The following is a 55,561-nucleotide window of genomic DNA, read 5'->3' as shown; positions in this document are numbered from 1 at the left end:
AACTCGCCGCCCATGCTTTCACGGGCCTGCACGGCCTGGCCGGTGACGGGGTCGAGGGTTTTCTGGATGAAGTTGCCACGCTTGCCGGGGTCGACCTTGTCCTGCCACATCACCGACAGGCCGGGGTCGCGGCTGTCCGGCAAGGTGATGAACCAGCGTGCGGCGGTGGGTGCGACCTGCTGCAGATAGGTTTGCGCGACGGTGAGGCTGCGCGCATCGTCCAGGGGACGGGCCTGCACTTCGGGCTGCATCCAGTGGCTGATCTCGTCCTTGAAATACGACAGGGTGCCTGTCAGGAAAATTGCAAACAGCAGCCAGCCGAAGATCAACCCGGCCCAGGTGTGCAACCAGGCCATGGCCTGACGGAAACCCTCTTTCATACTCGTGTCATCCACAAACCCACGCCCGCCAGGGTGGCGAACGCCGCACTTGGCAGCAGCACACCGAACCAGGCGCGTGCGGCACTGCGGCAGGCGAAACACCAGAGCACAGCGAGCAGGTAAAACACGAAGGAACTCATCATCCCGGTGATCACCGCATCGGCGCGAGAGGTAGGCAGCCACAGCGCCAGACAGATGCTGGCCAGGGACGCCATCAGGTAACCGCCCACCACGGCAGCCAGCACACGCGAGGTCACGGCGAGACGATAGGAGACAGGCAGCGAGGTTTTGCTTTTCATGCAGGAGGCGCCAGGTTCATCAGCGCGCAATATTAATGATAAATATTCTCATAAGCAAAACAGAACGGATGAATCACCTGTGCGGATGGATTGCCGAAGCCACTCACGCGCCCTACAATGCGAACAATTCTTGTTCTCTAAAGCATGGCGATGCTTGTGGAGTGTCCCCGTTGAGCCCGTCCAACACCGTCGAAGTTTTGTACACCGACCATCACCACTGGCTCACCGGCTGGTTGCGACGCAAGCTCGGCTGCCCGGAAAGCGCCGCCGACCTGGCCCAGGACACCTTCATGCGCGTGCTCACCGCGCGGGAAACGCCCACCCTGGTCGAGCCCCGCGCGTTTCTCACTACGGTTGCCAAGCGCGTGCTGTTCAACTTCTACCGCCGCCAAGACCTGGAACGCGCCTACCTCGATGCCCTGGCACACATGCCCGAACACGTGGCGCCATCGGAAGAAGAACGCGCAATCATCCTGCAAACCCTGGTCGAGCTGGACCAACTGCTCGACGGCCTGCCGGTGCAGGTCAAGCGCGCCTTCCTGCTGGCGCAACTGGATGGGCTGACCTACGCGCAAATCGGCGCGGAGCTTGGGATTTCCATCGCCACCGTCAAACGTCACCTGACCAAAGCGGCCATGCGCTGCTATTTTGCCCTATGAACTTCTCCACTCAAGTCGCCGAACAGGCCGTGCATTGGCTGATGGAAATGCAGCAAGGCGGACTCAACCCTCGCCAGCAGGCTGCCTGGCAACACTGGCTGAACGCCCACAGCGAACACCAGCGCGCCTGGGACCACATGCAACGCGTCAACCAGCGCCTGCGCGGCATGCCCTCGCCCCTTGCCCATGCGGCGTTGAACGCGCCAACCTCCACCAGCCGCCGCCAGGCGCTCAAGTTGCTGTTGATCCTCGGTGCCGGTTCGGCCGCCGCCTGGGGCCTGCGCCAGCAACATATCCTGCCGCCGCTGAGCGCCGACTACCGCAGCCCCATCGGCCAACGCCGCAAGGTGCAATTGGCCGATGGCAGCCAGTTGCAACTCAATACCGGCAGCGCGGTGGATGTGCACTTCGATGGCAGGCAACGACTGATCCGCCTGCTTGAAGGCGAAATCCTGCTGACCGGTATCGCCGGCAATACACCGCTTAACGTGTTGACCGGCCAGGGTCTACTTACCAGCCAGGCCGCACGCATGAACGTGCGTCAGTTCAACGACCACACCCAGCTGGCGGTATTCGATGGCCGCGTCGAGGTAATGCCCAACACCTACAGCGGCCTGCCGCTGACGGTCGAGGCCGCGCGCCAGGTCAACTTCACCCGCAAAGGCTGGGACACCCCGCGCCCTAGCGACGCCAACAGCGGCGCCTGGGCCGACGGCATGCTGGTCGCAGCCCACATGCGCCTGGAAGACTTCCTCGGCGAACTCGGCCGTTATCGTCGTGGCCAGGTCAATTGCGACCCACAGGTGGCCAACCTGCTGATCTCCGGCAGCTACCCGCTGGACGACAGCGAACGGATTCTGGACCTGCTGGAAGTGAGCCTGCCGGTGAAAGTGCGGCGCTTCACGCGGTATTGGGTGACGGTGCAGGCACGCGCCTGAAATTAATTCAAAACACTGTGAGCCGTTTTCCACACCTCGCGTGACAGAGAAGGAAAGCCCCCTTGATCCTTTCTTCTCAGGACCGCTCTTCATGCCCCAGCAACCCACGCTTCTCGCCCGCACCCTGCGCCAGTTCCTACTTGGCGCCAGCCTGAGTCTTACGGTACTGCCACACGCCATGGCGGCCGATGCCAAGCCGTATCACATCGCGCCGACTTCGCTGGAAGCGGCGTTGAATCAATTCGGACGTGAAGCGGGTGTGCTGATTTCCTTCGGTTCGCAAGTCACCGCGGGCATGCAGAGTCGTGGCTTGTCCGGTAACTACGGCACCGCAGACGGCCTGCAGAAACTGCTGGAAGGCACCGGCCTGCAAGCCCGCGCCGAAGGCGACAATGCCTACAGCCTGCAACCGACCAATGCACCGACCACTATTGAGTTGGGCACCTCCAGCGTGGTCGGCGACTGGCTCGGCGACGCAGCGCAAACCAATGTGTTCGAACACCCCGGCGCCCGAGATGTGATCCGCCGCGAAGAGTTCGAACGCCAGGGCGCCACCCAGGCCAGGGACGTGCTCAATCGCATCCCCGGCGTCAACGCCCCGGACAACAACGGCACCGGCAGCCACGACATGGCGCTGAACTTCGGTATTCGCGGCCTCAACCCGCGCCTGGCCTCGCGCTCCACGGTACTGATGGACGGTATTCCGGTGCCGTTTGCGCCGTACGGCCAACCACAACTGTCGTTTGCGCCGATCAGCATGGGCAACATGGATGCCGTCGACGTGGTGCGTGGCGGCGGCGCCGTGCGCTACGGCCCGCAGAACGTCGGTGGCGTGGTCAACTTCGTGACCCGGGCGATCCCGGATGCGCCCACGGTCAAAGGCGGCCTGCAGACCGAAACCAGCCCGTCCTCCAGCCATGACGGCTTCAAGACCACCGGCAATCTGCTGGCCGGCGGCACGGCCGACAATGGTCTGGGCGGTGCGCTGCTGTACTCCGGCACCCGTGGCGGCGACTGGCGCGAGAACAGCAACACGCGCATCGACGACCTGATCCTCAAGGGTAAATACCAGCTCGACGACGCCAACAGCTTCAACGCCATGGCGCAGTACTACGAAGGCCAGGCCGATATGCCTGGGGGTTTGAACGTTGCGGACTACAAGGCAGATCCGTACCAGTCCACCCGCCCCTACGACAAATTCTGGGGCCGCCGCACGATGTTCAACGTCGGCTACCGCTATGAGCAGGATCGTCGCGAGTTCACCGTGAATAGCTTCTTCACCAAGACCCTGCGCAGTGGTTACCTGGACCAGGGCACCTTCCTCTCGCTGTCCCCGCGCGAGTACTGGGTGCGTGGCATCGAGACCCGCTTCGCCCAAGGCTTTGATGTGGGCCCGACCAGCCACGAAGTCGGCGTCGGCTACCGCTACATCAACGAGGCCGGCCACGAACTGCGCTATCGCACGCCAATTGCCGCCAACCAGCAGATTCCCACTACCAACAGCCGCAACGACCGCGACACCCGTGGCGGCACCGAAGCCAATGCATTCTTCATCGACGACCGGATCGATATCGGCAAGTGGACCATCACCCCGGGCGTGCGCTACGAGATGATCGAGTCCCAGCAAACCAACAACCTGAGCAACGTCAAATACAAGGGTGACTACAACACCGCGCTGCCGGCGCTGAACGTGCTCTACCACCTCACCGACAGCTGGAACCTCTATGCCAACACCGAAGGTTCGTTCGGCAGCGTGCAGTACAGCCAGATGCCCAACCGCGTGACCAGCGGCGAAGTAAAACCGGAAAAAGCCCGCACCTGGGAACTGGGTACCCGTTACGACGACGGCACCTTGCGTGCCGAGATCGGCGCGTTCCTGATCAACTTCGACAACCAGTACGAAAGCAACCAGACCAACGACTCGGTGATTGCCCGTGGCGAAACTCGCCACCAGGGTATCGAGACCAGCGTCAACTACGCGCTCGATGGTTTGAGCCCGGCGCTGGCCGGGTTTGATGTGTACGCCACTTACGCGTACGTCGACGCCACCATCCGCGAGGACGGCCCGAACAAAGGCAACCGCGTGCCCTTCTCGTCCAAGCACAAAGGCACCCTCGGCGTCGGTTATACCGAAGGCCGCTGGAAACTCAACCTGGACAGCAGCTACCAGAGCAGCCAATTCGCCGACAACGCCAACACCCAGGCCGAAAGTGCCGACGGTGCCAATGGACGTATCCCGGGCTATATGTTGTTCAGCAGCCGTGCCGCCTACGACTTCGGCCCGCAGTTGTCGGATTTGAACGTAGCGGTGGGGGTGAAAAACATCTTCAACAAGCAGTACTACACGCGCTCGTTCGACGATAACAACAAGGGCAAATACGTCGGCGAGCCGCGCACGGTGTACGTACAGACCTCGATCGCGTTCTAACTGCCCGCCAGGCAACTGGGAGTGGCCGCGACCAGGGCGTCGATGGCGCAGCGGGTTTTGGCCGGCATATGCGCGGCGGTCGGCCAGATCACGTGGATCGGCGAGGGTTGCTCACGGTAGGCGGGCAACACCGCTTCCAACTGCCCGCGCAGCACATAGTGTGCAATCAACCAACTGGGCAACCAGGCCAGGCCGACGCCCGCGATAGCAGCGTCCGCCACGGCCTGGAGGTCATCCAGCACCAACGGCGATACGACCCGCGAACGATGCGGCGTGTTGCTGCGGTAGGCAATGCCGCGGTGGCCGGCAAGGTCATCCGTCGATTCAATCCGTCCCACCCGCTGCAAGTACGCCGGTGAAGCGGCCAGCCCCACCGACTGTTCACCCAGGCGCCGTGCACTCAAGCGTTCGGTGTCAGGCAAAGCACCGATTCGCACGGCGATATCGAAGCCTTCCTGCGCCAGGTCGGTCATACGGTCAGCAAAACACACCTCGATCTCCAGTTGCGGGTAACGGTCCATCAACCCCCATAACGCGGGCGCCGCATAGTGATGCCCGAAGGCCAGCGGCACGCTGGCGCGCAGCCGGCCGCGTGGCAACTGCCGGCCACTCTCCAGCACCGATTCGGCGGCTTCGAGTTCGGTCAGTGCGCGCAGGCAATGCTCGTAGTACGCCTGCCCGTCTTCCGTCAGACGCTGGCGGCGAGTGGAGCGCTGCAACAGGCAAGTCCCCAGCCGCGCCTCCAGCCGCGCCAGGCCCTTGCCCACCGCCGAGCGCGTGAGATTCAGACGTTCGGCGGCTTCCGTCAGGTTGCCGCTTTCGACGATCTGCAGAAAGAGTTCAACGCCATCGAAACGCGCAGTGGCCATGATTATATTGTCGCCCTTGATTCCCCTGTTGATGGAAAACTTATCACGAATAAAGAAACAGATTCCCCTGAAAATCTAACGCCCCCTCAACCTCAGGAGAATCCCATGCCACCCGCCGCCACCTTATCGGCCGTCAACCCACCCCGCACCGCCAGAAACGGCCTCGCCCTCACCGCCGTATGCCTCGTCGCCCTGATGTTCGGCCTGGAGATCTCCAGCGTGCCGGTGATCCTGCCCACGCTGGAGCAGCAATTGGGCACAGGCTTCCAGGATGCCCAATGGATCATGAATGCCTACACACTGGCCTGCACCAGCGTATTGATGGCAGCCGGCACCCTGGCGGACCGTTTTGGCCGCAAGCGCATACTGGTGCTGTGCCTATGGTTGTTCGGACTGGCTTCGCTGGCGTGTGGGTTGGCGAACGATGCACCGACGCTGATTGCCGCACGCTTCGTCCAGGGCGTGGGCGCCGGGGCGATGATGATCTGCCAGTTCGCGATTCTGTCGCACCTGTTTCGCGAACCGGCGGCGCGGGCACGGGCGTTCGCAATCTGGGGCGTAATCGCCGGCGTGGGCCTGGGCTTCGGGCCGATGGTGGGGGCGTTGATCCTGGCAGTGGCGGACTGGCGCTGGGTGTTCCTGGTGCATGTACCGCTCACCCTGTTCACCCTGGTGCTGTTGCATGTCAGCGTGCAGGAGTCCCGTGACCCGGCCAGCCATCGCCTGGACATCGCCGGCATGCTCACCTTGACGCTGTCGGTGTTCGCGCTGGTCTATTTCATCACCCAGGGCACCGAGAACGGTTTTGGCACACCAGTCATGCTCGGCTGGGCGGGACTGGCGGTGGCCGGGTTGCTGTTGTTCATCGTCGTTGAACGACGCAGCGCCCACCCGATGTTCGACTTCTCGGTATTGCGCATCCAGCGCTTCAATGGCGCCTTGATGGGCTCGATCGGCATGAATTTCAGCTTCTGGCCGTTCATGATCTACCTGCCGTTGTATTTCCAGGCCGGCCTGGGCTACGACACCCTGACCAGCGGCGGCGCCCTGCTCGCCTACACCCTGCCCACACTGCTGGTACCGCCGCTGGCTGAGCGCCTGGCCCTGCGCTATGGCGCCGAGCGCATCATTCCGTTGGGCCTGGGGTTGATGGGTGTCGGCTTCCTGGCCATGGCCGCTGCCAATGGGGTGGCGCAACCCAGTATCCTGCTGATCCTGGGCAGTTGCATCATTGCCGGCACAGGCCTGGCGCTGACCAACTCCCCCACCACCAACACCACGACCGGCTCGGTGTCGGCGGACCGCGCCGGCATGGCCTCGGGCATCGACCTCAGCGCACGGCTGATTACCCTGGCGCTCAACATCGCGTTGATGGGGCTGGTGCTGTTGCTGGGGATCAGCGATCAACTGGCGAATGTACTGCCCGACGCCACGGCGCTGGATTGGCCGGGCATCAGCCAGAACATCGCGGCCGGCAAGCTCGATGTACCGGGGTTGAACGCCGCGCAGGCACAGGCCGCACTGCGCCACGGTGCCGGCTGGGCGATGCTGTTTGCAGGGTTGGGTGCGTGTGGGCTGGCGCTATCGAGCCGGTACTTTTTCCGACGCGGACAGTAAATGAAAACGGGCCTGCAGTTGCAGGCCCGTTCTTAGTGGAGCGCGAGAACGTTATCAGCCGTTGAACACGGCACGTTCTTTTTCCAGGAACTCCTGCTCAAGCTCATCTTCATTGACTTTGGTGGTTGGCTGGCTTTTCCCGGCAGCGCGTGGCTTGCCTTGCAGTTTGCCAAACAGATGTTCCAACGCATGGTCCAGCTTGGTCGCCGCACCGTCGATGGCCTGTTCCAGCGTATCGGCCTTGTGCAGCACCGACAGTGGCTGATGGCCTTTTGGCCGCGCTTCCAGGCGGCAACTCAAATCGTGGGGACCGGGCTTGTCGCCGTTCTCATCCCGCAGGTAGACCTCCACTCGGGTCAGGTCTTCTTCGTAACGTTCGAGCGTGCTCTCAATGGTAGTACGTACCCACTCCTCCAGTCGGATGCTGCTTTCAATATGGTTATCGCTATTGACTTGGATTTGCATAGTTCTTCCCTTATTTCAGCTAGCTCGCGAGAGGTCACAACTGCGACACCGGGGCGGTGAAACCATGACCTCTTGATTACACAATTGAGCAGTCCGCAGAACAATTCAACCCCTTTGCAAAGATAAATCCTACATTACAAATTAAGCCTGACGACGAGCAAAAACGCTGTTAGGGTGGGGAGTTAGTTACATCTTCTTACGTGCAATCAACCTTAAAGTTGCCCCTCTCCCAACGGGTGCAATCCGCGAAAGATCTCCGCCTCCTCCACCAGCCAATCATGTACCGCACGCACGCCCGGATGGCTCAGCGCACCCGGCGCATACAGCAGTACGTAGCGTTTATGGTTAGGCACGGCCAGGCCGAAGGGCACGATCAAGGTGCCGCGCTCCAATTCATCGTTGAGCAAGGTGCGGCGTGCGATGGCCACGCCCATGCCGGCGATGGCGGCTTCGATGGTCAGGTGGTTACGGTTGAAGGTGTGGCCACGGCGCACATCGGCGTCGTGGTAGCCGATGGCATTCAAGTAAAACTCCCACTCCGCATACTCATAACTGCCACGCCAGGCGGTGATGTCATGCAGCAGCGGGAAATGCACCAGGTCGGCCGGCCCATGCAACGGTGGGCGACCGCGTAGCAGGCTCGGCGCGCACACCGGGAAGATCTGCTCGTCGAGCAAGGCGGTGGATAACAGGCCGGGGTAGCTGCCGTCGTTCAAGTCGACGGCCAGGTCGAAGTCGCCCTCATGCAAGGCGATGCTGCTGTCCTCGGCGACCATACGCAATTGGATATCCGGAAAGCGCTGCTGCAAACGCGGTAACCGAGGGGTCAGCCACTTGCCGAGAAACGACGGGATCGAGCGCAGGCGCAAGGTGCCGCTGATCATTCCCGCGTCCAGGCGCTGCAACTCCGCGTCGATGCTGCCATAGGCCTCGCCCACCGTCGCGGCCAAACGTTGCCCCTCGGCACTCAGCTCCACCCCACGGGCACGTCGATGAAACAGACGAAACCCCAATCGCTCTTCCAACTGACGGATTTGCTGGCTCACCGCGCCCGGCGTGATGTGCAGTTCTTCGGCACAACGGGTGAACGACAGGTGCCGCGCAGCACAGGAAAAAACGTGCAGCCAGACATACGTCTGGCCATGGAGGGGCCGGGTCATAGCGTTTAGTCTCGCTAAAGGGTGTCTTAGGATAATTCGTTGGTCAGTGTCGTGCCAGAGGCTCAGTATCGCGCCAATTGCGCTCGGCCTACAAAACATGGCAGCGATTCCTACTCCATTGCTTGTAAGGGTTTAGCATGGCTATCAGTGTTTTTGATCTATTCAAAGTGGGCATCGGCCCTTCCAGCTCCCATACCGTCGGCCCCATGCGCGCGGCGGCGACCTTTGCCCAAGCCCTGATCGACCAACGATTGTTGAGCGCCACCCGCCGCGTGGAAGTACGCTTGTATGGCTCGCTGTCCGCCACCGGTGTAGGGCATGCCACCGACCGCGCCTGTGTGATGGGCCTGATGGGTGAGTGGCCGGACACCGTCGACCCCACCTCGATCAATGCCCGTATCCAGCAACTGCGTGAATCCGGCCGACTGTTACTCGCCGGCCAGCAGGACATTGCCTTCAACTGGCACACCGACCTCCTGCTACTGGACGAAAGCCTGCCCTACCACCCCAACGCCATGTCCCTGCACGCCTACGGTGAAAACGGCCTGCTGAGCGAGCAAACCTATTACTCGGTAGGCGGTGGTTTCATTATCGAAGCCGCCGAAGCAGCCTCCGGCATCGCACCAGCCAGTGATGTGCAATTGCCCTACGACTTTTCCAGTGCCGTCGAACTGCTCGCTTTGTGCAACAAGCACGGCCTGCGGGTTTCCGAACTGATGATGGCCAACGAACGTGCGTGGCGCAGCGACGCCGATATCCGCAGCGGCCTGCTGCATATCTGGTCGGTGATGCGCGAATGCGTGGAGCAAGGCCTGCGCGACGAAGGCATCCTGCCGGGCGGCCTGGATGTGCCACGCCGCGCGGCGAAACTGCACCGCAGCCTGTTGGAAATCGGCAAGCCGAATGTCATCACCTCCACCTTGTCCGCCATGGAATGGGTCAATCTGTTCGCCCTCGCCGTCAACGAAGAAAACGCTGCCGGCGGGCGCATGGTCACCGCGCCCACCAACGGTGCCGCCGGGATCATCCCGGCCGTGCTGCATTACTACATGAAGTTCAACGCCGACGCGTCTGACGACGACGTGGTCAATTTCTTCCTGGCCGCTGCCGCCGTCGGCATCCTCTGCAAGAAAAACGCATCCATTTCCGGTGCCGAGGTTGGCTGCCAGGGCGAAGTCGGTTCGGCCTGCGCCATGGCCGCCGCCGGTTTGGCCGACGTGCTCGGTGCAACCCCCGAGCAACTGGAAAACGCCGCGGAAATCGGCCTGGAACACAACCTCGGCCTCACCTGCGACCCGGTCGGTGGCCTGGTGCAAGTGCCGTGCATCGAGCGCAACGCCATCGCCGCCGTCAAGGCGATCAACGCCACGCAAATGGCCCTGCGCGGTGACGGCAAGCACTTCATTTCCCTCGACCGGGTGATCCGCACCATGCGCGATACCGGCACCGATATGCATGACAAATACAAAGAAACTTCACGGGGCGGCCTGGCGGTCAGCTGGGTGGAGTGCTGATCGGCTTGGTTGCGCTGTCAGCGATCGTTTTCTCGGGACTGCCCTGAAACAGGTCACCCCACTCAAGCACGACCCAAAACAACGGTGGGAGGGGGCTCGCCCTCAATAGCGGTCTTCCAGCCAAGCATTCATTGGCTGAAAGTCTGCTATCGAGGGCAAGCCCCCTCCCACATTGGGATACGCGCCCCACACGGCACGGCCTTTGCTGTACAGCTCATGAGGCAAACGGACTTTGTGAAACCTCAGCGACGAAGTGGCCGGTGGTCAGGAGACGCGAACTAATCCCGACACCGGTCGTCAATGACTGCATGTTCTTATCAGGCGGTAACACACCATGGACAATCCTTTTCAGATCATCACCGACACCTTCACCCCGCAATACCGCGTCAATCTGAGCATTCAACGCCTGGACGGCAGCATCATGCTGACCCTCTCCAACGAGCAGGGCGTGGTAGCCAAACGCATGATCAGCGCCGAGCAACGCAATGATCCCAAGCGGCTCAAACGTCTGGTGCAGAGCATCCAGTTCGGCATCGCCATCGAGCAGGGCCACAGCGCCATGGACATCCTCACGGTGATGACGGATGGCGACCACAAAGTGCTACAGCGGCCGCCTGCCCGTACCCTGCCCTTCAGCGTCGGGCTTTAAAGCTCGCCCTTCTCGGTTTCCAGGCTCGCCTCGCCCTTGCGACGCGGGCCTTCGACCTTTACGGAAGGGAATGCCGATGAGGCATAGCGCACCACCAGGATCGAGAACGCCAACAGCAGAATCCCACCGCACAGGTAGATGATGCCTACATCCGGCGGGTTGTGATGGGACACGTTGGAGATCAGCAGACGCGTCAGCGCGGTGATTGCCACGTAGATCAGGAAGCGTACCGGCATGTGATTGGTCTTGAAGTAAATCCCCACCATCGCGCCCAATTCCAGGTAGATGAACAGCAGCAAGATGTCATCGATCTTGATGTGTCCGTTCTCCAGCATCCCCAGAAACTCCATCACCGCCGCCCAGGCCGTCACCGCACCAATGGCGAACAGCGCCAGGTAGTGGAACGACTCGACGAACAGATTGCCCAGGGACTCGGCCAGACCATGTACTTGCTGGCGCAGCCTTTCGGCCCAGTTGATTTTCACGATGATGCTTCCTTAGGTCGACTCGACCGGATAATGCGGGTTGGACGTGACGGTTGTTCTGCATGCAGAAAAAAGGCCAGGGGCAGGTATAAGATGATGGCGGGGTGATATGAGGCACTCCAATCCCGTATTTCCCGACTACATTAAAAAACTGCTACCCAAACCCCACGGTTTGGCTTACCCTTTTAGCTGTATATAAATACAGTGGTCGCAAAAGACAACTATCGTGAAGGCATGTGAGGTGGTGAATGGCCGTCGAAGTGGTATACCGCAGCAGCCGAGATCTGGAGCGTTTGTTCATGGATAAAGCCGAAGCTGACCGTCATGACAAGATGCTTGAACTCGCCGAGTTGCTCGCAGAAGTGTTGCAAAAGGCCGTGCCGTCCCTGAGCGAGCAGCAGGTGGAAGAAGCCGGGATCTACATGGCGAAGAACCGCGATGTGTTCGCCAAGGCGTTCAAGAGCCAGCCGGACGCGTTGTCCGAGTTGCTGAACGCGGCGGCGGAATAAAGCCCGAATTGAACAGGCCCTGAATCATTGGTTCAGGGCCTTTTTACTACCTGGCTATTGGTAAAGCAGGCGCTCGGCGAGTTCGTCGGCCACGCGGGCGGGTGAGCGTTTTTCGGCCTGGGCGTGGGCGAAGATTTCGGTGAGGCGCGTGCCGATGTTGGACAGGTGCGCGGTGATGGAAGGGAGCTCTGCGCCGCTGTGCCTGAGGGCGACGTAGATCAGCCCTCCCGAGTTGATCACGTAGTCCGGTGCATAGAGGATGCCACGCGCCTCCAGTTGATCCGCGTTGTCGAGGTGGGTCAGTTGTGCACTGGCGGAACCGGCCACGGCGGCGCAGCGCAGTTGGCCGACGCTCTGGCGGTTGAACACGGCGCCGAGGCCGCAGGGGGCGAGGATGTCGCACGGCGTGCTGAGCAAGGCGTCATTGGCGATGGGGTGTGCGCCCAGTTGCTCCATGGCCAGTTGCACCTTGCCGTGGTCGATGTCGCTCACCAGCAGTTCGGCCCCGGCCGCGTGCAGTTGTTCAGCCAGGGCGAAGCCGACGTTGCCCAGGCCCTGGATGGCGACACGCAAGCCTTCGAGGTTGTCGCTGCCCAGGCGTGCCATGGCGGTGGTGCGGATGCCGGCGAACACGCCCATGGCAGCGTGGGGCGAAGGGTCGCCCGCAGCGGTGGTGCTGGTGACGTAGCGGGTGTGCTGGGCGATGCAGTCCATGTCGGCCACCGAAGTACCGCTGTCGATGGCCGTGATATAGCGACCGTCGAGTTGTTCGATGCAACGTCCGAAGGCTTCAAACAAGGCGGCACGGTTTTCCACATGAGCGGGACGCAGGATCACGGCGGTGCCACCGCCCACCGGCAAACCGGCCAGGGCCGCCTTGTAGCTCATGCCCTGGGCCAGGCGCGCGGCATCCGCCACGGCACTTTCGTCGTCGGGATAGGAGAGGTAGCGACAGCCGCCAAGGGCAGGCCCCAGACGGCTGTTATGGATGGCAATGACCGCCTTCAGCCCGGTGACCGGGTCGACGCTCAAGTGCAGCGATTCAAGGCGGGTGCTGTGCATGAGAGCAAACATCGTCAAGCTCCCGAGTCACTTCTGGTAGTGGGCCAAGTATAGGCTTGCGGTAGAAAACTGCCGGAATACGCTGGAATAAGCCGGCCGATTTGGTAGGGCTTGCGACATAAGCGCGCAGGATATTTCCCAAGCCACTGGACGAAAATTCCCAGCAAGGCTAAAACGGGGGCATCCGCCGGAGAACGCAATGAACCCCCGCAAAGCCTTTTTCGCCTGCCTGGAACGCTCCCCGCCCGCGCTGTTTGAAGCAGCGTTGTGGATTGCGGCCGAGCATGACCCGGCGGTGCAGCCATCCGTGATCCTGCAGGAGCTGACGCTGCTGCAACAACAGGTGAGCATCGGCATGCCCGTACTGCCGGCGGATGAGCTGGGCCAGCCGTTGCTGCGGCGCCTGAATGACCTGGGGTTTGCCCAGGATGAATTCACCCCGCTGCGCCCCGCCGCCGCTTTGCTGGACAAGGTGTTGCAACGCAAGCGCGGACAACCCCTGGCGATGGGGCTGATCGCCATGGAGCTGGCGCGACGGATGGATATCCCCATGGTCGGCGTGAACTTCCCCGGGCATTTCCTGCTGCGCGTACCCGGCGCCGATCACCTGTTGGACCCGTGCGGCGGCCGGCGCCTGTATCCCAATGATTGCCGCGACCTGCTGCAACGCCAGTACGGCCCCAACCTCAAGCTGCAGGCCGACCACCTGCACACCGCCGACCCGCGTTCGATCCTGCAGCGACTGTCCCGCAACCTGCGGCAATTGCACCTGTCCAACGACGCCCCGCTCGAGGCCCTGGTCGACGCCGAACGTGTGCTGGAACTGGGCAATGCCAGCGCCGCCGATTACCTGGCACGGGCCAGCCTGTACCAGCGCCTGGACTGCCCCAACGCCGAGCGCTTCGATCTGGAACACGCGCTGATGCTCAGCGAAGACCCGATCCAGCGCCTGCGCCTGACCGAACGCCTGGGGCATTTGCCGCCCAACTCAGTGGTGCACTGAACCCACGACTTTCAGGAGATTATCTCTTTCTGTGGCGAGCGGGCTTGCCCCGCGTTGGACTGCGTAGCAGGCCCAATTTTGGGGGCTGCTTCGCGACCCAGCGCGGGGCAAGCCCGCTCGCCACAGCTAGTTCGCTCGCAGTGTCAGTGATTGGCTGGTGCCTTGAGAATATCGCCGGGCATCGCGCTCTTCGGCCCCCCAGCCCCAGGCGAACGCACCTGGATAATCAACAACGCCGCCACTACCGCCGGTATCGCGCAGAAGAAGAAAATCTGCTCTACCGGGATATGCATCGCCAGCAACATGCTGCCAAACAACGGGCCCAGGATTGAACCAAACCGCCCCACCCCCAACGCCCAGCCCGTCCCCGTGGCGCGCACCTGTGCCGGATAAAAATTGCTGGCAAAGGCATTGAGCGTCAGTTGCCCACCGATGATGCAAAACCCGGCTGCAAACACACAGGCCACCAGGTAACGGGGGTTGTCATGGTTCAGGCCGAGCAGGATGGTGCACACCGCCGCTATCGCCAGCACGCCGGACAACAGTCGCACCTTGCTTTTCAAACGGTCGGCGAACCAGGCCATGCCGATGGCGCCCAAGGTCCCGGCGAACAGGAACATCGAGGTCACCAGGTTGGCTTCTTTCAACGCCAGCCCACTTTCCAGCAGCAGCGACGGCAACCAGCTGATCATGAAGTACAACAGGATCAGGCTGACAAAAAAGGTCGCCCAGATCAGCAACGTCGGTCGTGCATAACCATTGCGGAACAACTCCACCACCGTCAGTTTGCTGCCCTGCTGCTGTTGGTTTTGCGCCTCGGTGGCCAACGGCGGTTGCCAGCCCGGCAACATGCGCGACGTCACGCTTTGCAGCCGCACATAAGGCGGAGCGTCGCGCAACAGACGCGGCAGGGATTCCGGCAACAGCCACACCAGAAACGGAAACAGCAGCAACGGCGTCACGCCACCGGCGAGAAACACGGCCTGCCAGCCAAACCCTTCGATGAACCCCGCCGCCACAAACCCGCCCGCCGCGCCGCCGAACGAGAAACCACAAGCCGCCAAAGTCACCATCAATGTGCGCAGGCGTGGAGGGGAATAGTCCGACATCAACGCCATCGCACTCGGCATTGCGCCGCCCATGCCGATGCCACAGATGAATCGGGCGGCCATCAACGTGGTCAGCGAGTTGGCGAACACCATCAGCACAGTCAGGGTGGCGTAGATCAGCACACAGCCGAGCAGGATACGGCGTACCCCGAAACGATCCGCCAGCGGGGTGACCAGCAACGAGCCCAAGGTCAGCCCGAGCAGGTTGGCGCTGAACACCGGGCCAAAGGCAGCCTTCTCCAGCCCCCAGTCCTGGGCCAGCGCCGGCACCACATAACCCAGGACCTGGGCGTCGTAGCCATCGGTCACCAGCAGCAGCGCCAGCAACAGGAGAATCAACCACTGGTAGCGCGACACCGGACGGGCGTCGAGTGCCGCGCGAAAGCTGGCAATCTGATTATGCATCGCAAGGTACCTATTATTTTTATAAGGGTGTTGCAGGTCAAAATGTGGAAGGGGCTTGCACCCTTCCACAGTGTGTCCTAAGGCGTGTCAGGTTGATTGGCGGGGTGTGCCTTCACAAACGCCGGATTCTGCGCCGCCAATGCCGCCACCCGCCCGATGCGCGGGTACGCCGCCAATGGCACCTTGAAGCGTTCCGCCGCATACAACTGGGGAATCAGGAACGTATCGGCCAGCCCCGGCTGCTCGCCAAAACAAAACCCCGTGTCGCCGATCAACTGCTCCACCGCACCCAGGCCCTGGCTGATCCAATGGCCGATCCATTCCAGCACCTGCGCCTCGTCATGCCCCCACTGGCGCAGCAGGTTCTGGGGACTGGAATTGTGCAGCGGATGAATATCGCAGCCGATGATCGACGCCACCGCACGCTCATGGGCGCGGGTCGCCAGGTCGTTGGAGAGCAGCGGTGCCTGTGGATAACGTTCTTCCAGGTATTCGATGATCGCCGGCGACTGAATCAACAGCTCGCCCTCATCGGTGCGCAACGCCGGCACACGGCCCTGCGGGTTGATTGCCAGGTACTCCGGCTGGCGATTGGCACCGCCCGCCGGCACCAGCAGGTTGACCGGTACGGCAGTGAAATCCAGGCCCTTGAGCGCCAGGGCAATGCGCACCCGGTACGACGCAGTGGAACGGTAGTAAGTGTAGAGTTCCATCGCCCGGCCCTCCTAGCGCGCCGCGACCACGGTGCCACGGCACTCGCCGAAGCCGATGGAGGCAAAGCCTTCGCGGCGGCAGCGGGCGCGCAGGATGATTTCGTCGCCATCCTCGAGGAACTTGCGCACCTCGCCGGACGGCAACTCGACCGCCTTTTTGCCACCCTCGGTCATTTCCAACAGGCTGCCGAACTGGCCCGCCTGCGGCCCGGACAAGGTGCCCGAACCAAACAGGTCACCGGCCTGCAACTGGCAGCCATTGACGCTGTGGTGCGCCACCAATTGCGCGACAGTCCAGTACATGTGCAGGCTATTGCTCAGGGCCAGGCGGAATGCCGGCAGGTTCTGTTCGCGCATCGCGGCGGTGGTCAGCAGCACTTCCAATTCGATATCCAGGGCGCCGGCAGCCTGGTCACGTTTATCCAGCAAGTACGACAGCGGTTGCGGGTCGCCTTCGGGGCGCGCCGGTTGCGCTGTGCGGAACGGCTCAAGTGCCTCGACCGTGACCACCCACGGTGAGATGGTAGTGATGAAGCTTTTCGACAGGAACGGCCCCAATGGCTGGTATTCCCAGGCCTGGATATCCCGCGCCGACCAGTCATTGAGCAGGCAGAAACCGGCGATGTGGTCCGCCGCGTCACCAATGGCAATCGAATCGCCCATCTCGTTGCCCTGGCCGATCCAGATACCCAGTTCCAACTCATAGTCCAGGCGTGCACACGGGCCGAAGGTCGGCTCGGTCTGGCCGGCCGGCAGTGTCTGGCCCTTGGGACGACGCACGTCGGCGCCCGAGGCGCGGATGGTCGAGGCGCGGCCGTGGTAACCAATCGGCACGTACTTGTAGTTGGGCAGCAGCGGGTTATCGGGACGGAACAGTTTGCCGACGTTCTGCGCGTGCTCGATGCCCACATAGAAGTCGGTGTAGTCGTTGATCTGCGCCGGTACGTGCATCCGGCAATCGGCGGCGCGGTGCAGTACCTGTGCCTCGCGGGTTTGCAATGGGCTGCCTTCGGCCAGCAGTTCCAGCAGACGCTCGCGCAGGGCCACGCGGGGGCCTCGGCCCAGTTCAAAAAATGCGTTCAGTTGACCACCGGCGGTAGCCTCGACGGCGCGGCGGGCATCACCACTGAACTCGTCGATGGCGGCATGCAGATCCAGGATCGAGTCACCAATCGCCACGCCACTGCGTGGCGCACCGCCGTTGATGCTGAACACACCCAGTGGCAGGTTTTGCAAGGGGAAATCGGTGTGACCGTTGGCGGAGGCCACCCAGCTGCGGGTGAGTGTGGGCTGCGTCATGGGTTATCTCCGGTTCGGGTTGAAGGTAGCGGGCAGCGAGGCCCAGCACGCGTCATAAGCAGGTTGCAGTTGCGGGCAGTCCAGGGCGAATTGGGTCGGGCGCAGCACCTGGCTGGTCTCGAACATGAACGCCATGGTGTTATCGATCTTGTGGGGCGCCAGCTCCACGTTGATGGCCTTGGTGCAGGTCTCGCCGTCCGGGCCGTGGGCGCTCATGCAGCTGTGCAGGGAAGCGCCCCCCGGCAGGAAGCCTTCGGCCTTGGCGTCGTAGGCGCCCTGGATCAGGCCCATGTATTCGTTCATCAGGTTGCGGTGGAACCACGGCGGGCGGAAGGTGTTCTCGGCCACCATCCAGCGCGGCGGGAAGATCACAAAGTCGAGGTTGGCCAGGCCGTGGGTGCTGGTGGGCGAGGTCAATACGGTGAAGATCGACGGGTCCGGGTGATCGAAGCTGACGGTGCCAATCGTGTTGAAACGGCGCAGGTCGTATTTGTACGGCACGTTGTTGCCGTGCCAGGCGACCACGTTGAGTGGGGAATGGTCGAGCTCGCAGGCCCAGAGTTCGCCGAGGAATTTCTGTACCAGCGTCGTCGGTTTCGTCACATCCTCATAGTGCGCAACCGGCGTCAGGAAATCACGCGGATTGGCCAGGCCATTGCTGCCGATAGGGCCCAGGTCCGGCAGGCGCAGGGGTGCGCCATGGTTCTCGGCGACGTAACCGCGCGCTTGCGCGTCCAGCAGCTCGACGCGGAACTTCAGGCCACGAGGCAACACGACGATTTCCAGTGGCTCCACTTCCAATACGCCAAGCTCGGTGGCGATGCGCAGGCGGCCTTGTTCGGGAACGACCAACAACTCGCCATCGGCGTTGAAGAACACACGCTCCATGGAGCGGTTGGCGCGGTAGTGATGGATGCTGATGCCTGAGGGTTTTTCTGACCCGGAATTAGCCACCATCCCGACCAGCCCGTCGATAAAGTCCGCCGCCTCGCTCGGCATATCCAACGGGTTCCAGCGCAGGCGATTGGGCGTCACCGCGCCCAGCGGACCACCGGCCAACTGTCGTTCAAGCTTGATAAACGCCGGGTGATTGGCCGACGGCTGGATGCGGTACAGCCAGGTACGCCGGGCTTCGCTGCGGGCCATGGTGAACGCGGTGCCGGAGAACAGTTCGGTGTACAAACCGTAGGGCGCTTTTTGCGGGGAGTTCTGGCCGACGGGCAGTGCGCCGGGCAAGGCTTCGCTGGCGAATTCATTGCCGAAGCCCGACAGGTATTCGAGGTTCATGGATCATCCTCTGTACGGAAGTTGTTTTTATCGTAATCCAGTTACGCATAACGTAATTTGATCACTATCGACCGTCAAGCTATAAAGACGCCCATTCATCTCTCGGATTCTCGTCCCTCCATGGAAAAGCCCCGCGACACCGGTAAACAGAAAGTCCGCTCGGCCGAAGTGGGCACCGATATCCTCAAGGCCCTGGCCGAGTTGTCCCCGGCCACGTCGCTGTCACGCCTGGCCGAACACGTACAGATGCCGGCCAGCAAGGTGCACCGCTACCTGCAGGCGCTGATCGCCTCGGGTTTCGCCGAACAGAACACCGCCACCAACCACTATGGCCTGGGCCGCGAAGCGTTGCGTGTGGGCCTGGCGGCGCTGGGCAGCATGGATGTGCTGAAAGTCGGCGCACTGCCCCTGGCGGAGTTGCGCGATGAATTGAATGAAACCTGCTTTTTGGCGGTGTGGGGCAACCAGGGCGCGACCGTGGTGCAGATCGAACCGGCGGTGCGCGCGGTGACGGTGGTGACGCAGCTGGGTTCGGTGCTGCCGTTGCTCAGTTCGTCCACCGGGCTGGTGTTCAGCGCCTTCCTGCCGTCGCGGGAAACCGTGGAGCTGCGCGAACGTGAGATCCAGGCCGGCATCGCCCATGCGTTGGCGGACGACCAGGCCTACGCCATCACCTGCGAACAGATCCGCAGCCGTGGCCTGCACTTTGTGCATGGTTTGTTGATGCCCGGCGTCGATGCGCTATCCGCACCGGTGTTCAACGCCATCGGCCAAGTCGCGGCAGTGATGACCGTGGTCGGCCCCACCTCGTTGTTCCATGCCGATGAAGACGGCCCGGCGGCGCAGCGCTTGCTGGCGGCGACTCGGGCCGTGAGTTGGCGCATGGGTTATCAGCCCTGAGCTAATCGTGCCATTGGGTCAGGGCCAACGCCACGCGGTTCTCCAGGGCGCGGATCGGCGCGGCGCTGCTCAGGTAGTTGTTACTGATCATTGAAAACACCAGGCGCCGGCCCTGGGCGTCGCTGATGTAGCCGCTCAACGACGACACGCCGGCCATGGAGCCGGTCTTGGCGTGCAGGTTGTTTTGCGCAGGCGTGCCACTCAGGCGATAGCGCAGGCTGCCACCGGTCATGCGGTCCGGGTTGCCGGCAATCGGCAAGGCGTTGTACCAGGCGTCGAACCACGGCTGTCTGGCCGTGGCCTGCAGCAGATCGGTGAGGCCTTGGGAAGACACCAGGTTACGCCGCGACAGGCCCGAACCGTCGACCTGGCTGAGAGTCGTCGGGTCCAGGCCCTGGCGCTGCATGAAGTCTGCCACCGCGGCCACCCCCGCCTGCGCCGTGCCCGCATTGGACGTCTTGCGCCCCATGGCCTTGAGCAAGGCTTCGGACATGTTGTTGTTCGAAAGCTTGAGCAGCGGCGTGATCAGTTCCTGCAACGGCGCCGACTGATGTTCCGCCACGACCTTGGCCGCCGCAGGACTGGCACCGCCGATCACACGGCGCCCGAGCACCTGGATGCCTTGCTGCGCCAGTGCTTGCTCAAACAGATTCGCCACCAGTTGCGTCGGCTCCCACACGCTCACCCACTGCCGGCTTTGCTTGCCCGGCGCCAACGCGCCGGTGAGTTGCAGCAGGTTGGTGCCGTGTTGGCGGGTGATGCCGAAATTGTTGCCGGGGCCGCTGACAGCACGGTTGTCCAGTTGCACGTAGTCGGTGGACGGACTCACCAACACGCTGACCGGCTGACCCACCACGGCGGGGGCTTTGGCCGTGACCAGCAACGTGCCCGCATCAAAATCAGAATTGGGTGACACGGTCAGCGCCGAAATTTGCGCGCCGTAGTAGGTGCTTTCGTCGTCCTGGGCCCAATCCACGCCCAGGCGTTCGGCGTCGAAAAAGCTATCGTCGAACACCAGGTCGCCCTGGATCTGACGCACGCCCTTGCCGGCAAGCTGTGCCGCCAATGCCTGGTAGTCGGCGAACTGCGTGGTCGGGTCGCCCAGGCCCTTGAGGTACAGGTTGCCGCTGAGACGCTCGCCTTGCTGCGTGCCGTTGCTCAACAGTTGCGTGGAAAAACGATATTGCGGCCCCAGCACATCCATCGCCGCTGCGGTGGTGAGCAGCTTGAGATTGGATGCGGGAATCAGGCGGGTTCGCGGGTTGTGTTGATAGAGGGTGCTGCCGCTGCGGGCATCACGCACCATCAGGGACACAGTGGCGCCGTTGAGGGCCGGGTCGGCCATCAACTGGTCGATGATGGTTGGGGTGGACGTCTGGGAAACACTCGCGCAGCCACCCAGCAATAAGCTCAAGCCCACCAGCATCCCGCTGGTGGATATCCATTTTCCAAAGTACATCAGTAGCGTTTTCCTAAAGCGGTCAGTGGCAGCAACGCTAACAGCTCCCTCCCCCTGTGGCGAGCAGGCTTGCCCTGCGTTGGGCTGCGCAGCAGCCCCCATCAGAACACCGCGCTATACCAGTTATTTCTCACCGACCAGGTTTGGGGCCGCTGCGCGGCCCAACGCGGGGCAAGCCCGCTCGCCACAGAAGCCTGCTCACCACGGAAGCCAGTTCGCCACACAATAGGCGCATCAGAACTCCAGGGTGCTCGACACCGACACCTGACGCGCATCACCCATGGACACAAACAACCGGCTGGCCGCCGAGGTGTAGTAGACGCGGTCGAACAGGTTCTTCACGTTGAGCTGGAACTTGACCTTCTGCCCGTCAATCCTGGTGTCATACGTGGCAAACGCATCCGCCACGGTGTACCCCGGCAAGGTGAAATCGTTGGCGGCATCGCCTGCACGCTCGCCGACATACCGCGCGCCGGTCCCCACCCGTAACTGATCGCCCCCGAACACGTTGCCGAAGTCATAGGCCACCGACAGCGAGCCGGTGTGCTTGGCCACGTTCTGCAGGCGGTTGCCTTCCAGGGTCGGGTCCTTGTCCTTGATGTCTTCAGCGTCGGTGTAGGCGTAGCTGCCGATCAGGCTCCACTTGTCGGTCAGTTGCCCGGTGGCGTCCAGTTCCAGGCCGCGGGAACGCACCTGGCCGGCAATGCTGTAGATAGTGTTCGCGCCGGAACCGACCGATACCAGCACGTTGCGCTTGTCGATGGTGAACAACGCGGCACTGGCCGTGATGCGCCCAGGGATGTCGAGCTTGGCCCCCAGCTCCCAGGACTTGGATTTCTCGGGCGTCAGGTCGCCAGTCAGCGTGCTGCCGTCGGCCAAGGCAGCAATGGTGGAGTTGGGCTTGAACGATTCGGTGTAGCTGCCATAGAACGACAACTCATCGGTATAGCGGTACACCAGCCCAGCACGCGGCACCCAGGCCTGGCCATTGCCGTTGGTGTTGGCCTTGAACGGTACGCCTTTGCCAGCGTATTGGTCGTACATCTGGTAGCGCGCACCGGCGACAAAAATCCATTGGTCGTTGAGGTGAATCGCATCCTGGAAGAACAGCGAGTCGCTGCGCAACAGGTCGGTCTGGGCGCTGTCGGCGGGGCTGACGGTGGTGCCCGCCACTTCGTTGCCATACACCGGGTTGTTGTAGTTGAAGGTGCCGCGCGAATTCTGGCGGATCAGGTCAGCGCGGTAGATCTTGCGGTACTCATCATCCAGGCCGAACACCACATCGTTCTGCAGGCCGAACACATTGACCTTGCCTTCCAGGCTTGCAGTGGCGAAACGGTCGGTGGTGATCGCTCCCTTGGTGCCATCCATCTTGCGGGTCAGGGTGCCGTTGGTGTTTACCGCGCTGACGCGCACCTGGCTGGCGTCATAGGTCTCGCGGTTCCAGCTGTAGCCGAAGTGGGCTTTCCAGTCGTCGTTCAGGTCACGGTCGGCTTCGAAGCGGTACAGGTCGGAACGGCCTTCCATGTTGTTGAAAGGCTCATCCAAACGACGTGTGGCCGGGATGTCCAGCGGGTGGTTGGACTTGTCGATGGCGGTGCCACGGTCAAACGGCGTGAGGAATTCGCGGTGCTCATAGGCGAACAGCAGTTGGGTGCTGTCGCCATACCAGGCCAGCGACGGCGCGATCAGGCTCTCGCGGTGGGTGCCGAAGTTGCGCCAGTAATCTTCGTCTTCATGATCGACGATCAGCCGATAGGCCAGGCCGCTGTCGCCAATCGGGCCGGTGGTGTCAAGGCTACCGCCGCTGCCGTTCTTGCCGTCACCGAAGGTGGAGCCGCGTACGGTCAGGGCGGTGGACTGGACCAGTTCAGGCCTTTTACTGACGATGTTAACCACGCCGCCCGGGTCCTGGATGCCGTACAGCAACGACGCCGGCCCCTTGAGCACTTCGACCCGCTCCGCCGTGGCGTTCAGCGCACGGCCCTGCACGATGGGCATGCCGTCACGCATGATCGAGCCGTTACGATTGTCGCCAAAGCCGCGCAGCATCACCGCGTCCTGGGTGCTGGCCAGAGTGTTGGCCTGGGTGATGCCGCTGATATTGCCCAGGGCGTCATCCAGGTTGCGCGGGGTCTGGTCGCGCAGCACTTGGGCGGGGACCACGTTGACGGTTTGCGGGGTCTCCAGCAGCAGGCCATGGGAGCGCATTACCGAACTGGTGGGTGGTGGCTGGTAGCTGGTGCTGTCCTGGACCTGGCTGGCACCGCTGATGGTGGTGGCGCCGAGGTTGACCGCGCCTTCGGTGGGCACCGGCTCCAGGGCCAGGGTGCGAGCGTCGATCTGGCGGAAGGTCAGGCCGGAACGGCCCAGCAGGCGCTGCAGGGCCTGGGTCGCGCTCATCTGGCCGCTGACCGCCGGGGCCTTGATGCCGTAGGGCGCTTCGTCGGTGTAGATCACGCTGATCCCGGTGACCCGGCTGAAATCGCTCAGGGCCTGGGGCAGCGGCTTGGCTGCCAGGGCAAAGGTGAACTGGGCGCTTTGCTGCTCTTGTGCCTGCGCCATGCTCAAGGGCAGCACCGCCAGACCCGATACCGCCAATACCGAGGCTCCCAGCCACTGTTTAACCCAACCGCCCGCCGCTGACTTCATGCTGTGAGAACCCGTGTAGAAAACGCTGTTAATGCGAATAGATCGCAGTTTCAAGCACTACACGGTTGGGCGGTGGATTTACCTCACTTTTATTTGCAAATATTTTTCCCTACTGCGCCTGGATGCGAAAACCGATGCGCGGGAAATGCACATGCACGGTGCCCGCGCGCTCGTCGGTGCGGCGCAGGATCAGTTCTTCACGCCCGGCAAACAGCAGTTCGCCGGCGACCGGGTCGGTGCCGTAGTCGGTCGCCGAAATGGTCACCTGCTGGCCTGCCTTGAAGCCGTTCAAGTCTTCAAACAGTTCTTCGGGCAGAGCAGCCGGCGTCGCATTGCGCGACACGTCCAGGGCTTGCTCGGCGCTCATCTGAGTGGAGGTACCGTGGCCGAAACCCAGCACACGATCCAACCAGGCGGCAACGGCGGGATAGGTGTCTACCAAAGGCGACGTCACTGAAGAGCCTTTGAGGAACCACAGGGGATGGGCCAGGGCAAAGTCGGCAATCGACGGCTCGCCGAACAGGAAATCCCCGGCCTGGTGCTGCAGTTGCTGATCGATGCGGCCAACAATCGCCGGCCATTGATGCTTGGCTACATCCAATTGCACCCGAGTCGCCGTGCCGCCGCTGAACAGTTTACTGCGATCCGCCACCAGCACCTGGAGCATTTCCGGCGGCACCTTGGCGAACTTGACCGCCAGTGATTCCGGCTGGAACACCAGCGCCACCGCATGGGAGAACACCACCGAATCGGCCCAGGCGGCGAAGCCTTGGATGACCAGTTCCAGGCCTTGGGGAAACAGGGCCGGAGCGGCTTTTTCCTGTTCCAGGCGCCGGGCGATCAGCGCGGTGTCGCAGTAGATATCGGCACCGATTTGCAGCACGGGGGTCTTGCGATAACCGCCCGTGAGAGCGGTGAGGTCTGGCTTGGGCATCACCGGCGAAATATGCACCGAGCGCCAGGACAAACCCTTGAAGCCCAGCAACAGCCGGGCTTTTTCAGCGAAGGGGGACTGCGGGTAGTGGTGGAGGATCAACTCAGACATGCCAGGCTCCGCGAGAGAAGTGAATCGCTAGCTTAGCCTGCAAACCCTGGCGCGGGCATGATGGGAACTCATCAGTCAAATCAATGAGCCACTTGCCGCCAGGCACTCCTTGGCGCTCTTCTTCAACTTCTTGATCAGCCGTTCCTGACGCAGGGCCTCGCCCTTGCTCGCGCATTGCTCGGTGTACACCAGCGCCACCGCCGGGCTGGACAGGAAAAACCGCGCACCCTTGCCGCTCTGGTGCGAGGCGAACCGGCGCACCGGGTCATTGCTGATGCCGCAGTACAGCGAGCCATTGGCGGCGCGCACCAGGTAGACGAACCAGGGTTTGGGGTCAGGCGTATTCACGGATCGATTCGGCAAGGCATAGGAGTTGCCAAGCTTATCAACGACTGGCCTGGAATGCCTTCAAGCCTTTGCGCGCCTGGGCACGCACGGCGTTTTTCACCAGCGGCGTCCACCCCAGCAACAACCCCTTGGTGCCCAAGGCCTGGCGCGACCAGCGCCACAGGTCGAAGTGATCGTGGTGTTCGCAGATTTTGCCGTCGCGAAACACAAAGCGCGCCTGGATATCGTTGACCACTGTGTTGCCAGTGGCGCTGAACAGGTAAGTCGCCACCCAGTGAGCGCCACCGCTACGGTCGTCGCTGCGCACATTGTCGAAGGTCAGGGAGAAATCCTTGGCGCGGGTGGTGAGCATGCGCCACATGTCACCGGCATCGCGGCCGCGCAGTTCGCCGAAGGCCGGGTCGCTGAAGACCACATCGTCGGTGTAGCAGGCCGACATGGCCTCGGCGTCCAGGCGCTGGAAGGCGCTGTAGAACTCGGTGATCAGGGCATTGTGGGCTTCACTCATGGACAGGCTCCGCGGTTATCGGCGTAAGGCCAGCACGATAATCCGCGGCGCCTGGAAACACCATGTTCTTTCACTCGGTGGATAAGCGAGGGTGCGTCAGAGGTAAACGATATCCAGGGTGGCGCTGCCGTCCAAAGGGACTTCCTCGGTAGCGCCCGTAGGCTTCCTGACACGGGTCTGGATCAATACTTCCATCGCCAGGCTCTGGACCGGTACCGGCAGCGCGTCAGCTTCGCCGACCGCCCCCACCGAACGCATCCAGCCGACTTGCCAGGTTTGGTCTTCGGGCGCGGGAAACCAGGTTTTTCCATCCACGGATTCAATCGCCGGTGCCGCGGCACCGTCCGCCTGGACGTTTTTCACAAGGAACTGATACCCGCCCAAGCGCCGGCTATTGTAGAGCCCCAGGCCAAATGCCCCATCAGTGTCGTGGCCGTACCACGCAGTGCCCGGGCGATTGTCAATGGCCATGACCGCCATCAACGTTGATGCTTCGCAATTGACACTCAACGCCAACGTGACCTCAGGCAGGTAGGCGTCACCGGGAAAATCGCTCATGGAAATCTTGCCGTGGTCCACCATACCGCCGCCGGACAAAGCAGGCGTGCAGGCGGAAGGCGTCAAGGCACCCACGACCCTCAGGTCTATGCTGGAGGCCGCAAACAAGTTCGACGCGCCCATCAATAAAAACGCGCTGGTAACAAGGGAAAGTGATTGTTTCATCAATTCGAGTGCTCGCATTCAAGGCAAAACAGAAACGCTTGTCCTGTCGCATAACAAGACACCCGCCCCTGCCTGACTCAGTGTTGGACATAAGTAGTTATGCCGCCGACTTATCGCTGCCGGGTACATAAGCACACACTAACCCGCCCCACACTAATGCCCCATACAAGTAATACGAATCGCCCTCTTGAACCGCGCAATAAAACTGAAACTTTCTCGCAATGCATTACAACTAAGGCACCATGCCGCTTTGCCGCGCATAGGTGAATAGATCCACATCGGTGGAAATGCATAACCGCTGCATGGCTGTACTCTTTTGCTTGCTGATGGTCGAGATGCTGCGGTTGACCCGCGCGGCGATCTGGCTGACGGTCATGCCGCTGGCAAGCATTCTCACCACCTCTCTCTCCTTGCCCGACAGCTGTGGCTGGGACGGATGCGCCAGTTCGGTCTGCTCCATCTGCAGGCGCAGGCACTCACTGACGAACGTACGCCCCTCGACCACTGCCCGCAGCGCCAAGGGCAACTCCCTGGCAGACGCGCTCTTGGCCACGATCGCCCGTGCACCATGGGCGAACGCCTCCCTCAAAGTGACCACATTGGCGAACATGGTTACCAGGATCACCGGCAACCTGGGGTATTGCCGGTGCAACAAACCCAGCAGTCCGTAACCATCCGCCTGTTGATCGCCCGGCATGGCAAAGTCGGTCACGATGGCGTCGCAAGCGGTACTGTTCACCAGCGCCAGCAATTCATCCGGACCATTGGCCTCCCCTACGACTTTGCACTTACCACTGGCTTCGATTACCACTTTCTGCCCGATACGCACGATGGGGTGATCGTCAGCAATAATTATGCGAATCATCGTCGCTACCCATGATGGCAATTTGAATATATGCAAAATAGCGCGCCCAGTCCTATGTAACAACCTGAAATAACTGGACGGGTTTACCCACTCCCCATGGTTACTGGAGAGCGACACTTAGCCCACATGATAAAAGGAAATTACATACAGACAACTCCTACGATTCAAACATGAAAAATCCTACAATTACCTGAACTCATAGTTTATGTAAGCGCAACAGATAACGTTCGACTTCGCGATGAAACAGCTCCAGTGCCTGCCGATTCACCTCCACTCCGCTGGCCTGCACACGGTCAATCAACACAGCGGCGTGTTGTTCCAGTCGCGTTGCCCCCAGAAACGCCACGCTGCCCGCCAGGCGATGCAAGCGTTGCGAGGTCAGCACGGCATCCCCGCTGATACGCGCCTGCACCAGCATAGCCAGATCTTCCCGGGCCTCTCGCGCCAGGCTTGCGAGCATCGTCTCTACCACCGCCCATGAACCAAAGGTGGCAGTGAGGCTGGCCCGGGAAGGCAACTGTTCGCGCCGGCGCCTCGCCGGCTGCACGCGCACTTGCGCAGCGTGCATCGGCGCCGGCGCCAGCCACTCGGTGAGTAGCTCGCGCAACTGCCACAGGCCGATGGGTTTGACCAGCCACCCATCCATGCCACATCCCAGGCAACGCTGAACCTCTTCGAGCCCCAGGCGCCCGGTCATAGCGATGATGGGAATCCCCGGCTTTCCCGTGATGCGCTCGCGTCGGCGCCATTCACGCGTCATGGCATAGCCATCCATGACCGGCATGCGGCAGTCGCTGATGACCAAGTCAAAGTGACGCGAAGCCAGGGCCTGCAAGGCCATGCGCCCGTCGCCACAGGTTTCGTGGCTGACGCCAAGCACTTGGAGCAGCGAGCCCACCAGCAGCCGATAGGTGGCATGGTCATCGACCACCAGCACCCTGGCTTGTTGCCAATAGGCCGGTGAGTCAACCGAATGCAAAACCTTGGGTGGATGACGACGTGGCTCGTTGCCCGGCATAACAACCTCATGCAGAGCGATCAGCTCACCAGGCTGGCACCCGGCGCAGGGAGACGTTCGAAAGGTCAATGACCTGTCGGACGATTTCACTCGAACTTTTCGCGCAAATACATTCAGACCTGTACAAAAAACAGGCTGTGCGGATTCAAAGAGCGCGAAAAATATCCGAATGAATGGGTTTGATCGATACAACAACTACGACTAAGCAATTTTTCTTACAAGCACATCAGTTGTTTCCAGCATCAAGGCAGGTTTGTCAGGCAGACCCATTATCGTAATTGTTGCATTCCTCCCCCCTGGGCCACGGGCGTTAAATGTGTCCCGGCTCAAGGCAATAGAAGGCGCGGCGTCGCTTGTGAAAAACATCCTGACCCTGCGACGCCAGCGCCCCGCCCGTGCCACTTGTCTGCCCTCCGTGCCAACACTTTGCCAGGAATACGTTGTTCAAATGAAAGCCCCACATTCCCTGCTTCTCACCACTTTACTGATGGCAGCCGCTACACCTGCGCTGGCTGCCAGCAGTATCGACTTGAACGTCACAGGTGTGATCACCCCAAACGCCTGCACACCAACCCTCAGCGCAGGCGGGGTTGTCGACTACGGCAAGATAGCGTTTGCCGACCTCTACGTGGAAAGCGCCACGCTCTTGCCGACCGCCAACCTGCAACTGAGCGTGGAGTGCGACGCCGCGACGTTGTATGTATTCCATGCCGTCGAGAATAGTGTAGGCGGCGGCGATACCTCCTTCGGCCTGGGGGTGATCAACCAGAACCGCTCCATCGGTGCTTACCACCTGGGGCTGAACAGCTCCACCGCCGAAGGTCTGCCGATCTCCACCCTGTCCTCACGAGACAACGGTGTCACCTGGATCCAGAGCTCGCCGAACGCGTTGTGGATCCGTGGTCGACTCGCCGGTTTCGGCGATGACTCAGGCGGGGCCTGGGCACCGGTTCCGATCCGCAACTTGACCAGCAACCTGCTCATCTACGGATACATTGCCGCCACCCGCGGCCTGACTTTGACCGAGGAGCAGCCTCTCACCGGTTCCGCCACCTTGGAAATGCGTTACCTGTAATCCCCTCTTTTCTCTTCACAAGGACCCGTGCCGATGGACAGAAGAACCTGCGCCACACTTGCCCTATTGCTGAGTGTCTGTGCCCCCGCAGCTTTCGCAGCCAGCACTACCGACCTGAGTGTCTCGGGCACCATTACGCCTAGCTCATGCACCCCCAGCCTGTCCAATGAGGGCGTCGTCGATCATGGCAAGTTGACCGGTCGGGATCTGGACATCGATCTGCCGACCCGTTTGCTCCCCGGTGAAATGCAACTGGATGTGCATTGCGAGGGCGCCACGCATTTCACCCTGACCACCGTCGATAACCGTGGCGGAACGTCAGCCATCAACCCGGTGTTCCACGGGCTGGGAGTGGTCAACGATGACCAGATGCTGGGCAGCGTCGCGCTCGGGCTGTTCGAGCCCGTGGCGGACGCGACGCCGGTACAGGCCATCATGTCGCGGGACGGCGGTGCCAGCTGGGGGCCGTCGTCCTACCTGGGGCACGCCGCACTCACCGCCTTCGCCGCCGCGGGCGCCCCCTATACCCCGATTGCCATCACCGACCTCAGCGCTCGCCTGCGGGCCTTCACCATCATCGCCCCGGCCCGCGACCTGACCCTGCTGGACGAGCTGCCGATCGATGGCAGTGCCACGTTGCAACTCAAGTACTGGTAACCCTTTTTTCCCTTGTCCTTTATATGGAGCCTGACCATGAAACTTTCCTTGAATACCCTGTTCGCCACCGTACTGCTGGCCGGTGGCACCAGCGCCTTCGCGGCCTCCAGCGTCGATCTCACCGTCAAGGGCCTGATCACCCCCAGTGCCTGCACTCCAGCCCTGTCCAATAGCGGGTCTGTGGACTACGGCAAGATTTCCGCCAAGGATTTGAATGTCGACCAAGTAACGCCCCTCACCGAGCAAACCGTACAACTGACCGTCACCTGTGACGCGGCTACCCTCATGGCCCTGGACGCCGATGACAACCGTGCCGGCTCGAACTATGGCGGCGACATCAGCGAATTCGGTCTGGGCCTGGTCAACGGTACACAGAAGCTCGGGGCCATGGGCCTGAGCCTGAACACGCCGATTGCCGATGGCGTGGAGGGGCGGACGATCGCCTCCGTCGACGGCGGCGTGACCTGGGTCAATGAGCGCAGCTTGACGCCCGACAACCTGATCTCGGTAGCCGACACCGCCGTCGCCACGCCCATCCCTGTTCAAGTGTTGACCTCGGACCTGATTGTCAGCCCCAAGATCGCCCCTTCCAGCCAATTGACGCTGACCAACGAGGTGGCCATCGACGGTTCGGTGACCGTGACGGTGCGCTACCTCTAAGCCCACTCGAAACGCACACAGGCAGGTCATGAGACCTGCCTGTGTCCTGCACTGAAACGAAGAACCAGGCAACCGGTGAACCTCCCCATGAAGCACACCTCTTCACGCCTTCTTGCCATGCTTTGCCTGCTGTGTAGCGGGCCCGCAGCGTTGGCGGCCTCCAGTACCGAATTGAATGTGACCGGGATAATCACCCCCAGCGCGTGTACACCGACACTGTCGGACAATGGCATCGTCGACCACGGATTAGTGCCGGCACGCAGTCTCAACCAATACGAGTTCAGTGTCTTGCCCACCCAGGCCCTGGACTTGAATGTGAGCTGCAACGAGTCGGTGCTGTTTGTGTTGGTGGGCTTGGACAACCGCGCCGATTCATCCCTGGGCCCGGGTTTTTACTATGGCCTGGGCCATAACGTCCACGCCCCCACTGAACGACTCGGCACCGTGTCCATTGCCTTTCGCGACGTGATGGGCGACGGCGAGCGCGTATTGGTGCTGGCGTCCAGCAATCAGGGACTGACCTGGTTCCCGGAAAGCAATGCCTACCCGAACAATTACATGGGGTTCGCTCACCCCGGTACGTTGGTGCCGGAACCCCACCGCCAGATCGCGGCCACCTTGCAAGTCAATACGTCGATCAACGCGGCCGCCTATTTGACCCTCAAGCAGGAAGTCCCCCTGGACGGTTCCATCGTGCTTGACCTGAGGTATCTGTAGCCATGTCCCCCCTTCCCTTTTCAACCCGCGCCTTCACCGCCATTCGCTACGCCGGCCTCTACCTCGGCGCACTGGCCCTGACGTTCGGCGGTCCCTCGTGGGTGCTGGCCGACGGCATGGTGCCCGACACCTCGGTGGTCATCGTCAACGAGGCGGACGGCGAAGCCTCGGTGTCCGTGACCAATACCGACGACAAGTTGGCGCTGCTGCACGTGACCCTTGAAGACATCCCCGAGGACAAAGCCTCACTGTTGTTCGTGACCCCGCCCCTGGCCCGAGTGGAACCGAACAAGAGCCAACTGATCCGCTTCATTCTGCAATCGCCGGAACCGCTGAAAACCCAGCGCCTGAAACGGGTGATATTCGAAGGCATGCCCCAAGGCCGTTCGGCGGCCCAGGCCGGGCACGCACGGGTGGGCGTGACGGTGCGCCAGAACCTGCCGGTGATTCTCCACCCCAAGGGCCTGCCCCCCAACCGCACACCCTGGACCGGACTGGAGTGGCGCCTGCAGAACAACCAATTGAGCGTCAGCAACCCCACGGCCTATGTGGTACGCCTGGCTCAGGAGCTGCGTTTGTTGCCCGGCGACGGTTCGGCCTTGCTGCCGCGCACCTACGTGCTGCCCGGTGAGACCCTGCGCGTGACGGTCACCGGCGGCGGCGCGAGTCGCGTGCAACTGCAACCGGCCACGGTGTATGGCTTTGCCGTGGCGCCTTATGAAGCACCGATCACCCTATAAAAAAGAGTGGCCTGCCAACGCCACCGAAGGGCCTGACTGAACCGCAGAGTCAGCAGGCCACCCACAGCTGAGAGTGACCTTGTGAGCACAGTAATGACTGACCGTCGCGGCCAAGCCGTGCCCGCCGTTTCACCACGCCGCGCGCACACCTTATTGGCAGGGCTGGCGCTGACCCTGGGTGGTTCACTGCCATACGGGGCAGCTTGGGCAAGCGACAACCTGATTGCCGGCGCCTTCGACCCCCAAACTTTGTCCCATCGCGGCATCGATCCGGAGTTGGCCAACCTGCTCCTGCAAACGCCCCGTTTTACCGCGGGCCGGCATGCCGTCAACCTGAGCGTCAACGGCCAACGCCGTGGTCGGGTGGATGTGGAATTCGACCACCAGGGCAGTCTCTGCTTCAGCCGGGCCCTGCTGGATGCGGCCAACCTGATAGTGCCCGATGAAGTCGAGACCCCAGGCTGCCATCGTTTCCTCGAGCGCTACCGACAAACTGTCATCGAGCAAGACCCGGCCAGCCTGAGCCTGGCCCTGGTGGTACCGACCGACGCACTGCGCCCCGCCCGGCAGGATATCTCCGGCTATCAGACCGGTGGTTTTGCCGGCCTGCTCAACTATGACCTCACGGGCCTGCACAACGAGTTCGGCGACAACACCAGCCGCTTCGGCTCAGCCAACACCGAAGTCGGCTTCAACGCCGGCGACTGGATCGTACGCAGCCGCCAGGTCAAGACCTGGCAAGACAGCCGTTCACGCACCGCTCATCTGGATGCCTATGCCCAGCGCACCTTTGCCGAGCAACAGGCAGTGTTCCAGGCCGGCCAGATCAGCCTCTACAACCCGGTGCTGGCGGGCACGCAGATCACCGGCGCCCAAGTGCTGACCGAAACAGCACTGCAAGACCAGAATCAGGGCGCGACGATCAACGGCATCGCCAACAGCCCGGCCCAGGTGGAAGTCCGCCAGAACGGTGCACTGATTCACTCCACCGTGGTGCCGGCCGGGCCGTTCGCGCTGACGGATGTACGCCGTTTGAACAGCCGCTCAGACGTGGAGGTTACGGTCAAGGAAACCACTGGCGAAGAACGCCGCTTTACGGTGCCCGCAGCCATGCTCGGCCTGGGCCTGCCGGCGCCGGGTTATTCCGTGGCGGCGGGACGCGTGAGAAAAATTGGCGACAGTGACGGCACTGAGCCCTGGGTGGTCAGCGCGGGCTGGAGCGGTGCGGTACACCCGCAAGTCAGCCTGGGTGGCGGCGCATTGGTCGCCGATGACTACCATTCGGCGGGCGTCAGCCTGGGGTGGCTGCCCTGGCAGGACAGTCAATTGCAGGTCTCGGCGCAAGCGGCCCAGGCCAGCCACGATGGGCGTGAGCGTGGCGTCCAGACGGACGTGTCCTGGTCCCAGCGTTTCAGTGAAAACTGGTCGGTGACCACCGCCGGCTCATGGCGCTCCCAAGGCTATCGCGACCTCGAGGACTCGACCTTCGTCGGCAACAGTCGCGACCAACAGCGCTCGCGCTATCGCGACCAGCAAAGCCTCACCGCGTCCTGGGCGCATCCCGCACTGGGAGCGTTCAGTGCCGGGGTGTCACGCACTGCGGCTTACAACGGTGAAAGCAGCAGCCGCGCGTTGGCGTCCTGGGGCACCAGTTTTGGCCGGGTGTCAGTGTCCGCCAGTGCCGAATGGCAGGTGGGCGGCCGCCAGCAAAACGATGACAGCGTTTACCTGAACATCAGCCTGCCGCTGGGTGAAAACCGCCGCACCCGCACTTGGGCGCGCAGGGCCGGCGGTGAGCATCGCCTGGGCGTGGGGTTGAACGAGCAACTCAACGACCAGTTGAGTTACCGCGTGGGCGTCGAGCATGACAGCCGCGACCGCGAGGTGGAGTCTTCGATCGGTGTCTCGGCCCTGCCGTGGTACAGCCAACTGGACTTCAACTACACCCGCAGCAACGACGAGCACTCCAGTTACCAGGGCGGCGCCCGTGGCGGCGTGGTGGTGCATGGCGACGGCTTGACCTTCTCGCCCTATCCGGTGCGCGACACCTTTGCCGTGATGTCGGTGGGCGAGATGGCGGGGATCAAGGTGACGACGCCCAGCGGCCCGGTGTGGACCGACTGGCAAGGCCAGGCCGTGGTGTCGCAACTCAACGCCTACGGCCGCAGCCCGGTGGAAGTGCAGACGCGCTCACTGCCGCGCAACGCCGATATCCACAATGGCCTGGCGGTGATTTCCGCCGGGCGCGGCGCGGTGGACAAGGTTGAATTCGGCGTCGCCCTCACCCGGCGCGCGCTATTGAACGTAACCACCGACAACGGTCAGCCGTTGCCGCGCGGCGCGACCGTGAGCACCGCCGACGGTGAATTCATCACTCTGGTGCAGGAAGACAGCAAAGTGTTCCTGCCCGACGTGCTCAACCCGCGTCCGCTGTGGATCAAGGCCCCCGGCCAGGCGCGTTGCCGCCTGAGCTACGAATTGGCGGACGACGTCGACCCCGAGGTGTATTACGAAACCGCACCCGCCCGGTGCCACCAGCCATGAGGACTGTGACCATGGGCCTGAAACCTGTCTTGTACGTCATGGGCGCCCTGTTCGGCGCCCATGCCCTGGCCGCCGACGAATGCCAACTCAACCTCAGCCAGACGCACGTGGACTTTGGTTTGATGAACCGCGCCGTGGCATTGGTGCCCGCCCCCGAGCGCCTGCTGGGAGAGCGACAACTGAGCCTGACGTTGAACTGCCCGCGGCCCACCGACATGAGTGTGTTTTATCGTGGGCTGGCGGCGGGGCCGGGGCGGTTCCGCTTTACCGAACTCGGCAGTTACGGCTTGCAAGTGCGTGACGCAGTGCTGGACGGCCAGGCGGTCGAACTCGGTTTGATCGCGGGTCCGGGGCAAGCGCCGTCCGCAGTCAGCGCTCGGCTGAGCTGGCAGCCCGACCACGGCGTGGTGCCGATGCGCGGTGGCGTGGCGGTGACCGGGCGTAACCTGTCGCTGCAACTGGACGCCAGTGCCTGGGCCAGCGAGGACGCCGTCCGGGTAAGCGACGCGGTCAGCTGGGACACTGCGGGGTTGTTCGACGCCCTCGCCGCCGACCATTCGCGGGAATTGCGTTGGCAGGCACGTTTTGCACCGGCGGCGTGCACCCCCACCCTGTCCAACGGCGGCCATGTGGAGCTGGGCAAGTTGTCGGTCAGCGACCTGTCCAACGACAAGGACACGCCCCTGGCGCCACGCGCGTTGTCCCTCAGCGTAACGTGCGATGCGCCGACAGCCTTCGCCGTGCGCATGCAGGACAACCGCCAGGGTTCGGCAACCGGTGCCGGTGATGAAACCACTTACGGACTGGGCCTGGACGCCAGCCGTCAGAAAATCGGGCGCTACCGCCTGCTGTTCGACCCGGCCCTCATCAGCGCCGACAACTTCGCCCAAGTCTTCAGCACCGATTCCAGCACCGGCGGCCTGCCCTGGAGCAGCGCCAGTGCGCGTATCACGGCGGTGGGGGCCATTCGTTACCTGGGTTTCAGCAGCACATCGGGCAGTACCGGCGGGCCCAGCGCCATTCAACACCTCAACGCCACGCTGAGCCTGGAGGCGACGGTCGCCCCACTGGAATCGCTGGATCTGGGCAATGAGGTTCGCCTCGACGGCTCGGCCACGCTCGAAATTCATTACTTGTAGGAACTCAACCATGAAAACGATACTGATCCGACTGGTCGCCTGCGTGTGCCTGAGCCACGTGCTGCAGGCCCAGGCCGCTTCAACCGTCGAGCTGAACGTCAGCGGCCGGATCACGCCCAGCGCCTGCGCGCCCAGCCTGTCCGATGGCGGCGTGTATGACTTGGGCAAGATAGCCGCCAAAGACTTGAACAGCGATCGACCCACCCTATTGCCCGCCACCAGCCTGCAACTGGCAATTACCTGTGAAGCCATGACGCTGCTGGCCCTTGAGCCCCGGGACAATCGCCTCGGCTCGAGTTACAACGATTCACCCAACTCATTCGGCCTGGGGCTGACCGGCAATAACGCCAAGCTCGGCTTCCTGCTGCTGACCCTCGATACCGTGTTGGCCGACGGCGTTGAGATGATACCGATTGGCTCGACGGCGTCCTCGTCCTGGTCCCCCACGAGCATTCTATCGCACCACTTCCTCACCGCATTTGCCCCAAAAGACGTATTCGCTCCAGCACCTGTGCAGCAACTGACCGCCCAACTGCACGTCGCACCAGCCCTCGCCCCCGCCAACACCCTGCCACTGAGCGAAGAAGTGCCCTTCGAAGGCTCGGTGACCCTGACCATCAAGTACTTATAGGAGCTGAACCATGAAAACCTCACTGATTCGCGTGGCCGCCCTTGCCTGGCTGGCCAGTATTTCAACCGCCCAGGCCGCGTCCACGGTGGAACTGACCGTGGGTGGCCTGATCACCCCCATGGCCTGCACCCCGGCGTTTTCCGGCGGTGGGTTGATCGACTTCGGCAAGATCTCCCAACAGGACCTCAACCAGGCCACGGGCACCCGGCTGCCGCTCAAGTCACTGACCCTGACCGTCAGTTGCAACGCCCCCGGTCGCTATGCCCTGCGCATGCACGACAACCGCGACGGCTCGGCTCACGTCAACAGCGAGATTTACTACGGCCTGGGCCTGGACAGCGCGGGTAACAAGATTGGCGTGTACTCGGTGAAATTCGATCCCAAGCAAACGGTGGCCGATGCTTTGCCGGTGACTTATGGCACCGAGTCGACCACGGGTGGGGTGGCGTGGCGTACATCCAACAGCAACCCCATCGATATCGGCTCCAGGAGCCTGCTGGGCTTTACCGATGTGGCTGGCAGCACCGCCGGCCCATCAGCGATCCAGAACCTGACCAGCACCCTGACCCTGGAAGCCGTGATCAACGCCAAGCAGAACCTCGACCTGAGTGTGGAAACGCCGATGGATGGCTCCGCGACGCTGGAAGTGGTGTACCTGTAGGCCGTGCCTGAGTGACTGTGCGACGTAGCCCCTGCGCTACGTCGAGGCCGCAGATCAAACCCGCTCGCTGAGCACGCCAACATAGCGTGCTCGGCCGGCGCCGAGCCCTGTGATGATTGCCCCCAGGCCGATCACAGCGAACACCCAGCCGGTGGCGCCCCAGCCGCCGGTCCAGTCATGCAGCACACCCACCGCCAATGGCCCCATGGACGCCAGTGTGTAGCCAAAGCCTTGCGCCATGCTCGACAGGTTGGCGGCCACGTGGGAATCCCGCGAGCGCAACACGATCAAGGTCAGCGCCAGGCTGAAGGTGCCGCCCTGGCCCAGGCCCAGCAGGATCGCCCAGCCCCACAAGCCGTCGAGCGGCGCGTACAGGCAACCGAACAGGCCGCCGAGGGTGAGCAGCATCACCACCACAATCGCCAGCCGTTGATCCTTGCCCCGCGTCGCCAACCACGGTGCCGCCAGCGAGCTGAACAGCTGCACGATGATCGAACCCGAGAGCGCCAACCCGGCCTCAGTGGCGCTCAGGCCACGACCGATCAGAATCGACGGCAACCAGCCGAACACGATATAGGCCAAGGACGATTGCAGGCCCATGTACAACGTCACCTGCCAGGCCAGCCGGTCGCGCAACAAGCCCTTCACGCGATAGGCCACGTGGTGCGCGCCGTGCTTGTGCCCGACCTGCGGCAACCAGGCCAGTGCCGCTACCAATGCCGGCAAGACCCAGAACCCCAGGCCGATGCTCCAGCTGTCGCCGAAGTAATGGCTCAGGGGCACCGAAGCGCCAGCTGCCAATGCCGCCCCCAGGCACAGGGCCATGGTGTAGACGCCGGTCATGGTGCCCGCCTGCCGGGGGAAATCACGCTTGACGATCCCCGGCAACAGTACGCCGATGATGCCGATACTCGCTCCGGCGATCAGGCTGCCGACGAACAGCCCGGCTTCGCCAAATGAACTGCGCAGGATGATGCCGGCGGCCAGGGCCAGGAGGATGCCCAGCACCACCCGTTCGGCGCCGAAGCGGCGCGCCAGCAGCGGAGCGGTCGGCGCGAACAGGCCCAGGCACAACACCGGCAACGTGGTCAGCAAACCGGCCCGGGCTGCCGACAGCCCCAGGCTGGCGGAAACGTCGGCCAGCAACGGCGCCATGCTCGACAGTGCCGGACGCAGGTTCAGTGCCACCAGCACCAGGCCCAGCAGCAACAGCCATGGGCGGCTCACCAGCGGTGGCGTGTGCTGCACCACCTCGTCGTCGGCCTCGGCGTCGATCAGCAGTTCTTCGAATTCGGTTTTACGTTGGGCTTCAAGGCTCATTGATCAACTGCCGGCAGAGGGATTTGGCGAGTTCCGGGTTTTGTTGTTCCACGGCGTCGAGCAAGGCGGTGTGCAGGTCGAACACCGCTTGGCGACGCGGTGAAATGTTCAGGGTCTGGCGCAACTGGGCGGCAACGATGCGCGAGAAATACTGGTACAGCTCGCTGAGTGCCGGATTGTGCGCGGCGTCCACCAGGTGCTTGTGGAACACCAGGTCAGCGCTGATATAGGCCTCAAGGTCGCCGTGATACAGCTTGCCACTGGTGTCAAGGGCTTCGCGCAAGGCGATGAGGTCTTGTTCGGTACGACGCATGGCGGCCAACCCGATGGCTTCCACTTCAAGAATCTGCCGCGTCTCCTGCGCCTGCTCCAGGGTGCAGTGGGATAGCGCCCGCATCGTGCCCAGCGGATCGGTCATCGAGCGCAGGTAACTGCCATCGCCCTGGCGGATTTCAATCAAGCCGGAGAACGCCAATACGCGCATGGCCTCGCGCACGGTATTGCGGCTGATGCCCAATTCGGCGGACAGCTCGGGCTCGGTGGGCAGGCGCTCACCGATGGCCCACCGGCCTTCAGTGATGCGCAGGCGCAACTGCTCCAGGGCCTGGTCGACCAGGGAGCGTTTGATCAAAGGGGCGATGTCTGTCATGGGCTCCGCGCTTTCGTCCAATCATAGGATGAATTTTCCTACAGCCTATTCGGACTTACCTACAAAGGCAACGCACTACGGTTCTTAGGCAGGTAAAGGAGCAGTATTTTCGATTGGTAAAATTACCCTTTGAGGGTAATTATGGACTTAGGTGTCTTATGGAAAAGTACACACCTCATTACGATTTGGCGGTGATAAAGGCGGATGTGAGACGGCTGGGAGACCAGGCATTTACCTCAACGGCCAAGGCCACAGGAAGGAAACTCGGCTTCGCAATCCATGAGATGAAGGAGGTCGTTTATCAATTGCAAACCAGGATGTTGTACAAATCAATGACTACCTATGCAGACCATCGGGTATGGCAGGACGTGTACCACATCAGTTCACACGGCATGGAGATCTACATAAAGGTGACTTACTGCCCAGGCGGTAACCCCCCGGTCATCTCCTTCAAGGAGTGCAACTCATGAAAACCCGACAATGCTATATATGCGGTACACCCGGCGGAATGACCCGGTTCGAGGGCCGAAGCGAAACCCTTAGTGTCAAAGGCATGGAAAGTCGTGTCGATGACCTTTCTGGCTGGGAATGCCATGCATGCAGCGACAGCGTGTATGACCCTGATAGTTCAGAGCGCCATGCGAAAGCCGGTGATGAACTCATCCACGCCGCGCGAAAAATGATCGGCACCGAGATGAAACGCATCCGACGCAAACTGCACATTACACAGAAGGAAGCGGTGGAACTGCTATCGGGAGGCGGTCACAACGCTTTTTCACGCTACGAGCGCGGCGAGCTTCTGCCCCCCAAACCCCTGGTGCTGCTGATGCGACTATTGGATCGCTACCCACACCTGCTGGCCGATGCGAGGGCGTTGGCCGAGGGTACTGATATGCGCGGATTCAACCACACCATCAATACCGATCAGGAAGCGCTCAAGGCCTCCTAGACAGGCAAAAACAAACCCGGCACCAGGCCGGGTTTGTCGTTTCAAGCATCGATCAATGCAAGATCTGGCTCAGGAACAACTTGGTCCGATCATTCTGCGGGTTGTCGAAGAAGTCATTCGGCGCCGCCTGTTCCACGATCTCCCCCTTGTCCATGAAGATCACGCGGTTGGCCACGGTGCGCGCAAAGCCCATTTCGTGGGTCACGCACAGCATGGTCATGCCGTCTTCGGCCAGGCCGATCATGGTGTCGAGTACTTCCTTGACCATTTCCGGGTCGAGTGCCGAAGTCGGCTCGTCGAACAGCATGATCTTGGGCTTCATGCACAACGCACGGGCGATGGCCACGCGCTGCTGCTGGCCGCCGGACAGTTGCCCCGGAAACTTGTGCGCCTGCTCCGGGATGCGCACGCGCTCCAGGTAGTGCATGGCGATTTCCTCGGCCTTGCGCTTGGGCATCTTGCGCACCCACATTGGCGCCAGCGTGCAGTTTTGCAGGATGGTCAGGTGCGGGAACAGGTTGAAATGCTGGAACACCATGCCGACTTCGCGGCGGATCGCTTCGATCTGCTTGAGGTCGTTGGTCAGCTCCACGCCATCGACCACGATGCGACCCTGCTGGTGCTCTTCCAGGCGGTTGAGGCAGCGGATGGTGGTGGACTTGCCCGAACCCGACGGGCCGCACAGTACGATACGTTCGCCCTGCTTGACGTTGAGGTTGATGTCTTTCAACACGTGGAACTGGCCGTACCACTTGTTGACGCCCTGCATCTGGATAATGCCTTCAGGGCTCACAGGCTGTTTGATCGCTTCGCTCATAACAACAACTCCTAACGCTTGTGGCCTGTGTCGAGCTTGTGTTCCAAATGAATGGAATAGCGCGACATACCAAAACAGAAAATCCAGAACACCAGGGCTGCGAACACGTAGCCTTCGGTGGCCATGCCCAGCCATTTAGGATCGGCGGCGGCTTGCTTGACGCTGTTGAGCAGGTCGAACAGGCCGATGATGATCACAAGGCTCGTGTCCTTGAACAGCGCGATGAACGTGTTGACGATGCCGGGAATCACCAGCTTGAGGGCTTGCGGCAGAATCACCAGGCCCATGCTGCGCCAGTAACCCAGGCCCATCGCTGCAGCCGCTTCGTACTGACCTTTGGGAATCGCCTGCAAGCCACCGCGCACCACCTCGGCCACGTAGGCCGACTGGAACAGGATCACGCCGATCAACGCCCGCAGCAGCTTGTCGATGCCCATGCCTTCGGGCAGGAACAACGGCAGCATCACCGAGGACATGAACAGCACGGTGATCAACGGCACGCCGCGCCAGAATTCGATGAAGGTCACGCAGACCACCCGAATGGCCGGCATGTTCGAGCGCCGCCCCAACGCCAGCATGATGCCCAGCGGCAAGGCACCGGCGATGCCGACGGTGGCGATCACCAGGGTCAGCATCAGCCCGCCCCATTGGCTGGTCGCCACGTTGGTCAGGCCGAAGATACCGCCATGCAACAGGAAGTAGGCGATGATCGGGTACAGCACCAAAAAGCTCAGGCCGTAGATCGCCTTGCGTTGGAAACGCGAGATGAACAGCGGCGCTACGCCAACGATGGCCAGCCACACGGTCAGGTCCACGCGCCAGCGCAGGTCGCCGGGGTAGTAGCCGTACATGAACTGCCCGAAGCGCTGTTGGATAAACACCCAGCAGGCGCCCTCCTTGGTGCAATCGGCCCGCGTGGTGCCGACCCAGTTGGCATCCAGGATCGCCCAATGCAGGATCGGCGGCACCACCAGGTAGATCAGGTAAAACGCCAACAGGGTCAGCAGGGTGTTGAGCCAGCTGGAAAACAGGTTGGCGCGCATCCATGCCATCGGCCCGAACACTTTGTTCGGCGGCGGCATATCCGGTTTGAATGTATGCGTAGTCATGCTGGTTTCCTCACCGCTCGATCAGCGCAATGCGCTTGTTGTACCAGTTCATCAGCAGGGAAATGCTGATGCTGATCGCCAGGTACACGCTCATGGTGATGGCAATGACTTCGATGGCCTGGCCGGTCTGGTTGAGCACCGTGCCGGCAAACAGCGAGACCATTTCCGGGTAACCGATACCGGCGGCCAGGGACGAGTTCTTCGCCAGATTCAGGTATTGGCTGGTCAGCGGCGGAATGATCACCCGCAGCGCCTGCGGGATGATGACCTTGCGCAGCGTCGGCCCGGGGCGCAGGCCCAGGGAGCGCGCGGCTTCGGTCTGGCCATGGCTGACGGACTTGATGCCCGAACGCACGATCTCCGCAATAAACGCTGCCGTGTAGACGGTCAGCGCCAGGGTCAGTGCCAGCAGTTCAGGGATGAGTACCCAGCCGCCGACAAAGTTGAAGCCTTGCAACTTGGGCATTTCCCAATGCAGCGGCGCGCCGAAGATCAAGGCGCACAACGCCGGGATCACGATGAACAGCGCCAGGCCCGCCCAGAACTTGTGGAACGGTACGCCGGTGGCTTCGAAACGTTTGTTGGCCCAACGCGCCATCAGCACGATTGCCACGATGGCGACAACGATACTGACCACAAACGGCCAGAACCCGTCAGCGGCAATCGCTGCCGGCATGTTCAGGCCACGGCTGCTGACAAAGAAGGTGTCACCGAAGTTATGACTGTTACGCGGCCCCGGCATGGTCAGGAACACCGCGAAGTACCAGAACAGGATTTGCAGCAGCGGCGGAATGTTGCGGAACACTTCCACATACACGGTCGCCAGCTTGTTGATCATCCAGTTCGGTGACAGCCGCGCCACGCCGATGATGAACCCCAGCAAGGTCGCCAGGATCACGCCGATAAAGGTCACCAGCAAGGTGTTGAGCAAGCCGATCACGAAGACCCGGGCATAGCTGTCCGATTCGGTGTAGTCGATCAAATGTTGCGCGATGCCGAAGCCGGCACTGCGTTCAAGAAAGTCGAAACCCGAGGTAATGCCCCGGTGCTGAAGGTTGGTCTGGGTGTTGTTGAAGAGGTACCAGCCCAGCGAGACCACCGCCACTATCGTGATGATCTGGAAGAGCCACGCACGCACTTTAGGGTCGCTGAAGCTGAGCTTCTGCTTGGGTGCGCCGATTTGATTTTGCATGAAGTGCCCCGGAAATAATGGAACAGAACATCACCCGGCGGTTGGCCCACCGGGTGACAGAACCATCAGCGATCAGCGCACAGGTGGTGCGTATTGAATGCCGCCAGCGTTCCACAGCGCGTTCAGGCCACGGTCGATTTCCAGCGGGGTGCTCTTGCCCAGGTTGCGCTCGAACACTTCACCGTAGTTACCGACTTGCTTGACGATCTGTACAACCCAGTCTTTCTTCACTTTCAGGTCTTTGCCGTATTCGCCGTCAGCACCGAGCAGACGCGCAACGTCCGGGTTCTTCGTGGACTTGGCTTCAGCCTCGACGTTTTTGGAGGTGATGCCGGCTTCTTCAGCGTTGAGCATGGCGTAGCCAACCCAGCGCACGATGGCCAGCCACTCGTCGTCGCCATTACGCACGACCGGGCCCAGTGGTTCCTTGGAAATGGTTTCCGGCAGAACAACGTAGTCCTTCGGTGAGGCCAGCTTGCTGCGCTGGGCGAACAGCTGGGACTTGTCGGAGGTCAGTACGTCGCAACGCCCGGATTCCAGCGACTTGGCGCTTTCATCGGAAGTGTCGAAGGTGATCGGCGTGTATTTCAGGCCGTTGCCACGGAAGTAGTCGGAAACGTTCAGCTCGGTGGTGGTACCGGCCTGGATGCAGATGGTTGCACCGTCCAGTTCCTTGGCACTTTTCACGCCCAGCTTGTTGTTTACCAGGAAGCCGATGCCGTCGTAGTAAGTGATGAAGCCTGGGAATTTCAGGCCCATGCCGGCGTCGCGGGAGCTGGTCATGGTGGTGTTACGGGACAGAATGTCGACTTCGCCGGATTGAAGCGCGGTGAAACGCTCCTTGGCATTCAACTGGCTGAATTTGACCTTGGTCGCGTCGCCGAAAACGGCGGCGGCCACAGCGCGGCAAAAGTCGGCGTCAATCCCGAGGATCTTGCCGCTGGCATCCGGTACCGAGAAACCCGGCAGGCCGTCACTCACGCCACACTGCACAAAGCCTTTTTTCTGCACGGCGTCCAGCGTGGCGCCCGCCTGGGCGAAACCACTGACACCCAGTACAGCCGCCGCAGTCACGATGGCCAGGGTGGATTTCAATACCTTCATTCAAACCTCCAGTTTGCTCTTGTTGTGTCGGAGCTCGAACCTCAGCGCACCCTTATGAGGCGATATCGACCCGTGTTGGCTTTTTTTAGGGTCAAGCGGCATGAAGTTGTCGCAGTAATTCCAGTTGCTATCCCACAAGCGGCAGTCACTGATAGTGTTACCGTCCCGGGATAGCGCTGACATCGTTCAACACATAGCAAGCGCCGTACCAGAGTGCCGGCTGAGTCGTTCCAGCCCCCGGTCAAGAGAAAAAGATTCAACCGTGCGACATCTTCTTAACAGATCAACCCATCGCGCACCGTTCCGTCGCACTTAATCGGAGCGCGCGCACATTAATGGAGCAGACATGACCGAACCCTTGATTCTTCAGCCCGCCAAGCCCGCAGACGCCTGCGTTATCTGGTTGCATGGCCTGGGTGCCGATCGCTATGACTTCCTGCCAGTGGCCGAGGCGCTGCAGGAAAGCCTGCTGACCACGCGTTTCGTTTTGCCCCAGGCACCGACCCGGCCGGTGACGATCAATGGTGGCTACGAGATGCCAAGCTGGTACGACATCAAAGCCATGAGCCCGGCCCGTTCCATCAGCCTGGAAGAGCTGGAAGTCTCGGCAACAATGGTCACGGATTTGATCGAGGCACAGAAGAGAACCGGAATAGAGGCTTCGCGGATTTTCCTCGCCGGCTTTTCCCAGGGTGGCGCCGTGGTCTTTCACACCGCATTCCTGAATTGGGAAGGCCCCTTGGGTGGCGTGATTGCCCTCTCCACCTATGCCCCCACGTTCAGCGACGAGCTGGAATTGTCCGCCAGCCAGCAGCGCATTCCCGCCCTGTGCCTGCACGGCCAGTACGACGACGTGGTGCAGAACGCCATGGGCCGCAGCGCCTACGAGCATTTGAAGAGCCGTGGTGTCACCGTGACATGGCAGGAATACCCAATGGGCCACGAAGTGTTACCCGAGGAGATACGCGATATCGGTGCCTGGTTGACCGCTCGCCTGGGCTGAACACCAGCGTTTATGTAGCCGTATGACAGACGCACTACGCCGCGCCCGATTCTTGCATTACACTGGCCGGCGTACATTCCTTAACCAATTAATGAGATCACCGTGCTCAAAGCACTCAAGAAGATGTTCGGCAAAAGCGAGGCTGAGCCGCTCGCGCCTGATTCCAGTGCTCCTGCCCCGACAGCCGGCAGCCGCAATGACGGCAGACAGCCCGACCGGACCGCACCCGCCGCCCAGCCGAAGAAGCCGACGGTGACCCCACCCGAACAGGCCAGACCGGTCGAACCCGTTGCCGCACCGGTGGCACCAAAACCGCGCCGTGAACGTGCGCCAAAACCGCCGGTAATTCCGTGGAAACTCGAAGACTTTGTCGTCGAACCCCAGGAAGGCAAGACCCGCTTCCATGATTTCAAGCTGGCCCCGGAACTGATGCACGCCATCCAGGACCTTGGTTTTCCATACTGCACGCCGATCCAGGCGCAGGTGCTGGGCTTTACCCTGGCCGGCAAAGACGCCATCGGCCGCGCCCAGACCGGCACCGGCAAGACCGCCGCGTTCCTGATCTCGATCATCACCCAGTTGCTGCAGACGCCGCCGCCCAAAGAGCGCTACATGGGCGAACCGCGCGCGCTGATCATCGCCCCGACCCGGGAGCTGGTGGTACAGATCGCCAAGGACGCCGCCGACCTGACCAAGTACACCGGCCTCAACGTCATGACGTTCGTGGGCGGCATGGACTTCGACAAGCAGCTCAAGCACCTCGAAGCCCGCCACTGCGACATCCTGGTGGCCACCCCTGGCCGTCTGCTGGACTTCAACCAGCGCGGCGACGTGCACCTGGACATGGTCGAAGTGATGGTGCTGGACGAAGCCGACCGCATGCTCGACATGGGCTTTATCCCGCAAGTGCGCCAGATCATTCGCCAGACCCCGCCGAAATCCGAGCGTCAGACCCTGCTGTTCTCCGCGACCTTCACCGAAGACGTGATGAACCTCGCCAAGCAATGGACCACCGACCCGTCCATCGTCGAGATCGAAGCGGAAAACGTCGCCAGCGAAAACGTCGAGCAACACATCTACGCGGTAGCCGGCGCCGATAAGTACAAGCTGCTCTACAACCTGGTCAACGACAACGGCTGGGAACGCGTGATGGTGTTTGCCAACCGCAAGGACGAGGTGCGCCGGATCGAAGAACGCCTGGTGCGTGACGGTGTGAACGCCGCGCAACTGTCCGGCGATGTGCCGCAACACAAGCGCATCAAGACCCTGGAAGGCTTCCGCGAAGGCAAGATCCGTGTGCTGGTGGCCACCGACGTGGCCGGGCGTGGGATTCACATCGACGGCATCAGCCATGTGATCAACTTCACCCTGCCGGAAGTGCCGGATGACTACGTGCACCGCATTGGCCGTACCGGCCGTGCCGGAGCGGCGGGTGTGTCGATCAGCTTTGCCGGGGAAGATGATTCGTATCAGTTGCCGTCGATCGAAGCGCTGCTGGGGCGCAAGATCAGTTGCGAGACGCCGCCGACGCACCTGTTGCGCGCCGTTGAACGCAAGCGTCCGTAAGCTGGAATGCAGTGAAAACTGTGGGAGGGGGCTTGCTCCCGATAGCGATGGCACATCTAACATCTCTGTTGGCTGACCCACTGCAATCGGGGGCAAGCCCCCTCCCACATTTGGTGCTGTGTTTGGCCTAAGACTTCCAGCGCTCCGCGGCGGCGTGGTCGCTGTGGCGCCCTTCCACCCAACGCGGCCCCTCACTGGTATTTTCCTTCTTCCAGAACGGCGCCCGCGTCTTCAGGTAATCCATCACAAACGCGCAGGCATCAAACGCCGCCTGGCGATGGGCACTGGCCGCCCCAACAAACACAATCGGCTCGCCAGGTTCCAGCGCGCCAATGCGGTGCAGCACTTCCAGCTTGAGCAACGGCCAGCGCTGCTCGGCTTCCACAGCGATCTTGGCCAGGGCCTTTTCGGTCATGCCGGGGTAGTGCTCCAGGAACATTCCCGCGACATCCAGACCGTCATTGAAATCGCGTACATAGCCAACAAAACTCACCACCGCGCCCACGCCGACATTGGCCGCATGCATCGCGTTGACTTCAGCACCGGGATCAAACGCCTGGGCCTGCACACGAATGGCCATGCTCAGCCTCCGGTCACGGGTGGGAAGAATGCTACTTCGTCACCTGCCTGCACCGGCTCATCAAGGCCGCACATCTCTTCGTTGCGTGCGCACATCAGGCTGGTTTCGTTAAGCACTGCAAACTCCGGGTCACTGGCCAGCGCCAGACGCACCGCATCGACAGTGGCGAAGTCGCCCTCCATCTCCAACGAATCAAAACCCACCGCTTCGGCGTAACGCGCAAAAAACAATACGTTGATGCTCATGCCTGGTCCGCCTTGAAATGCCCGCTTTTGCCGCCGAGTTTTTCCAGCAGGCGAATGCTTTCGATGGTCATGCCACGGTCCACCGCCTTGCACATGTCGTAGATCGTCAGCGCCGCGACGCTGGCAGCAGTAAGGGCTTCCATCTCCACGCCGGTCTGGCCGGAGAGTTTGCAGCGCGCCACGATACGCACCAAGTCTGCACCCTCGGTGCTCAGTTCGACCTTGACGCCCGTCAACATCAACGGATGGCAGAGGGGAATCAGGTCACTGGTTTTTTTCGCGGCCTGGATCCCGGCAATACGGGCCACGGCAAATACGTCGCCCTTGGGGTGGGCGCCGTCGACAATCATTTGCAGGGTCTCGGGCAGCATGCGCACACGCGCTTCGGCCACCGCCTCACGGAACGTCACGGACTTGTCGGTGACGTCGACCATATGGGCGCGACCTTGGGAATCGAGATGAGTCAGCACAGGGATACTCCTGATCAGGAGCAGCGATTGTAAACCCGTCGGTCAAGATTGCGCACACCTGATTCCCCGTCCCTGAATCACCAGTAGCCAATGCTCGATCAGTGCGACGAATACACCCCATCAGAACAAAGAATTGGCGCCAACAATCCAAGCACCGTAAAACTTGAAAAAAACGGAATGCCCACTTCATGACCTTACTGTATTTCATCCTGCTCAGTTTATTCGCCGGTTTTGCAGTGCCCTTGCAGGCAGGCACCAACGCAAAACTGGGTAACCTGCTAGGCCATCCTTTATGGGCCACGGCAGTATCTCTATTGGTCAGCCTGGTTGTACTCATTGTTGTCATTATTGCAGTCAAGGCGCCTCGCCCCAATCTTGCCGCCGTGCAAGACGGCCCCTGGTGGATTTGGATGGGCGGTGTTGCCGGCGTTTTTTATATTACCGTAGCGTTATTGATGGCGCCTCGACTCGGCGCCCTCAACTTCATCATGGCGGTATTGATCGGACAACTTATCGTTTCAATTGCGATTGACTATTTTGGTTTATTGGGCTTCCCCAAACAGTCTCTCAACATTAATAAACTGGTCGGCGTACTTGTCGTCATAGGAGGATTCCTTATTACCACTCGCACTTGATTCACGCGTAACAGGGTCACCAAAAACAGAAGACTTCTTCATGTTCCCAGTCAGGGATTGACGACAGCTATTAACTTTAAAAAGGTGAGGCAATGACCACTCAAACTGCAACGGCAACTTACGACGCCATCGGCGAACGCTTCGAAGCTTTCACGGACAGCGCCTCGCAGCGCTCGGTGGAAACCGCGACCTTCTTCAGTATGGTCGGTAATCCCCAGGGCAAATCCGTACTGGACCTGGCCTGCGGTTTCGGTTTCTTCGGACGCGAGCTGTATCGCCAAGGTGCCAGCAAAGTGGTTGGCGTGGACATCTCCGCCTCCATGATTGAACTGGCCCGGCAAGAATCGGCGCGCAACCAGGAGCCGATCGAGTACCACGTCAGCGATATCTGCGATCTGGGCATTCTCGGCAAGTTCGACCTGATCACCGCCGCTTGGCTGTTCAACTATGCCGATTCGCCAGAAAAACTGGACAAGATGTTCCAGGTCGTCGCCAAGAACCTCGCCCCAGGTGGACGGGTCGTGGCTTACACGGTAGAGCCAACCTTTCAATTGAAACGTGGCAACTTCACCAAATACGGCGTGCACGTACTCACCGAAGAACCCCACGAAGGCGGCTTTCGCCACCACGCCGAATTCGTCACCACACCGCCCAGCGCCTTCACCTTCCATCGCTGGAGCCGCGAACGCTATGAGCTGGCGATCATGAAAGCCGGCTTCTCCCGCCTGCAGTGGCAAAAACCGATTATTTCCGAGGCCGAGCGGGCCAAGCACCCCAAGGGCTACTGGGATGATTTCGAACGCAACTGCCTGCAAACCGGGCTGATCTGCACCCTCTGAAGGCCGGGCACGTACGCCTGGGTGTACGTGCCTTTTCTCCCACGCAGTAGGAAAACGAGCGTTATGACTCCCAAGGGTTTCAACCATTGGCCCGTGTTCGACGGCCCCCTGACCGCCGAAATGACAGACCGTTTCTTGATGGGCCTACCTGAGCATTTCCACGAAGCCGTCAACCTCAAGTTGCCGCTGGCAGCCTGGCGCCTGGTGTCGGAAGAGACCAGCGAACAGTTGGCCGACCGCGTCGAAAACCCTGTCTCGCCGCTGGCCTGGCGCTATGCCGCCGCCCAACTGCTGGCACTGACCCATGACCCCAGGCTCGATGTACTCAACCCCACGATGATTCAAATCAGCGCAGGCACCGTCGAGATCGGTCTGGCCGAATCGGCGGTCGACCAGGTGATGCATGACATGCGCGGCCTGGGCCTGGATCGGGACTGGATCGTCAAGGAAGTCCCTCGTCATCGCGTACACCTGCGGCCATACGCCATCGGTAAATATCCGGTGACCAACCTCGAATACCGAGCCTTTCTCGAAGCCAACACGCAGGCACGGATTCCCGAAAGCTGGGCCTTCGGACAGTACCCTCACGCACGCGCCAACCATCCGGTCTACGGGATCACTGCCGATGACGCCGACGCCTACGCTGCCTGGCTCAGCGAAGCCAGTGGGCGCAGCTTCCGCCTGCCCACCGAGGCTGAATGGGAATACGCCGCCGCCGGCCCGGAAAACCTCGAATATCCCTGGGGGAATACCTTCCTGCCCGAGCGTGCCAACACCGCCGAACTGGGCCTGTTCGACACCACTCCGGTCGGCTTCCTGGTCGAGGGTGCTTCGCCATTTGGCTGTCTGGACATGGCCGGTAATGTCGAAGAATTCGTCGCTGACGACTACGCCCCCTACCCCGGCGGCACCGCCATCACCGACGACCTCGTCACTGTGGTTGGCACCCACCGCATCGCCCGTGGTGGCAGCTTCACGCGGTTTCGCGACCTGACCCGCAATTGCCGGCGTCACGGCAAGTATCCGCGACAGATTTACGTAATGGGCTTTCGCCTCGCACAAACCCTGTAATCCCTCTTCTGTACCAAAACAATAACGCGTTGAACATTCAAGCACGGAAGGAACCGCCATGAACCGCCTAAGCGTACGCAACCATGTTGATATCCCCCTGGACGACCATTCCAACCCTGGAACTTTCTACACGTTCAGTGGGTTGGACACGGCACACGAACATATCGTGATAAAGCTTGGCCCCGCCAATCCCATCAGCCCGTTGGTGCGTATTCACTCCGAATGCCTGACCGGCGATGTATTCAGTTCACAGCGCTGTGACTGCGGCCCGCAATTAAACGAGTCGATCCTGCGCATGCAGGAAGTGGGTGGCTATCTTATCTACCTGCGCCAAGAAGGCCGCGGCATCGGCTTATATGCAAAGTTGGACGCCTACCGCCTGCAAGATTCTGGCATGGACACGTTCGAAGCCAATACTCATCTGAACTTTCCGGAAGATGACCGCGATTTCTCCATGGCCGCAGGCATGTTGAAAGCGCTGAACATCAAACATTGCCAATTGATCACCAATAACCCGGACAAAGTTCAAGCCCTGGTGGATAACGGCATTGTAGTGGACAACGTTATTCCGACCGGCGTGTTTGTCACCCGACATAACACTCATTACTTGCAAGCGAAAGTCGATAAGAAAAACCACGTGATCAACCTGATGAAACAACCGAAGCGCGCCTGAACACTTTCTTTCGCCCACACTACATTAAGGATGATGACGCATGAGACACTTTGGCCCTATTAGCGGTATCGCAACATTCAACGATACGTACGTTGCAACCGCCGGTTATGACAACCAGGTTATTTTGTGGGATGCAAAAACCAAGACGCCGATCCAGCGCGTGCTCCACGACCACCTGGCCAACCAATGCGCGTTCAACGCCAGCGGCACCCTGCTGGTCAGCGCCAGCAGCGACTACACTGCCCGCGTCTGGGAAATCCCTTCGCTGCGCTTGAAAAGCGTGCTGGTGGGTCACGATGACGACATCGAAATGGCTGCCTTCTCACCGGATGGCCAGACCATCGCCACCTGCTCGCGGGACCACAGCATCCGCCTGTTCGACCTCAGCGGGCGAACCCTGCGGATCCTCAGCGGTCACGATGCCGACGTGATTTCGGTGTGCTGGGCCGCCGATGGCAAGACCCTGGTTTCCAGCAGCGATGACGGTTCGATCCGCCGTTGGGACGCTGCCAGCGGCGAACAACTGGACCTGATCGACCTGGGCGGCGTCGAAACCGACACCGTGGCCCTGTCCCGCGAGGGCATCATTTTCGCCGGTGACGACGAAGGCAAAATCTCCGTGATCAGCAGCAGCGGCACCTACCTGCAAGCCGCCCATGCCGCCGGCATCAAGCGCATCGTATGGAACGACGCGCAGCGCCTGCTGGTCAGCCTCAGCTACGACCGTTGCGTCATGCTGTGGGAGTTGACGCCCGACAACCAACTGGTAAAAACCGCCCAGACTTCACTGCCAAGCATCATCTGGCCACGCAGCTGTGCATTGCTGGGCAACCATCGCATCGCCTTCGTGACCTTCGGCTCCACCTACGCCACCTGGGATTTCACCACTCAGGAATGGGACGTGGGCGGCATCGAGCCGGCCATCAGCTTGAACGCCGTCACGGTGGTCGGCGACGACATCTACAGCATCGGTGATGCCGGCATCCTGCAGATCAATGGCCAGCCCAGCACCAAGGCCGGCAGTCTGTGCAACTTCCTGCTGCCCTTCGGCGACAGCGTGTTGACCGGCGGCCAGATGGGCACGGTGTTCGACGCCAAGACCGGCGACGTCATCTACCAGCACCGTTCACCGCTCAACTGCGGCACCACCTTCGAAAAAGATGGCCAGTTGCACGCCGCAATCGGTACGTACACTGGCGAAGCCTTGATCTTCAATCTGGAAAACCAGCAGCCGCGTTTCCTGCGCGAAGTGCGCATGCACGAGAACGCCATCAAGGGCATCGCCGCCGATGAACAGTACCTGTTCAGCGTATGCGCGACAGCGGCCGCGGCGTTCTTCCGGATCAGCGACTTCGAACTGGAAACCTACCTGGACAAAGCCCACGACCGTATTTCCAACGGCTGCACGCAGATCCAGGGCGGCTTTGCCAGTATCGGGCGCGACCTCAAGCTGCGCCTGTGGCAAGCCGGCAACAGCGAGGTGTATGACACACCTCACAGCCACTCGATCAAGTGCATTGCCATCTCCAAGGACCGCCAGATGATCGCCACCGGCAGCTACGGCGGCACCGTGGCCGTGTTCGACCTGGCCAAGCGCAAATGGGCAAAGGTGGAGAAGATCACCGCCAGCGGTATTTCCTGCCTGACCCATGACGCCGAAGGCAGTGGCTTCCTGGCCAGCGCCTACGACGGGCGTATCTACCCGATCACCGCCCACGCCGTGGCAGGGCAACGCCGCCCATGACCCACTTCAGCGAAATCGACTTTCAACATATGCACCATGCATTGTCGTTGGCCGAGCGCGGCAGTCACTCCACCTGGCCCAATCCACGGGTCGGGTGCGTCATCGCCCACGGTGCACACATCGTGGGCGAGGGCTGGCATCGGCGTGCGGGCGGTCCGCACGCCGAGGTCTTCGCCCTTCGCCAGGCCGGTGCCCTGGCCAAGGGCGCCACGGCCTATGTGACGCTGGAACCCTGCAGCCATGTCGGGCGCACCGGGGCCTGTCACCAGGCGCTGATCGAGGCTGGCGTGGCGTGTGTGGTCGTTGCCCATGAAGACCCGTTCGAGCAGGTCGACGGTCGTGGCATCGCCGAACTGCGCGACGCCGGGATCGAGGTTCGCGTGGGCTTACTCAATGCGGTCGCCCGCGAGTTGAACCGTGGCTTCCTGTCCTCGGTCAAGCGCCAGCGGCCGTGGGTGCAACTGAAGATGGGCATGAGCCTGGATGGCCGCACCGCGCTGAACAACGGGCGCTCGCAATGGATCACCGGCGCCAGGGCGCGCGCCGATGTGCAGTATTGGCGAGCGCGCAGTGCAGCGATCCTCACCGGCAGCGGCACGGTGCTGGCCGACAACCCCTCATTGACCGTACGCGAGATGGCGTCCGCCGAAGCCATCGCGCCGCTGCGGGTGATCCTCGACAGCCAGGCGCGGGTGCCGGGTACCGCGAGAGTGTTCGACGACCAGGCGCCAAGCCTGCATGTGGTGCACGAGCAACATCTGCCGCCAGGCGCCAACGCTGAGCGCTTGCTCGGCCTGCCGGGCAACCAGAATGGCCTCGATCTGCATGCCTTGATGGTCCATCTGAGCCAGCGCGGTTTGCATGATGTGATGGTCGAGGCCGGGCCGACCCTGGCCGGCAACCTGCTGCGCGCCGGACTGGTGGATGAGCTGTTGCTGTACGTCGCGCCGCGCCTGCTCGGCGACCTCGCACGGCCGCTGGTGCATTTGCCGGAGCTGGAAAACCTCACCCACTCCCTGGACTTCACCCTGTATGAAGTGACCCAGTTGGGCCAGGACTTGCGATTACGCCTGCGCCCCGATCAGTCGACCTGCACGGTATGAGCTACCACTTGCTTGACCTGTTCGCGCAACCACGCATGTGCCGGATCGTCACAGAATCGCTGGTGCCAGATCTGCACAAAGGGAAAGCGCGGAATGCTGAACGGTGGCGGCAATTGCACCAGGTCCGGGTTGAGCAACGTGTCTTCCAGCGTGCGGGTGGCCACGGTAAGGATCAGGTCGGTGTTGTGCAACAGGCTCGGCGCCGTACGCCAGTGCGGCACGCTGACGGCGATGCGACGGCGCAATCCTTCGGCACGCAACAGGCTATCGACTTCACCATTGGCACCTCCGTCCATGGACACCTGGATATGCGGGCGCTCCAGGTAGCTCTCCAGATCCAGCATGCCGTCCTTGGACAGGGTCCGCCGGTCGAGCAGGCAGGAAAACGTTTCCTCGAACAACACTTCCATCGACACATCGGGCGTCAGGCTGGGGAACACCCCCAGGGCCAGGTCGATCTTGCCCTGCGCCACTTGCTCGAACATCGCATGCCGGCTGCCCTGGGTCACCACCAGCGTGGTGTTCGGCGCCTCGCTGCGCAGTCGCACCAGCAACTTGGGCAGGATAATCGCGGCGCCGTAGTCCGACATCGCCAATTGAAAGGTGCGTTGGGAACTGGCCGCGTCGAAGTCGATGGACTTGCCGAACAGTGTTTCGATCTGGCTGAGGATGTCGCGCAACGGCACCTGGATATTCTGCGCCAGGGCGCTGAGCACCACTTCGTTACCCTCGCGGATCAGGATCGGATCGTCGAGCAGCACCCGCAACTTACTCAAGGAGTGACTGATGGCCGGCTGGCTCAAATGCAGTCGCGCACCGGTGCGGGTGACGTGTTTTTCAGTCAGCAGTGCATCGAGCACCACCAACAGATTCAAATCGATATTGCGCAGTAGGACCGTGACCATGCTGTGAATTCCATCTCAGGGAGCAACCTTCAACAAGGAGCAAAACCATGCCTCAACTCAAACGAATCATTGAGACCGCGCTGTACGTAGAAGACCTCGACCGCGCCAAAGCGTTTTACGCCCGGCACCTGGAGCTTGAGACGATGGTCGAGAGCAACGTACTCGTCGCGTTAAATGTCGGTCAGCAGAATACTCTCTTGCTATTCAAACGGGGCGCCTCTCTTCAAACCAAATACTTGAGCGGCGGCGAGATCCCTCCCCATGACGCCAACGGGCGCATTCATATCTGCTTTGCCATCGACGCCGACGACCTGCCGACCTGGGAGGCACGCCTGGACAACGCGAACATTGCCATCGAGGGGCGCACCCACTGGCCCAAAGGTGGATCGAGCATC

At 61.6% G+C, this 55,561-nt stretch carries 59 protein-coding genes (2 of these 59 cut by a window edge); 30 read left to right on the top strand and 29 right to left on the bottom strand.

Annotation, left to right across the window (positions count from 1 at the left end; translation table 11 throughout):
• Together LUU92_RS05505 and LUU92_RS05500 are read right to left on the bottom strand one after the other, a co-directional pair.
• Positions 1-380 carry the start of a PepSY-associated TM helix domain-containing protein gene (locus tag LUU92_RS05505; RefSeq protein WP_257103270.1) on the bottom strand. The gene continues 1,195 nt to the left of window position 1, outside the view, so only the first 380 of its 1,575 coding nucleotides appear in the window; it begins with the start codon at positions 378-380; its stop codon lies beyond the left edge, outside the window.
• Positions 377-679: a DUF3649 domain-containing protein gene (locus LUU92_RS05500; protein WP_071488626.1), complete on the bottom strand. Its 303-nt coding sequence runs from the start codon at positions 677-679 to the stop codon at positions 377-379. The genes LUU92_RS05505 and LUU92_RS05500 overlap by 4 nt, the downstream gene beginning before the upstream one ends.
• Positions 680-849: 170 nt before the next feature.
• On the opposite strand from LUU92_RS05500, the gene LUU92_RS05495 reads away from it, so the two are divergent.
• From LUU92_RS05495 to fecA, 3 genes are all read left to right on the top strand, one after another.
• Positions 850-1,338, top strand: coding sequence for a sigma-70 family RNA polymerase sigma factor (locus tag LUU92_RS05495; RefSeq protein ID WP_071488625.1), 489 nt, complete (start codon positions 850-852; stop codon positions 1,336-1,338).
• A complete protein-coding gene (locus tag LUU92_RS05490; protein WP_102591578.1) occupies positions 1,335-2,276 on the top strand; it encodes a FecR domain-containing protein in 942 nt (313 codons plus the stop codon). The genes LUU92_RS05495 and LUU92_RS05490 overlap by 4 nt, the downstream gene beginning before the upstream one ends.
• Positions 2,277-2,367: 91 nt before the next feature.
• Positions 2,368-4,704, top strand: coding sequence for a TonB-dependent Fe(3+) dicitrate receptor FecA (fecA, locus tag LUU92_RS05485; RefSeq protein ID WP_071488623.1), 2,337 nt, complete (start codon positions 2,368-2,370; stop codon positions 4,702-4,704).
• On the opposite strand, the gene LUU92_RS05480 is transcribed toward fecA, so the two are convergent.
• Positions 4,701-5,573: a LysR family transcriptional regulator gene (locus LUU92_RS05480; RefSeq protein WP_257103269.1), complete on the bottom strand. Its 873-nt coding sequence runs from the start codon at positions 5,571-5,573 to the stop codon at positions 4,701-4,703. The two genes, fecA and LUU92_RS05480, sit on opposite strands and share 4 nt — an antisense overlap.
• Before the next feature lie 105 nt (positions 5,574-5,678).
• Between LUU92_RS05480 and LUU92_RS05475 the strand changes: the two genes are divergently transcribed.
• The gene (locus LUU92_RS05475) at positions 5,679-7,190 is read left to right on the top strand and encodes an MFS transporter (RefSeq protein ID WP_257103268.1); all 1,512 of its coding nucleotides are present in this window, start codon (positions 5,679-5,681) and stop codon (positions 7,188-7,190) included.
• Positions 7,191-7,244: 54 nt separating this feature from the next.
• On the opposite strand, the gene LUU92_RS05470 is transcribed toward LUU92_RS05475, so the two are convergent.
• Together LUU92_RS05470 and LUU92_RS05465 are read right to left on the bottom strand one after the other, a co-directional pair.
• The gene (locus LUU92_RS05470; protein WP_071488620.1) at positions 7,245-7,655 is read right to left on the bottom strand and encodes an HPF/RaiA family ribosome-associated protein; all 411 of its coding nucleotides are present in this window, start codon (positions 7,653-7,655) and stop codon (positions 7,245-7,247) included.
• 212 nt (positions 7,656-7,867) lie between these two features.
• Entirely contained in the window at positions 7,868-8,815 is a 948-nt protein-coding gene (locus tag LUU92_RS05465; protein ID WP_071488619.1) for a LysR substrate-binding domain-containing protein, read from the bottom strand.
• 137 nt (positions 8,816-8,952) lie between these two features.
• Between LUU92_RS05465 and LUU92_RS05460 the strand changes: the two genes are divergently transcribed.
• Together LUU92_RS05460 and LUU92_RS05455 are read left to right on the top strand one after the other, a co-directional pair.
• Positions 8,953-10,329 carry an L-serine ammonia-lyase gene (locus LUU92_RS05460; protein ID WP_257103267.1) on the top strand — a complete coding sequence of 459 codons (1,377 nt, stop codon included), beginning with the start codon at positions 8,953-8,955 and terminating at the stop codon, positions 10,327-10,329.
• Between the two features lie 334 nt (positions 10,330-10,663).
• Positions 10,664-10,978 (top strand): DUF3509 domain-containing protein, encoded by a 315-nt coding sequence (locus LUU92_RS05455; RefSeq protein WP_092240918.1) that lies wholly within the window; start codon positions 10,664-10,666, stop codon positions 10,976-10,978.
• On the opposite strand, the gene LUU92_RS05450 is transcribed toward LUU92_RS05455, so the two are convergent.
• Positions 10,975-11,463, bottom strand: coding sequence for a phosphate-starvation-inducible protein PsiE (locus LUU92_RS05450; protein WP_058427808.1), 489 nt, complete (start codon positions 11,461-11,463; stop codon positions 10,975-10,977). The two genes, LUU92_RS05455 and LUU92_RS05450, sit on opposite strands and share 4 nt — an antisense overlap.
• 248 nt (positions 11,464-11,711) lie before the next feature.
• On the opposite strand from LUU92_RS05450, the gene LUU92_RS05445 reads away from it, so the two are divergent.
• Positions 11,712-11,972: a YebG family protein gene (locus LUU92_RS05445; protein ID WP_003171979.1), complete on the top strand. Its 261-nt coding sequence runs from the start codon at positions 11,712-11,714 to the stop codon at positions 11,970-11,972.
• Positions 11,973-12,026: 54 nt separating this feature from the next.
• Here LUU92_RS05445 and LUU92_RS05440 read toward each other — a convergent pair whose 3' ends face one another.
• Positions 12,027-13,046: a Glu/Leu/Phe/Val dehydrogenase family protein gene (locus LUU92_RS05440; protein WP_071488616.1), complete on the bottom strand. Its 1,020-nt coding sequence runs from the start codon at positions 13,044-13,046 to the stop codon at positions 12,027-12,029.
• A 187-nt stretch (positions 13,047-13,233) separates the two neighbouring features.
• On the opposite strand from LUU92_RS05440, the gene LUU92_RS05435 reads away from it, so the two are divergent.
• The gene (locus tag LUU92_RS05435; protein ID WP_071488615.1) at positions 13,234-14,037 is read left to right on the top strand and encodes a SirB1 family protein; all 804 of its coding nucleotides are present in this window, start codon (positions 13,234-13,236) and stop codon (positions 14,035-14,037) included.
• A 143-nt stretch (positions 14,038-14,180) separates the two neighbouring features.
• Here the strand turns inward: LUU92_RS05435 and LUU92_RS05430 are convergent, their stop codons facing one another.
• The 4 genes from LUU92_RS05430 to hmgA all read right to left on the bottom strand — a co-directional run bounded on the left by LUU92_RS05430 (position 14,181) and on the right by hmgA (position 18,850).
• The gene (locus tag LUU92_RS05430; RefSeq protein WP_257103266.1) at positions 14,181-15,551 is read right to left on the bottom strand and encodes an MFS transporter; all 1,371 of its coding nucleotides are present in this window, start codon (positions 15,549-15,551) and stop codon (positions 14,181-14,183) included.
• A gap of 77 nt (positions 15,552-15,628) precedes the next feature.
• On the bottom strand, positions 15,629-16,264 hold the full coding sequence (gene maiA / locus LUU92_RS05425; protein WP_071488613.1) for a maleylacetoacetate isomerase: 636 nt from the start codon (positions 16,262-16,264) through the stop codon (positions 15,629-15,631).
• Positions 16,265-16,276: 12 nt separating this feature from the next.
• Positions 16,277-17,563 carry a fumarylacetoacetase gene (gene fahA, locus LUU92_RS05420; RefSeq protein WP_071488612.1) on the bottom strand — a complete coding sequence of 429 codons (1,287 nt, stop codon included), beginning with the start codon at positions 17,561-17,563 and terminating at the stop codon, positions 16,277-16,279.
• A gap of 3 nt (positions 17,564-17,566) precedes the next feature.
• Positions 17,567-18,850, bottom strand: a complete 1,284-nt coding sequence (gene hmgA, locus LUU92_RS05415; protein ID WP_222541038.1) for a homogentisate 1,2-dioxygenase — start codon at positions 18,848-18,850, stop codon at positions 17,567-17,569.
• A gap of 120 nt (positions 18,851-18,970) precedes the next feature.
• Here hmgA and LUU92_RS05410 point away from each other — a divergent pair, with 120 nt between their 5' ends.
• Positions 18,971-19,750 carry an IclR family transcriptional regulator gene (locus LUU92_RS05410; RefSeq protein WP_071488610.1) on the top strand — a complete coding sequence of 260 codons (780 nt, stop codon included), beginning with the start codon at positions 18,971-18,973 and terminating at the stop codon, positions 19,748-19,750.
• A gap of 1 nt (position 19,751) precedes the next feature.
• On the opposite strand, the gene dacB is transcribed toward LUU92_RS05410, so the two are convergent.
• From dacB to LUU92_RS05380, 6 genes are all read right to left on the bottom strand, one after another.
• Positions 19,752-21,209: a D-alanyl-D-alanine carboxypeptidase/D-alanyl-D-alanine endopeptidase gene (dacB, locus tag LUU92_RS05405; RefSeq protein ID WP_257103265.1), complete on the bottom strand. Its 1,458-nt coding sequence runs from the start codon at positions 21,207-21,209 to the stop codon at positions 19,752-19,754.
• Positions 21,210-21,443: 234 nt separating this feature from the next.
• Complete coding sequence (locus LUU92_RS05400; protein WP_257103264.1) at positions 21,444-23,861, bottom strand: TonB-dependent siderophore receptor; 2,418 nt, start codon at positions 23,859-23,861, stop codon at positions 21,444-21,446.
• 109 nt (positions 23,862-23,970) lie between these two features.
• The gene (locus LUU92_RS05395; protein WP_257103263.1) at positions 23,971-24,906 is read right to left on the bottom strand and encodes a glutathione S-transferase family protein; all 936 of its coding nucleotides are present in this window, start codon (positions 24,904-24,906) and stop codon (positions 23,971-23,973) included.
• Positions 24,907-24,981: 75 nt separating this feature from the next.
• On the bottom strand, positions 24,982-25,254 hold the full coding sequence (locus LUU92_RS05390; RefSeq protein ID WP_071488606.1) for a GIY-YIG nuclease family protein: 273 nt from the start codon (positions 25,252-25,254) through the stop codon (positions 24,982-24,984).
• A 37-nt stretch (positions 25,255-25,291) separates the two neighbouring features.
• Positions 25,292-25,762, bottom strand: coding sequence for a nuclear transport factor 2 family protein (locus LUU92_RS05385; RefSeq protein ID WP_071488605.1), 471 nt, complete (start codon positions 25,760-25,762; stop codon positions 25,292-25,294).
• A 96-nt stretch (positions 25,763-25,858) separates the two neighbouring features.
• Positions 25,859-26,344 carry a DUF1120 domain-containing protein gene (locus tag LUU92_RS05380; protein ID WP_257103838.1) on the bottom strand — a complete coding sequence of 162 codons (486 nt, stop codon included), beginning with the start codon at positions 26,342-26,344 and terminating at the stop codon, positions 25,859-25,861.
• Here LUU92_RS05380 and LUU92_RS05375 point away from each other — a divergent pair.
• A complete protein-coding gene (locus LUU92_RS05375; RefSeq protein ID WP_231999551.1) occupies positions 26,319-26,561 on the top strand; it encodes a hypothetical protein in 243 nt (80 codons plus the stop codon). The two genes, LUU92_RS05380 and LUU92_RS05375, sit on opposite strands and share 26 nt — an antisense overlap.
• 156 nt (positions 26,562-26,717) lie before the next feature.
• Here LUU92_RS05375 and LUU92_RS05370 read toward each other — a convergent pair whose 3' ends face one another.
• Positions 26,718-27,350, bottom strand: coding sequence for a response regulator (locus LUU92_RS05370; RefSeq protein ID WP_071488604.1), 633 nt, complete (start codon positions 27,348-27,350; stop codon positions 26,718-26,720).
• 196 nt (positions 27,351-27,546) lie between these two features.
• Entirely contained in the window at positions 27,547-28,368 is an 822-nt protein-coding gene (locus LUU92_RS05365; RefSeq protein ID WP_071488603.1) for a response regulator, read from the bottom strand.
• A gap of 448 nt (positions 28,369-28,816) precedes the next feature.
• Here LUU92_RS05365 and LUU92_RS05360 point away from each other — a divergent pair, with 448 nt between their 5' ends.
• The 9 genes from LUU92_RS05360 to LUU92_RS05320 all read left to right on the top strand — a co-directional run bounded on the left by LUU92_RS05360 (position 28,817) and on the right by LUU92_RS05320 (position 37,192).
• Positions 28,817-29,443 (top strand): DUF1120 domain-containing protein, encoded by a 627-nt coding sequence (locus LUU92_RS05360; protein ID WP_071488602.1) that lies wholly within the window; start codon positions 28,817-28,819, stop codon positions 29,441-29,443.
• A gap of 33 nt (positions 29,444-29,476) precedes the next feature.
• Positions 29,477-30,100: a DUF1120 domain-containing protein gene (locus LUU92_RS05355; RefSeq protein WP_071488601.1), complete on the top strand. Its 624-nt coding sequence runs from the start codon at positions 29,477-29,479 to the stop codon at positions 30,098-30,100.
• 36 nt (positions 30,101-30,136) lie between these two features.
• On the top strand, positions 30,137-30,760 hold the full coding sequence (locus LUU92_RS05350) for a DUF1120 domain-containing protein (protein ID WP_071488600.1): 624 nt from the start codon (positions 30,137-30,139) through the stop codon (positions 30,758-30,760).
• A gap of 87 nt (positions 30,761-30,847) precedes the next feature.
• The gene (locus LUU92_RS05345; RefSeq protein ID WP_222541030.1) at positions 30,848-31,477 is read left to right on the top strand and encodes a DUF1120 domain-containing protein; all 630 of its coding nucleotides are present in this window, start codon (positions 30,848-30,850) and stop codon (positions 31,475-31,477) included.
• Between the two features lie 2 nt (positions 31,478-31,479).
• Positions 31,480-32,217, top strand: a complete 738-nt coding sequence (locus LUU92_RS05340) for a fimbria/pilus chaperone family protein (protein ID WP_071488598.1) — start codon at positions 31,480-31,482, stop codon at positions 32,215-32,217.
• A gap of 81 nt (positions 32,218-32,298) precedes the next feature.
• Positions 32,299-34,761 (top strand): fimbria/pilus outer membrane usher protein, encoded by a 2,463-nt coding sequence (locus LUU92_RS05335; RefSeq protein ID WP_371322035.1) that lies wholly within the window; start codon positions 32,299-32,301, stop codon positions 34,759-34,761.
• A gap of 11 nt (positions 34,762-34,772) precedes the next feature.
• On the top strand, positions 34,773-35,900 hold the full coding sequence (locus LUU92_RS05330; RefSeq protein ID WP_257103261.1) for a DUF1120 domain-containing protein: 1,128 nt from the start codon (positions 34,773-34,775) through the stop codon (positions 35,898-35,900).
• A 10-nt stretch (positions 35,901-35,910) separates the two neighbouring features.
• On the top strand, positions 35,911-36,531 hold the full coding sequence (locus LUU92_RS05325; RefSeq protein WP_071488595.1) for a DUF1120 domain-containing protein: 621 nt from the start codon (positions 35,911-35,913) through the stop codon (positions 36,529-36,531).
• 10 nt (positions 36,532-36,541) lie between these two features.
• Positions 36,542-37,192, top strand: a complete 651-nt coding sequence (locus LUU92_RS05320; protein WP_222541027.1) for a DUF1120 domain-containing protein — start codon at positions 36,542-36,544, stop codon at positions 37,190-37,192.
• Between the two features lie 54 nt (positions 37,193-37,246).
• Here LUU92_RS05320 and LUU92_RS05315 read toward each other — a convergent pair whose 3' ends face one another.
• Both LUU92_RS05315 and LUU92_RS05310 read right to left on the bottom strand, forming a co-directional pair.
• Positions 37,247-38,512 carry a CynX/NimT family MFS transporter gene (locus LUU92_RS05315; protein WP_257103260.1) on the bottom strand — a complete coding sequence of 422 codons (1,266 nt, stop codon included), beginning with the start codon at positions 38,510-38,512 and terminating at the stop codon, positions 37,247-37,249.
• Positions 38,502-39,161 carry a FadR/GntR family transcriptional regulator gene (locus tag LUU92_RS05310; RefSeq protein WP_257103259.1) on the bottom strand — a complete coding sequence of 220 codons (660 nt, stop codon included), beginning with the start codon at positions 39,159-39,161 and terminating at the stop codon, positions 38,502-38,504. Before LUU92_RS05310 ends, LUU92_RS05315 begins: the two co-directional genes overlap by 11 nt.
• Positions 39,162-39,319: 158 nt before the next feature.
• Between LUU92_RS05310 and LUU92_RS05305 the strand changes: the two genes are divergently transcribed.
• On the top strand, positions 39,320-39,631 hold the full coding sequence (locus LUU92_RS05305) for a type II toxin-antitoxin system MqsR family toxin (protein WP_092240871.1): 312 nt from the start codon (positions 39,320-39,322) through the stop codon (positions 39,629-39,631).
• Positions 39,628-40,110: a type II toxin-antitoxin system MqsA family antitoxin gene (locus LUU92_RS05300; protein WP_071488590.1), complete on the top strand. Its 483-nt coding sequence runs from the start codon at positions 39,628-39,630 to the stop codon at positions 40,108-40,110. Before LUU92_RS05305 ends, LUU92_RS05300 begins: the two co-directional genes overlap by 4 nt.
• A gap of 52 nt (positions 40,111-40,162) precedes the next feature.
• Here the strand turns inward: LUU92_RS05300 and LUU92_RS05295 are convergent, their stop codons facing one another.
• From LUU92_RS05295 to LUU92_RS05280, 4 genes are all read right to left on the bottom strand, one after another.
• Entirely contained in the window at positions 40,163-40,927 is a 765-nt protein-coding gene (locus LUU92_RS05295) for an amino acid ABC transporter ATP-binding protein (protein ID WP_003171943.1), read from the bottom strand.
• Positions 40,928-40,938: 11 nt separating this feature from the next.
• The gene (locus tag LUU92_RS05290; RefSeq protein WP_058422897.1) at positions 40,939-42,036 is read right to left on the bottom strand and encodes an amino acid ABC transporter permease; all 1,098 of its coding nucleotides are present in this window, start codon (positions 42,034-42,036) and stop codon (positions 40,939-40,941) included.
• A 10-nt stretch (positions 42,037-42,046) separates the two neighbouring features.
• A complete protein-coding gene (locus LUU92_RS05285) occupies positions 42,047-43,228 on the bottom strand; it encodes an amino acid ABC transporter permease (protein ID WP_058422898.1) in 1,182 nt (393 codons plus the stop codon).
• A gap of 72 nt (positions 43,229-43,300) precedes the next feature.
• Positions 43,301-44,332, bottom strand: coding sequence for an amino acid ABC transporter substrate-binding protein (locus LUU92_RS05280; RefSeq protein WP_071488588.1), 1,032 nt, complete (start codon positions 44,330-44,332; stop codon positions 43,301-43,303).
• Between the two features lie 346 nt (positions 44,333-44,678).
• Between LUU92_RS05280 and LUU92_RS05275 the strand changes: the two genes are divergently transcribed.
• Entirely contained in the window at positions 44,679-45,335 is a 657-nt protein-coding gene (locus tag LUU92_RS05275) for an alpha/beta hydrolase (RefSeq protein ID WP_071488587.1), read from the top strand.
• Between the two features lie 96 nt (positions 45,336-45,431).
• Entirely contained in the window at positions 45,432-46,901 is a 1,470-nt protein-coding gene (rhlB, locus tag LUU92_RS05270) for an ATP-dependent RNA helicase RhlB (RefSeq protein ID WP_165447910.1), read from the top strand.
• 127 nt (positions 46,902-47,028) lie between these two features.
• Here rhlB and moaE read toward each other — a convergent pair whose 3' ends face one another.
• From moaE to moaC, 3 genes are read right to left on the bottom strand one after another with little or no spacing between them, the layout of a single operon-like run.
• Complete coding sequence (gene moaE / locus LUU92_RS05265; protein WP_071488585.1) at positions 47,029-47,481, bottom strand: molybdopterin synthase catalytic subunit MoaE; 453 nt, start codon at positions 47,479-47,481, stop codon at positions 47,029-47,031.
• Positions 47,482-47,483: 2 nt separating this feature from the next.
• Entirely contained in the window at positions 47,484-47,726 is a 243-nt protein-coding gene (gene moaD / locus LUU92_RS05260) for a molybdopterin converting factor subunit 1 (protein WP_071488584.1), read from the bottom strand.
• On the bottom strand, positions 47,723-48,196 hold the full coding sequence (gene moaC, locus LUU92_RS05255; protein ID WP_257103258.1) for a cyclic pyranopterin monophosphate synthase MoaC: 474 nt from the start codon (positions 48,194-48,196) through the stop codon (positions 47,723-47,725). Before moaC ends, moaD begins: the two co-directional genes overlap by 4 nt.
• A gap of 188 nt (positions 48,197-48,384) precedes the next feature.
• Between moaC and LUU92_RS05250 the strand changes: the two genes are divergently transcribed.
• The 6 genes from LUU92_RS05250 to ribD all read left to right on the top strand — a co-directional run bounded on the left by LUU92_RS05250 (position 48,385) and on the right by ribD (position 54,261).
• Positions 48,385-48,831 carry a DMT family transporter gene (locus tag LUU92_RS05250; protein ID WP_071488582.1) on the top strand — a complete coding sequence of 149 codons (447 nt, stop codon included), beginning with the start codon at positions 48,385-48,387 and terminating at the stop codon, positions 48,829-48,831.
• A 92-nt stretch (positions 48,832-48,923) separates the two neighbouring features.
• A complete protein-coding gene (locus LUU92_RS05245; protein WP_071488581.1) occupies positions 48,924-49,670 on the top strand; it encodes a class I SAM-dependent methyltransferase in 747 nt (248 codons plus the stop codon).
• A gap of 63 nt (positions 49,671-49,733) precedes the next feature.
• Positions 49,734-50,741: a formylglycine-generating enzyme family protein gene (locus LUU92_RS05240; protein WP_257103257.1), complete on the top strand. Its 1,008-nt coding sequence runs from the start codon at positions 49,734-49,736 to the stop codon at positions 50,739-50,741.
• Between the two features lie 58 nt (positions 50,742-50,799).
• On the top strand, positions 50,800-51,414 hold the full coding sequence (locus LUU92_RS05235) for a GTP cyclohydrolase II (RefSeq protein WP_071488579.1): 615 nt from the start codon (positions 50,800-50,802) through the stop codon (positions 51,412-51,414).
• A 40-nt stretch (positions 51,415-51,454) separates the two neighbouring features.
• Positions 51,455-53,158, top strand: coding sequence for a WD40 repeat domain-containing protein (locus LUU92_RS05230; RefSeq protein ID WP_071488578.1), 1,704 nt, complete (start codon positions 51,455-51,457; stop codon positions 53,156-53,158).
• Positions 53,155-54,261 (top strand): bifunctional diaminohydroxyphosphoribosylaminopyrimidine deaminase/5-amino-6-(5-phosphoribosylamino)uracil reductase RibD, encoded by a 1,107-nt coding sequence (ribD, locus tag LUU92_RS05225; protein ID WP_092240859.1) that lies wholly within the window; start codon positions 53,155-53,157, stop codon positions 54,259-54,261. The genes LUU92_RS05230 and ribD overlap by 4 nt, the downstream gene beginning before the upstream one ends.
• On the opposite strand, the gene LUU92_RS05220 is transcribed toward ribD, so the two are convergent.
• The gene (locus LUU92_RS05220; RefSeq protein ID WP_071488576.1) at positions 54,240-55,166 is read right to left on the bottom strand and encodes a LysR family transcriptional regulator; all 927 of its coding nucleotides are present in this window, start codon (positions 55,164-55,166) and stop codon (positions 54,240-54,242) included. The genes ribD and LUU92_RS05220 overlap by 22 nt on opposite strands.
• Positions 55,167-55,213: 47 nt before the next feature.
• Between LUU92_RS05220 and LUU92_RS05215 the strand changes: the two genes are divergently transcribed.
• Positions 55,214-55,561: the 5' portion of a VOC family protein gene (locus tag LUU92_RS05215; protein WP_257103256.1), read on the top strand. It continues 66 nt past the right edge of the window; 348 of the gene's 414 nt are visible here — the first part of the coding sequence; its start codon is at positions 55,214-55,216; its stop codon lies off the right edge, out of view.

The organism is Pseudomonas extremorientalis (assembly GCF_024584605.1).
Taxonomy (GTDB): Bacteria; Pseudomonadota; Gammaproteobacteria; order Pseudomonadales; family Pseudomonadaceae; genus Aquipseudomonas; species Aquipseudomonas extremorientalis.
This window is presented reverse-complemented; position numbering and strand designations above follow the sequence as displayed.

Bases quoted from the DNA above. Each gene is read 5' to 3' on its own strand.
- LUU92_RS05500 (WP_071488626.1), bottom strand. From the start codon at position 679: ATGAAAAGCAAAACCTCGCTGCCTGTCTCCTATCGTCTCGCCGTGACC.
- LUU92_RS05490 (WP_102591578.1), top strand. From the start codon at position 1,335: ATGAACTTCTCCACTCAAGTCGCCGAACAGGCCGTGCATTGGCTGATG.
- fecA (WP_071488623.1), top strand. From the start codon at position 2,368: ATGCCCCAGCAACCCACGCTTCTCGCCCGCACCCTGCGCCAGTTCCTA.
- LUU92_RS05480 (WP_257103269.1), bottom strand. From the start codon at position 5,573: ATGGCCACTGCGCGTTTCGATGGCGTTGAACTCTTTCTGCAGATCGTC.
- LUU92_RS05475 (WP_257103268.1), top strand. From the start codon at position 5,679: ATGCCACCCGCCGCCACCTTATCGGCCGTCAACCCACCCCGCACCGCC.
- LUU92_RS05470 (WP_071488620.1), bottom strand. From the start codon at position 7,655: ATGCAAATCCAAGTCAATAGCGATAACCATATTGAAAGCAGCATCCGA.
- LUU92_RS05465 (WP_071488619.1), bottom strand. From the start codon at position 8,815: ATGACCCGGCCCCTCCATGGCCAGACGTATGTCTGGCTGCACGTTTTT.
- LUU92_RS05460 (WP_257103267.1), top strand. From the start codon at position 8,953: ATGGCTATCAGTGTTTTTGATCTATTCAAAGTGGGCATCGGCCCTTCC.
- LUU92_RS05455 (WP_092240918.1), top strand. From the start codon at position 10,664: ATGGACAATCCTTTTCAGATCATCACCGACACCTTCACCCCGCAATAC.
- LUU92_RS05445 (WP_003171979.1), top strand. From the start codon at position 11,712: ATGGCCGTCGAAGTGGTATACCGCAGCAGCCGAGATCTGGAGCGTTTG.
- LUU92_RS05440 (WP_071488616.1), bottom strand. From the start codon at position 13,046: ATGTTTGCTCTCATGCACAGCACCCGCCTTGAATCGCTGCACTTGAGC.
- LUU92_RS05435 (WP_071488615.1), top strand. From the start codon at position 13,234: ATGAACCCCCGCAAAGCCTTTTTCGCCTGCCTGGAACGCTCCCCGCCC.
- LUU92_RS05430 (WP_257103266.1), bottom strand. From the start codon at position 15,551: ATGCATAATCAGATTGCCAGCTTTCGCGCGGCACTCGACGCCCGTCCG.
- maiA (WP_071488613.1), bottom strand. From the start codon at position 16,264: ATGGAACTCTACACTTACTACCGTTCCACTGCGTCGTACCGGGTGCGC.
- fahA (WP_071488612.1), bottom strand. From the start codon at position 17,563: ATGACGCAGCCCACACTCACCCGCAGCTGGGTGGCCTCCGCCAACGGT.
- hmgA (WP_222541038.1), bottom strand. From the start codon at position 18,850: ATGAACCTCGAATACCTGTCGGGCTTCGGCAATGAATTCGCCAGCGAA.
- LUU92_RS05410 (WP_071488610.1), top strand. From the start codon at position 18,971: ATGGAAAAGCCCCGCGACACCGGTAAACAGAAAGTCCGCTCGGCCGAA.
- dacB (WP_257103265.1), bottom strand. From the start codon at position 21,209: ATGTACTTTGGAAAATGGATATCCACCAGCGGGATGCTGGTGGGCTTG.
- LUU92_RS05400 (WP_257103264.1), bottom strand. From the start codon at position 23,861: ATGAAGTCAGCGGCGGGCGGTTGGGTTAAACAGTGGCTGGGAGCCTCG.
- LUU92_RS05395 (WP_257103263.1), bottom strand. From the start codon at position 24,906: ATGTCTGAGTTGATCCTCCACCACTACCCGCAGTCCCCCTTCGCTGAA.
- LUU92_RS05385 (WP_071488605.1), bottom strand. From the start codon at position 25,762: ATGAGTGAAGCCCACAATGCCCTGATCACCGAGTTCTACAGCGCCTTC.
- LUU92_RS05375 (WP_231999551.1), top strand. From the start codon at position 26,319: ATGGAAATCTTGCCGTGGTCCACCATACCGCCGCCGGACAAAGCAGGC.
- LUU92_RS05380 (WP_257103838.1), bottom strand. From the start codon at position 26,344: ATGGTGGACCACGGCAAGATTTCCATGAGCGATTTTCCCGGTGACGCC.
- LUU92_RS05370 (WP_071488604.1), bottom strand. From the start codon at position 27,350: ATGATTCGCATAATTATTGCTGACGATCACCCCATCGTGCGTATCGGG.
- LUU92_RS05365 (WP_071488603.1), bottom strand. From the start codon at position 28,368: ATGCCGGGCAACGAGCCACGTCGTCATCCACCCAAGGTTTTGCATTCG.
- LUU92_RS05360 (WP_071488602.1), top strand. From the start codon at position 28,817: ATGAAAGCCCCACATTCCCTGCTTCTCACCACTTTACTGATGGCAGCC.
- LUU92_RS05355 (WP_071488601.1), top strand. From the start codon at position 29,477: ATGGACAGAAGAACCTGCGCCACACTTGCCCTATTGCTGAGTGTCTGT.
- LUU92_RS05350 (WP_071488600.1), top strand. From the start codon at position 30,137: ATGAAACTTTCCTTGAATACCCTGTTCGCCACCGTACTGCTGGCCGGT.
- LUU92_RS05345 (WP_222541030.1), top strand. From the start codon at position 30,848: ATGAAGCACACCTCTTCACGCCTTCTTGCCATGCTTTGCCTGCTGTGT.
- LUU92_RS05340 (WP_071488598.1), top strand. From the start codon at position 31,480: ATGTCCCCCCTTCCCTTTTCAACCCGCGCCTTCACCGCCATTCGCTAC.
- LUU92_RS05330 (WP_257103261.1), top strand. From the start codon at position 34,773: ATGGGCCTGAAACCTGTCTTGTACGTCATGGGCGCCCTGTTCGGCGCC.
- LUU92_RS05325 (WP_071488595.1), top strand. From the start codon at position 35,911: ATGAAAACGATACTGATCCGACTGGTCGCCTGCGTGTGCCTGAGCCAC.
- LUU92_RS05320 (WP_222541027.1), top strand. From the start codon at position 36,542: ATGAAAACCTCACTGATTCGCGTGGCCGCCCTTGCCTGGCTGGCCAGT.
- LUU92_RS05315 (WP_257103260.1), bottom strand. From the start codon at position 38,512: ATGAGCCTTGAAGCCCAACGTAAAACCGAATTCGAAGAACTGCTGATC.
- LUU92_RS05310 (WP_257103259.1), bottom strand. From the start codon at position 39,161: ATGACAGACATCGCCCCTTTGATCAAACGCTCCCTGGTCGACCAGGCC.
- LUU92_RS05305 (WP_092240871.1), top strand. From the start codon at position 39,320: ATGGAAAAGTACACACCTCATTACGATTTGGCGGTGATAAAGGCGGAT.
- LUU92_RS05300 (WP_071488590.1), top strand. From the start codon at position 39,628: ATGAAAACCCGACAATGCTATATATGCGGTACACCCGGCGGAATGACC.
- LUU92_RS05295 (WP_003171943.1), bottom strand. From the start codon at position 40,927: ATGAGCGAAGCGATCAAACAGCCTGTGAGCCCTGAAGGCATTATCCAG.
- LUU92_RS05290 (WP_058422897.1), bottom strand. From the start codon at position 42,036: ATGACTACGCATACATTCAAACCGGATATGCCGCCGCCGAACAAAGTG.
- LUU92_RS05285 (WP_058422898.1), bottom strand. From the start codon at position 43,228: ATGCAAAATCAAATCGGCGCACCCAAGCAGAAGCTCAGCTTCAGCGAC.
- LUU92_RS05280 (WP_071488588.1), bottom strand. From the start codon at position 44,332: ATGAAGGTATTGAAATCCACCCTGGCCATCGTGACTGCGGCGGCTGTA.
- LUU92_RS05275 (WP_071488587.1), top strand. From the start codon at position 44,679: ATGACCGAACCCTTGATTCTTCAGCCCGCCAAGCCCGCAGACGCCTGC.
- moaE (WP_071488585.1), bottom strand. From the start codon at position 47,481: ATGGCCATTCGTGTGCAGGCCCAGGCGTTTGATCCCGGTGCTGAAGTC.
- moaD (WP_071488584.1), bottom strand. From the start codon at position 47,726: ATGAGCATCAACGTATTGTTTTTTGCGCGTTACGCCGAAGCGGTGGGT.
- LUU92_RS05250 (WP_071488582.1), top strand. From the start codon at position 48,385: ATGACCTTACTGTATTTCATCCTGCTCAGTTTATTCGCCGGTTTTGCA.
- LUU92_RS05245 (WP_071488581.1), top strand. From the start codon at position 48,924: ATGACCACTCAAACTGCAACGGCAACTTACGACGCCATCGGCGAACGC.
- LUU92_RS05240 (WP_257103257.1), top strand. From the start codon at position 49,734: ATGACTCCCAAGGGTTTCAACCATTGGCCCGTGTTCGACGGCCCCCTG.
- LUU92_RS05235 (WP_071488579.1), top strand. From the start codon at position 50,800: ATGAACCGCCTAAGCGTACGCAACCATGTTGATATCCCCCTGGACGAC.
- LUU92_RS05230 (WP_071488578.1), top strand. From the start codon at position 51,455: ATGAGACACTTTGGCCCTATTAGCGGTATCGCAACATTCAACGATACG.
- ribD (WP_092240859.1), top strand. From the start codon at position 53,155: ATGACCCACTTCAGCGAAATCGACTTTCAACATATGCACCATGCATTG.
- LUU92_RS05220 (WP_071488576.1), bottom strand. From the start codon at position 55,166: ATGGTCACGGTCCTACTGCGCAATATCGATTTGAATCTGTTGGTGGTG.